Annotated in this window: 49 protein-coding genes, 1 CRISPR repeat array and 1 riboswitch (2 of these 51 only partly in view); of the genes, 5 read left to right on the top strand and 44 right to left on the bottom strand. The window is 28.4% G+C overall.

Features of this window, described 5'->3' with window-relative positions:
- From E7Y35_RS06720 to E7Y35_RS06650, 15 genes are all read right to left on the bottom strand, one after another.
- A protein-coding gene (locus E7Y35_RS06720) for a hypothetical protein (RefSeq protein WP_283272215.1) crosses the window boundary here: on the bottom strand, positions 1-283 show its 5' end (the start). It extends 1,871 nt beyond the left edge of the window; only the first 283 of its 2,154 coding nucleotides appear in the window; it begins with the start codon at positions 281-283; the stop codon falls past the left edge of the window.
- Between the two features lie 2 nt (positions 284-285).
- Positions 286-3,042 (bottom strand): hypothetical protein, encoded by a 2,757-nt coding sequence (locus E7Y35_RS06715; RefSeq protein ID WP_283272214.1) that lies wholly within the window; start codon positions 3,040-3,042, stop codon positions 286-288.
- A 24-nt stretch (positions 3,043-3,066) separates the two neighbouring features.
- A complete protein-coding gene (locus E7Y35_RS06710) occupies positions 3,067-3,690 on the bottom strand; it encodes a PTS sugar transporter subunit IIA (RefSeq protein WP_283272213.1) in 624 nt (207 codons plus the stop codon).
- Positions 3,691-3,861: 171 nt separating this feature from the next.
- A CRISPR array of direct repeats spans positions 3,862-5,481; the repeat unit is 36 nt; unit sequence GTTATATTCTACAATAAAATGACAGCGGACTAAAAC.
- A gap of 28 nt (positions 5,482-5,509) precedes the next feature.
- Positions 5,510-5,788 (bottom strand): hypothetical protein, encoded by a 279-nt coding sequence (locus E7Y35_RS06705; RefSeq protein WP_283272212.1) that lies wholly within the window; start codon positions 5,786-5,788, stop codon positions 5,510-5,512.
- A 112-nt stretch (positions 5,789-5,900) separates the two neighbouring features.
- Positions 5,901-6,305 (bottom strand): hypothetical protein, encoded by a 405-nt coding sequence (locus tag E7Y35_RS06700; RefSeq protein WP_283272211.1) that lies wholly within the window; start codon positions 6,303-6,305, stop codon positions 5,901-5,903.
- A 141-nt stretch (positions 6,306-6,446) separates the two neighbouring features.
- Positions 6,447-6,674: a P-loop NTPase family protein gene (locus E7Y35_RS06695; RefSeq protein WP_283272210.1), complete on the bottom strand. Its 228-nt coding sequence runs from the start codon at positions 6,672-6,674 to the stop codon at positions 6,447-6,449.
- Position 6,675: 1 nt separating this feature from the next.
- Positions 6,676-7,011, bottom strand: coding sequence for a CRISPR-associated endonuclease Cas2 (gene cas2 / locus E7Y35_RS06690; RefSeq protein ID WP_283272209.1), 336 nt, complete (start codon positions 7,009-7,011; stop codon positions 6,676-6,678).
- Positions 6,995-7,933, bottom strand: a complete 939-nt coding sequence (gene cas1, locus E7Y35_RS06685; protein WP_283272208.1) for a type II CRISPR-associated endonuclease Cas1 — start codon at positions 7,931-7,933, stop codon at positions 6,995-6,997. Before cas1 ends, cas2 begins: the two co-directional genes overlap by 17 nt.
- 191 nt (positions 7,934-8,124) lie before the next feature.
- Entirely contained in the window at positions 8,125-11,418 is a 3,294-nt protein-coding gene (gene cas9 / locus E7Y35_RS06680; RefSeq protein WP_283272207.1) for a type II CRISPR RNA-guided endonuclease Cas9, read from the bottom strand.
- Between the two features lie 606 nt (positions 11,419-12,024).
- Complete coding sequence (locus E7Y35_RS06675; RefSeq protein WP_283272206.1) at positions 12,025-12,870, bottom strand: SPE_1075/MLC_0560 family membrane protein; 846 nt, start codon at positions 12,868-12,870, stop codon at positions 12,025-12,027.
- Positions 12,871-13,041: 171 nt separating this feature from the next.
- Positions 13,042-13,770: a hypothetical protein gene (locus tag E7Y35_RS06670; RefSeq protein WP_283272205.1), complete on the bottom strand. Its 729-nt coding sequence runs from the start codon at positions 13,768-13,770 to the stop codon at positions 13,042-13,044.
- An 18-nt stretch (positions 13,771-13,788) separates the two neighbouring features.
- Positions 13,789-14,451, bottom strand: coding sequence for a hypothetical protein (locus E7Y35_RS06665; RefSeq protein ID WP_283272204.1), 663 nt, complete (start codon positions 14,449-14,451; stop codon positions 13,789-13,791).
- Between the two features lie 147 nt (positions 14,452-14,598).
- Complete coding sequence (locus tag E7Y35_RS06660; RefSeq protein ID WP_283272203.1) at positions 14,599-15,633, bottom strand: alpha/beta hydrolase; 1,035 nt, start codon at positions 15,631-15,633, stop codon at positions 14,599-14,601.
- Positions 15,634-16,666: 1,033 nt separating this feature from the next.
- Entirely contained in the window at positions 16,667-17,293 is a 627-nt protein-coding gene (locus tag E7Y35_RS06655) for a hypothetical protein (protein ID WP_283272202.1), read from the bottom strand.
- A 232-nt stretch (positions 17,294-17,525) separates the two neighbouring features.
- Positions 17,526-18,077 (bottom strand): hypothetical protein, encoded by a 552-nt coding sequence (locus tag E7Y35_RS06650; protein ID WP_283272201.1) that lies wholly within the window; start codon positions 18,075-18,077, stop codon positions 17,526-17,528.
- 602 nt (positions 18,078-18,679) lie between these two features.
- Here E7Y35_RS06650 and E7Y35_RS06645 point away from each other — a divergent pair.
- Both E7Y35_RS06645 and E7Y35_RS06640 read left to right on the top strand, forming a co-directional pair.
- Complete coding sequence (locus E7Y35_RS06645; RefSeq protein ID WP_283272200.1) at positions 18,680-19,390, top strand: glycerophosphodiester phosphodiesterase; 711 nt, start codon at positions 18,680-18,682, stop codon at positions 19,388-19,390.
- A gap of 24 nt (positions 19,391-19,414) precedes the next feature.
- On the top strand, positions 19,415-20,794 hold the full coding sequence (locus E7Y35_RS06640; protein WP_283272199.1) for an MFS transporter: 1,380 nt from the start codon (positions 19,415-19,417) through the stop codon (positions 20,792-20,794).
- Positions 20,795-20,847: 53 nt separating this feature from the next.
- Here E7Y35_RS06640 and E7Y35_RS06635 read toward each other — a convergent pair whose 3' ends face one another.
- The 3 genes from E7Y35_RS06635 to E7Y35_RS06625 form a co-directional block, all read right to left on the bottom strand.
- Positions 20,848-21,384 (bottom strand): hypothetical protein, encoded by a 537-nt coding sequence (locus E7Y35_RS06635; protein ID WP_283272198.1) that lies wholly within the window; start codon positions 21,382-21,384, stop codon positions 20,848-20,850.
- A gap of 63 nt (positions 21,385-21,447) precedes the next feature.
- A complete protein-coding gene (locus E7Y35_RS06630; protein ID WP_283272196.1) occupies positions 21,448-22,587 on the bottom strand; it encodes an APC family permease in 1,140 nt (379 codons plus the stop codon).
- A gap of 159 nt (positions 22,588-22,746) precedes the next feature.
- A complete protein-coding gene (locus E7Y35_RS06625; protein ID WP_283272195.1) occupies positions 22,747-23,934 on the bottom strand; it encodes a hypothetical protein in 1,188 nt (395 codons plus the stop codon).
- A 284-nt stretch (positions 23,935-24,218) separates the two neighbouring features.
- Here E7Y35_RS06625 and E7Y35_RS06620 point away from each other — a divergent pair, with 284 nt between their 5' ends.
- A complete protein-coding gene (locus E7Y35_RS06620) occupies positions 24,219-25,052 on the top strand; it encodes a hypothetical protein (protein ID WP_283272194.1) in 834 nt (277 codons plus the stop codon).
- A gap of 54 nt (positions 25,053-25,106) precedes the next feature.
- On the opposite strand, the gene E7Y35_RS06615 is transcribed toward E7Y35_RS06620, so the two are convergent.
- The 6 genes from E7Y35_RS06615 to E7Y35_RS06590 form a co-directional block, all read right to left on the bottom strand.
- Complete coding sequence (locus E7Y35_RS06615) at positions 25,107-25,760, bottom strand: MBL fold metallo-hydrolase (protein WP_283272193.1); 654 nt, start codon at positions 25,758-25,760, stop codon at positions 25,107-25,109.
- A gap of 18 nt (positions 25,761-25,778) precedes the next feature.
- A complete protein-coding gene (locus E7Y35_RS06610; protein ID WP_283272192.1) occupies positions 25,779-26,477 on the bottom strand; it encodes a hypothetical protein in 699 nt (232 codons plus the stop codon).
- 129 nt (positions 26,478-26,606) lie between these two features.
- Complete coding sequence (locus E7Y35_RS06605; RefSeq protein WP_283272191.1) at positions 26,607-26,930, bottom strand: hypothetical protein; 324 nt, start codon at positions 26,928-26,930, stop codon at positions 26,607-26,609.
- A gap of 184 nt (positions 26,931-27,114) precedes the next feature.
- Complete coding sequence (locus E7Y35_RS06600) at positions 27,115-28,512, bottom strand: amino acid permease (RefSeq protein WP_283272190.1); 1,398 nt, start codon at positions 28,510-28,512, stop codon at positions 27,115-27,117.
- 2 nt (positions 28,513-28,514) lie between these two features.
- Positions 28,515-29,576 (bottom strand): alpha/beta hydrolase, encoded by a 1,062-nt coding sequence (locus tag E7Y35_RS06595; RefSeq protein WP_283272189.1) that lies wholly within the window; start codon positions 29,574-29,576, stop codon positions 28,515-28,517.
- Positions 29,577-29,714: 138 nt separating this feature from the next.
- Positions 29,715-30,557, bottom strand: a complete 843-nt coding sequence (locus tag E7Y35_RS06590; RefSeq protein WP_283272188.1) for a Cof-type HAD-IIB family hydrolase — start codon at positions 30,555-30,557, stop codon at positions 29,715-29,717.
- Between the two features lie 184 nt (positions 30,558-30,741).
- Positions 30,742-30,931: riboswitch (cobalamin riboswitch) on the top strand.
- Positions 30,932-31,070: 139 nt separating this feature from the next.
- On the opposite strand from E7Y35_RS06590, the gene E7Y35_RS06585 reads away from it, so the two are divergent.
- The gene (locus tag E7Y35_RS06585) at positions 31,071-31,562 is read left to right on the top strand and encodes a hypothetical protein (protein WP_283272187.1); all 492 of its coding nucleotides are present in this window, start codon (positions 31,071-31,073) and stop codon (positions 31,560-31,562) included.
- A gap of 16 nt (positions 31,563-31,578) precedes the next feature.
- Entirely contained in the window at positions 31,579-32,235 is a 657-nt protein-coding gene (locus E7Y35_RS06580) for a hypothetical protein (protein WP_283272186.1), read from the top strand.
- A 384-nt stretch (positions 32,236-32,619) separates the two neighbouring features.
- Here the strand turns inward: E7Y35_RS06580 and E7Y35_RS06575 are convergent, their stop codons facing one another.
- The 20 genes from E7Y35_RS06575 to E7Y35_RS06480 all read right to left on the bottom strand — a co-directional run.
- Positions 32,620-35,154: a vitamin B12-dependent ribonucleotide reductase gene (locus tag E7Y35_RS06575; protein WP_283272185.1), complete on the bottom strand. Its 2,535-nt coding sequence runs from the start codon at positions 35,152-35,154 to the stop codon at positions 32,620-32,622.
- 195 nt (positions 35,155-35,349) lie between these two features.
- Complete coding sequence (locus tag E7Y35_RS06570) at positions 35,350-36,390, bottom strand: MupG family TIM beta-alpha barrel fold protein (protein WP_283272184.1); 1,041 nt, start codon at positions 36,388-36,390, stop codon at positions 35,350-35,352.
- Between the two features lie 64 nt (positions 36,391-36,454).
- Positions 36,455-37,360, bottom strand: a complete 906-nt coding sequence (murQ, locus tag E7Y35_RS06565; protein WP_283272183.1) for an N-acetylmuramic acid 6-phosphate etherase — start codon at positions 37,358-37,360, stop codon at positions 36,455-36,457.
- Between the two features lie 23 nt (positions 37,361-37,383).
- Positions 37,384-39,105: a PTS transporter subunit EIIC gene (locus E7Y35_RS06560; protein WP_283272182.1), complete on the bottom strand. Its 1,722-nt coding sequence runs from the start codon at positions 39,103-39,105 to the stop codon at positions 37,384-37,386.
- Between the two features lie 128 nt (positions 39,106-39,233).
- Complete coding sequence (locus E7Y35_RS06555) at positions 39,234-40,070, bottom strand: MurR/RpiR family transcriptional regulator (RefSeq protein ID WP_283272181.1); 837 nt, start codon at positions 40,068-40,070, stop codon at positions 39,234-39,236.
- A gap of 14 nt (positions 40,071-40,084) precedes the next feature.
- Positions 40,085-40,288 (bottom strand): hypothetical protein, encoded by a 204-nt coding sequence (locus tag E7Y35_RS06550; RefSeq protein WP_283272180.1) that lies wholly within the window; start codon positions 40,286-40,288, stop codon positions 40,085-40,087.
- Between the two features lie 138 nt (positions 40,289-40,426).
- Entirely contained in the window at positions 40,427-41,155 is a 729-nt protein-coding gene (dagF, locus tag E7Y35_RS06545; RefSeq protein WP_283272179.1) for a 2-dehydro-3-deoxy-phosphogluconate aldolase, read from the bottom strand.
- Positions 41,156-42,280, bottom strand: a complete 1,125-nt coding sequence (locus tag E7Y35_RS06540; protein WP_283272178.1) for a DgaE family pyridoxal phosphate-dependent ammonia lyase — start codon at positions 42,278-42,280, stop codon at positions 41,156-41,158.
- Complete coding sequence (locus E7Y35_RS06535; RefSeq protein WP_283272176.1) at positions 42,264-43,202, bottom strand: amidohydrolase family protein; 939 nt, start codon at positions 43,200-43,202, stop codon at positions 42,264-42,266. The genes E7Y35_RS06540 and E7Y35_RS06535 overlap by 17 nt, the downstream gene beginning before the upstream one ends.
- A 226-nt stretch (positions 43,203-43,428) precedes the next feature.
- Positions 43,429-45,111, bottom strand: a complete 1,683-nt coding sequence (locus E7Y35_RS06530; RefSeq protein ID WP_283272175.1) for a DUF4310 family protein — start codon at positions 45,109-45,111, stop codon at positions 43,429-43,431.
- Positions 45,111-45,956 carry a DUF4311 domain-containing protein gene (locus E7Y35_RS06525; RefSeq protein WP_283272174.1) on the bottom strand — a complete coding sequence of 282 codons (846 nt, stop codon included), beginning with the start codon at positions 45,954-45,956 and terminating at the stop codon, positions 45,111-45,113. Before E7Y35_RS06525 ends, E7Y35_RS06530 begins: the two co-directional genes overlap by 1 nt.
- 3 nt (positions 45,957-45,959) lie before the next feature.
- Entirely contained in the window at positions 45,960-46,301 is a 342-nt protein-coding gene (locus E7Y35_RS06520) for a DUF4312 family protein (protein ID WP_283272173.1), read from the bottom strand.
- A complete protein-coding gene (locus E7Y35_RS06515; protein WP_283272172.1) occupies positions 46,294-46,659 on the bottom strand; it encodes an SFCGS family glycine-rich protein in 366 nt (121 codons plus the stop codon). The genes E7Y35_RS06520 and E7Y35_RS06515 overlap by 8 nt, the downstream gene beginning before the upstream one ends.
- A 16-nt stretch (positions 46,660-46,675) precedes the next feature.
- Positions 46,676-46,981: a PRD domain-containing protein gene (locus E7Y35_RS06510; RefSeq protein ID WP_283272171.1), complete on the bottom strand. Its 306-nt coding sequence runs from the start codon at positions 46,979-46,981 to the stop codon at positions 46,676-46,678.
- Positions 46,982-47,068: 87 nt separating this feature from the next.
- Positions 47,069-47,869, bottom strand: a complete 801-nt coding sequence (locus tag E7Y35_RS06505; RefSeq protein WP_283272170.1) for a MurR/RpiR family transcriptional regulator — start codon at positions 47,867-47,869, stop codon at positions 47,069-47,071.
- A gap of 171 nt (positions 47,870-48,040) precedes the next feature.
- Positions 48,041-52,393, bottom strand: coding sequence for an ABC transporter permease (locus E7Y35_RS06500; RefSeq protein WP_283272169.1), 4,353 nt, complete (start codon positions 52,391-52,393; stop codon positions 48,041-48,043).
- Positions 52,394-52,414: 21 nt separating this feature from the next.
- On the bottom strand, positions 52,415-54,610 hold the full coding sequence (locus E7Y35_RS06495; protein ID WP_283272168.1) for a lipoprotein: 2,196 nt from the start codon (positions 54,608-54,610) through the stop codon (positions 52,415-52,417).
- Between the two features lie 97 nt (positions 54,611-54,707).
- Positions 54,708-55,613, bottom strand: a complete 906-nt coding sequence (locus tag E7Y35_RS06490; protein ID WP_283272167.1) for a hypothetical protein — start codon at positions 55,611-55,613, stop codon at positions 54,708-54,710.
- A 117-nt stretch (positions 55,614-55,730) separates the two neighbouring features.
- Positions 55,731-56,672, bottom strand: coding sequence for an alpha/beta fold hydrolase (locus tag E7Y35_RS06485; RefSeq protein WP_283272166.1), 942 nt, complete (start codon positions 56,670-56,672; stop codon positions 55,731-55,733).
- A gap of 131 nt (positions 56,673-56,803) precedes the next feature.
- On the bottom strand, positions 56,804-57,671 hold the 3' portion of the coding sequence (locus E7Y35_RS06480; RefSeq protein ID WP_283272165.1) for an ABC transporter ATP-binding protein. Its footprint extends 1,040 nt past the window's final position; 868 of the gene's 1,908 nt are visible here — the last part of the coding sequence; its start codon lies off the right edge, out of view — the gene reads right to left on this strand; its stop codon occupies positions 56,804-56,806.

Here is a 57,671-nt window from a genome sequence, read left to right as displayed (position 1 = left end):
TTTTAATGATTTTATTTGGGTTTGACGCTGTTAACACGGAAGTCACTTTATTATTTTTTAATAAATATTCATTTAATGCTTCATCAGAATAAAAGGTTTGTCCATCATATTCACTATAATTAACTTGCCCACCATACACACGATGCGCTAAAATATCTTCGCGAAGAACTTCCCGACTAATAGCATAATCATTTGTTGTTTCAACTGTGGCATAATAAACACCAGAAGTCACAGTTGGTGTAATCGTAAAAATTGATGTTGCTAGCACTAATAACTTTAACATTTTTAATTCACGACCTTTCTATCATCTTTCTTGCCCTGCACCGCAACAATCTTAGCATTAATTCAGGTTATAAAATCGTTTTTGTTGAAAAAGGCATTTGTTCCAAATTTAAATTCCTGCATTGTTGCATCAAAGTTTAAAGTTTGATAATTGATATGATTTCATAAATAATTTCAAGCTTGCTGTTCTGACATAAAATATTTTTGATCACCATAATAATCTAAGGTATAAATATCAAACTTCATTCCTAAATAATCTGACAAATTATTATAATGTGATGTTGTAATTAAATCACTGTTAATAACTTGTTTGTTATCAATCATTTCATTGTTATTAATAAAATTAACCATTTCAGTTTCACTATTTGCAAAAAATACTTTACCGGTTCTTGTTTGATAACGATATGTAACAGCAAAGTTACCGAGTGCAACATTCTCCGCTAAACTAGCTAATGCTTCATCTTTACTTAAAAAATAATTACCAAATCCATCTAAATAAAAGCTTTGCTCCTTTGGTTTAAAATGTTCTGTAAAAATTTGATTAATAAACTTATCTTTTTCTGCACTTACCGCAGAATCATAATCAACCTGGTTAATACAATTGCTATCATCAGCTGTTGTGCCACAAATATTTGCATTACTAATTGTTTCAGGTAATCAATATGGTACATCTTTGGCCATGATACTAATCATTAATTTTCGATTTGAAACATAACGCTCCGGATGCAAATAAATTTGGCGAATTAAATCTGCTTTTGCCGCCGCTTTTGATAAGTAATAATGATCATTAAATTCATATAATTTTTGGTCTTTAGCATTTGTTCCAGATGGCAACATATAATTTAATGCTGATGTTGCTAAAGGTGTGACGCTTGTTTTCAGCTGCGAAGAAGTAAACTCAATATCAAGAATTGGTAATTTGAAGGTTGGTGTTACATAATATATTGAATTATTATGATCAATTTTAGCTTCCAATGTTTTTAAAGAAATAAAACTAAAAGTTTTACTTAACTCTCATATCCCGCTAAAAATATTCGCAATTGGTAACGCTTTCCCAACAAGTTTCAACTTACTTAAAATTTTCCCCATTGCACTACCAATTGCACTTTTTAAATTATGACTTAATTGCTTACGCCCAGTTTGAATTTGTTTATCACTAGTATTGCTCTTTTTATAAAGATTTTGATACCCATCAGCAATTTTATTTGCTCCATCAACAACACTCATGATGTTATCAACCGAGGATTGAATTTTTTGAGCAATGTCTCATATTTTCCGGTTATTACCACCTTCTTCAAAGAATGCCCCTTGATTTAAAAACATATTATAAATATCATCAAAAGAAATCCCAGAATCCAGTAACTCATTTGCCCCTTTATCAGAATGCATTAAAACTCCCATTGTTTCTTTATTATTATTTAAAATATCAACAATAATTCCCTTAAAAGCATTCCCTAATTTTGTTGCCCCATTGGTAACTGATGAAGCATATACTTTCGTATAAGTTAACATTCGTTTCATTCCAACTAATAACTTATGAAAATCAGTAAAACTGTCATCCTTAATATTACCTAAATTTGTAACAGAATCTTGAAATATGTTTTGAGGAAGTCGTAAATCTTTTATTGTATTAATTAACTTTTGATAATTTTCATTAGAAATATTATTATGTAAAAAATTTAAGTAATCTATAATAGTTGTCCATGAATTTCAATCAAATTTTTGAACTTTTTCTCTAAAAAGCAAATTATTAATACTATCAACTGCCCCAAATGCTAATGGTGCAAAGAAAATTGAAGGAGTAAAAGAACTAACTTCTTTAAACTTTAAACTTCCGGGTAATTTCTGTGTTGTTTCAACATATTTTGGCCCAATAAAATAACTGTTTAAATAATCATTACCTTTATCTTGTGAAATTCAATATGAATTTTTGTCTGGATTAATAACTTCTTTAACATGTTTATTAACAGTATACTCATCAATACTATTCATTACAGTTAAAAATTCTGAAAAATTATAATCCGAGAAATATTGTCCACGATATTCAAACCCATTTTTAACACTACTACGTAACCAATTTTTAATTTCTTGTTCTGTTTGACAAATTGCCCCTTGCAAATAACACGTTGTTTTACCTGTTAAAGAATCCTCTAGTTTTTTCTTAATTGAATTTTCATATAATTCTCGGGCTTCATATTCGTTATAACGAATTTGTCCTTCAATGTTATATACTTTTTGATAATTATAAAACGTACTAGCTGCTTCGTCTTTTGTTAAATAAGCACTGCCATCATTCCCACGATATACCGTAGTTGGTTTTTCATATGAGGCACTTAAAACATCACGCGATAATTCACCACTACTATTAATGACATATTCTCCTGGATTACGAATTGTTTTAATAGTACTAATTGGAAAACGTTCTTGAATATAATCATTTAATTTTGATTGCGTACTAAAAACTTGCCCCTCAAAAAGATAATTATTAGTATTATAACTAAGATTTTTTCTTTGTGCACTACTCATTGCATATGCAACAGCCGCTGTTTTAGTACTAAAATACTTATCATCAAATTGATAGTAAGTTTGAACACTGCTATTTTGACTTGCTAAAATGCATCCTGCTGTAATACCACCCGCACCTAATAATGTAACACTAGAAATCAAACTGATAAAACGTTTTGATTTTCAAATTGGTTTTTGTCCCACACTAAAAATTTTATCAACGATTTCTCGCACAGATAATTTCTTTTTTGCCATAAATATATACTTTTCCCTTTCTTACTAAACGTATGAAATGTTTAAAGCTAACTGCTCATCAATTGTAATATCTGAAGTAATATTACCCATCTTTAATGTTGTTTTAACATTAACTACCAGCATATCCTTATTATATGTTCGTGAATCTGAACCATAAACATAATTCATTGCCTCGTCTGCCTTAATTTCAGAAGTCAAAACCGCCTTTACTAAAGATACATCAATATCAAAATCATCAAAAACCGTTGGCATATAATTAAATATATTTTTAATTATATTATCTTCTCCAATCGAACTTAATAATTCTAAATGACTACTTTCTTGTTCTGATGCTGGAACAAGTAATGCGATTGCAATCTTAACTGGTTGTCCATCAAGGCTTTTTCAATCAATGCTATTTTTAAATTTAACAAAAATAACACTAATCTTTTTAATTTCCTTGATTCGCGCATGCGGAATGGCAAACCCATCTTCTAAACCCGTTGAGATCTCGTTTTCTCTTTTTAATAATGCATTTAACAATAATTCTTTATTGTCAACAATGTTATTTTTGACAGCTATTTCAACAATTTCATTCAAAGCCGCAATTTGCGTTGTTGCTGTTGAATCAAATAAAACATAGTTTTCATTGAAAATCTGTGTCTCCATTAATACTACCTCCTTAGTATATTACTATCTATTATTTTTTGGTTTTAATATAAAATGAATTAATTTAAAATCGGACATATGACTTAAGAATAATACATTCTTCACCTTCTTGTCCTGGTTCAACTGCATATTCATCAATTCCTGCTGGAATGATTAACGCTTCAGCATAATGTAATACACTACAATAAAATGACAGCGGACTAAAACCTGGCGATATAGGAGCGGATAAGAAGTTAAGTTATATTCTACAATAAAATGACAGCGGACTAAAACTTACTAATTTTGTATCTAAAATTAATGAAGGTTATATTCTACAATAAAATGACAGCGGACTAAAACTTCCAATCAAATTCGTGAAAGTTGATTGTGTTTATATTCTACAATAAAATGACAGCGGACTAAAACCAATTGTATTTTCTTTTTCAATTAAATCCTGTTATATTCTACAATAAAATGACAGCGGACTAAAACTAAAAAACAATAACAATTTTAAAAACTTTGGTTATATTCTACAATAAAATGACAGCGGACTAAAACTCAATGCTAACTTCGGCTTTAGCCGGTAAGGTTATATTCTACAATAAAATGACAGCGGACTAAAACAGACATAGCCAAGAACTCAGGGGCCTGACCGTTATATTCTACAATAAAATGACAGCGGACTAAAACTGCTTTTAAATGTAAGGAAAGGAAAGAAAAGTTATATTCTACAATAAAATGACAGCGGACTAAAACAATTAATTTTATTATAATCCCCACGTTTTTGTTATATTCTACAATAAAATGACAGCGGACTAAAACCATATCCACCAATTAATAAGTCGTTAACTTGTTATATTCTACAATAAAATGACAGCGGACTAAAACATTTCCTACCAAAACATAGTTCCCTCAATCGTTATATTCTACAATAAAATGACAGCGGACTAAAACATAAAAGTTATAATTAAGATAAGCTAATAAGTTATATTCTACAATAAAATGACAGCGGACTAAAACCAAATTTTACATTGATAGTAATAGTCTTCAGTTATATTCTACAATAAAATGACAGCGGACTAAAACTTCAGCCATAATACAAACCTCACTCTCTATGTTATATTCTACAATAAAATGACAGCGGACTAAAACTAGCTCAATTACGAGCTATTTTTTTATTATGTTATATTCTACAATAAAATGACAGCGGACTAAAACAAAAGTCAAAAGGAAGGATGAAGCAAAATGGTTATATTCTACAATAAAATGACAGCGGACTAAAACTTATGGCCGATCAAAAAAGAGAGAAGTTATGTTATATTCTACAATAAAATGACAGCGGACTAAAACAAAAAACACATATTTTATGTAATTATTATAGTTATATTCTACAATAAAATGACAGCGGACTAAAACCTATTTCGTCGAACTTAACATTAATAGTAAGTTATATTCTACAATAAAATGACAGCGGACTAAAACTTAATTTTCAAATCAGATTATTAAGTTATTGTTATATTCTACAATAAAATGACAGCGGACTAAAACAGAATCGTAAATTATCAACTAATTGAACGGGTTATATTCTACAATAAAATGACAGCGGACTAAAACGTAGTCTGATTAATCAGATGATAGACAGCTGTTATATTCTACAATAAAATGACAGCGGACTAAAACACGGATTCATATAAAGTTTTGCAATATTATGTTATATTCTACAATAAAATGACAGCGGACTAAAACCTGCAGCTGCAATAATTGCTCTTCAAGCTTGTTATATTCTACAATAAAATGACAGCGGACTAAAACCTCAAATTTATTATACCAAATAAAAAGATTAATTAAATAGTCAACTGCATTTATCAAAAAAAGTTTTTGTTTTATTATCAACAACAATATTAGTATCCAAATTTTTTAAAAATAAATATGTAAAAATAAAATTAGATATCGTTAATTCCAAATGTAATTGTGAATTTTCTAAATTAAAAGCATTATTATCGGATATTTTTAAAGATATTTCATTTCAATAAATAATATGTAAAATAAATAAAATATTATTCTTAATGTAATTATCTTTTTCATAATTAATATCTTCTTCAGTTAATACATAACTCAAATCCTTAACAAAAACTTCATAATTATTAGTTTCTGATTCTAAAAAAGCATATATTGTAATTGTTTTTATTACAATTGAATTTATATTTTCAAAAGAAACTATTTTATTCTTTTTAAGAAATACACTTGTTCAATGTTTTCAAAGAAAAATTAAATAAAATAGGAGCATTTGTAACCATTATAATTAAACTCTTTTCAGTTAATAATCCTTTAATTTCTGTAATTAAATTTCATAGTGATTTAACTGTTCCAAATAATTCTGGTTGATCTAAAATAAAAACTAACGGACGTAATTTATCCTTTATGTCATTATATCGAATTAAAATATTTAATAATAAAATACGAAGTTGATATGAGCTATATTTTGTTGAATCTATTATGGTATGTTCTAAATCATAAATATCAAATTTTAATAATTTATCAACAAGACCTTCAATTGAAATATTTGAAAAATTAGATTTCAAAAATAATGTAGTATTAAGTACTTTATTGTGATCTGAAATCAAATCGGTTTCCATTAAAATCAAGCTAAATAAAGAATTTAATTTCTGTAATAGTTCTGTAGCTTCATTATATTTATCATTGTAAAATAATATCATTAATAGATTTTATTAATTTATTTCGAAAATTAGATGTTTTTGTTAATTTTATTTCTTCAATTAAATCCATTTTTCTTTTAAATAAATAACTTGATAATCTCCAAACCCGACTGCTTTGTCATTAAAATAAAAAGTACTATCTTTACCTAAAAACCCAGAATTTAATTTATTTAATAATCTAGTTTTGCCACTATTATTTTCACCGATAATCATAAGTTTATTATTATAAACTTTAAATATTTTTACTTCTTGATTATTATCTTTAAAACTTATTGTATTATAATTCATTTTATAATTCCAAAACTGTTTTTGTTGTCATATATTTTTCTTGATGGCTCTTATTACCAACTAAAATTTTAATTGATTCATATTGCTTTTCTGTAATGATTAAAATTCGAATATTACCCTTTGGTGGTTTATTTAATTCAATCTTATTATTATTTTTATTTACTTCATCATAATTTAAACATAATTTACAATAAATTGAATATTGAACCATATAATATCCGTTTTTAATTAAAAATTTATGAAATTTATTATAATTTTTAGTATCAATTTTTGTATTATTTGGTAAATCATAAAATATTAGCATTCGCATTTGACGATATCTACTCTCCTTCATCATTCAATTCTTCATCCTCATCTTCATAATCTTTTAATAACAATGTTGGTAATTTTAATAAACTATAATCATTTTCTTTTAAACAAGAAATAAAACTTTTAATCATATAATTAATAGCATTATTGACATTCATAATTCGATTATCAATTTCAACTCTTTCATCTAATAGCTTAATTAACGATATTCTCTGATTGTAACTAAGTTTACCTTCTAACTTATATAAATTTTTAGTAACTCAATAGTCAACTAACGGACGAAATGGTTCAATAAAATCATACGATAAATTATAGGGATTGGTTTTTCCAATATGATGAATTCCAACATGTAAAATTAAACCATATCTTACTAATGTTCGCGAAATACATGATACTAAAATTTTATAACCATAATTAAGTGCTGAATTAATTAAATCATCAGATAAACGAATAAAAGCGCTCCCATATAACGATCGAAAAAACATTTTAGCACTTAAACCCTCTCGATTGGTTCGATCTCCTATTAATGTTTCATTTGCATATCTTTTTAACATTTCAGCAATATCAAAAAAATCAGTTGTGTTTTCAATTACAATTGCTGAATTTCATATTTTCTTTTTAATTATTAACTGCCATAACTTATCTTTTAAATCTTGGGACATACTTATTTGCATATTAAAAACAACATAAGGCTGGAAGTGATTAGATAATGACATTAACAATCCCCGCGGTTCATATATTTCATCACAAAAAATAGCAAAAATATTATATTGACAAATTTTAGCTAATAAATTACAAGAAACTAAAGTATAATTATTTTCAAAAATTATTGAGTTTATTTCAGAAAAAGCAAATAAAATTTCTTGCCCATTTTCATCAGTTACACAAATATTATTATTTTTAATATTAACTTTTTTTGATTTATTAATAATTAATGTACGTCAGGACATTATTATAATTCCATTATTAAAATTAAATAAATAAAACCACCTACGAGAGGTGGTTTACTGGTCTTTATAAGGATGACCCTCCTACACGACTAAGCGTTTATCTTAGCCACTGTCATTTTATTGTAGAATATGAATTATTTTCATAACTCATTATTATAATAACATAAATTTAAAAAATAACAATAAATTTTTTAAATTTTTACAAAAGTAGGGTTTCCTAAAAGATCAATTTGCACTAATTCTAATTCTTTAAATCAATTTGATAATGAATCATAATAATTTTGCTTACCAAATATTTTTTTATTCTTTTCTAGAATAGGAATAAATGCAGTATTTAATAAATTAGCATAAATTGAATTTCCCATTTTTGATTGATAGTACTTATATTCATATTTAGAATCTTTTTGATACCGGGTTAATGAACTTTTATATAATCGTATTCCCCTATTTTTATATTCACTTTTGTTTTTTAAATAATCATTAAATTTAACAAATGCATAATTATATCCCTTTTTTGTTGTACTGTCACTTCAAATATTTAAAAAAGCATATGATGCATTGTTTCAAATTGTCCCTTTACTATCTATAAAGTATTTCTCATTATTAAGAGTATTATTTTTATATAAATCTGGTTCTTTTTTGCTTACTGGCAATTCACTACCCAATAAATCACCAGAACTTTTCTTTTCAATCTTATATGAAGTAAAGGGATATCGGATATTACCCTCCATTGTCTTATTTTGAAGAAGATATTCATCTGGATCTTTAACACCAATGAAAACTGGTATTGCAGTTTTAATTAAATATTCCTCTTTGGTTTTTTTATCAATAATGTTTTGAGAAATAACTTTCTTTTCTAATTCTAATGGCATTCGTTGATCAATAATAGTATTTAAATTATCTATTAAACTATAATGAATACTCTTAGAACTTTGATTTTCCTTAATTGATAAAAGTCTTTTTTCAATGTTTGGAACATAAATATTACTTTTACCTGTTCATTTTTTAATTAATTCATCATATAATTCATTTCACTCTTTATCTGATAATTTATTTTTATAATTAATTAACATTACAATGTCATTTGCAAATTGTACTTCAGAAAAATTATTAAAATTTGAAATAATAATTGCGTCAACAGCATGATGCCATGGTGTAATCTCACGAACTTTTTTCTCTAATCCTCATGGTGAATTTCTTAACCACATTCGTCTAAAGCGAGAAGTAACTGCACCATTAAGCGCTATTACATTAGGAATTGCCAAACCAAAACGTTTTTGAAGAGCAAATTCAATTTTTAATCAATTCATTACATAACGAGTTATATATCTCGTATCATTTAAATTACGAGAAACAAATCCTTCTAAAATTTCATCGTTATCAGTCGGACATAGTAAGTATTCAGCTTTCTTCAAACTAATAGTTTTTTGTGTCAAAAAGTAATTAACTCTATTTTTATATTTTTTATAAACTTCTTCTCCTAATGATTTAATATATTCATTAGCTAAACGATTCCCTTTTTCCTGATTTTCCTTATTAAAAACTAAAACTTTGTTATTAAATGAATCATCTGCCAATTTAGAATATGGAATAATATGATCAATTTGTAAAACATTTGGTTTGGTCAAATCTCCTATTGAAATTTCATCTCCTGAATACATTGATTTTTTATTTTGTTGAATCCACAATTTATATTTTAAAATATTACTATCATTAACAGTAATGCCATTTGCCATTAAAAATTCTTTTGCTTTAGCATTTTCTTTAATATTATTTTCTTGTTTATCAATTAAATGTTTCCGGTCTTTAAATGCCATTCCCATATCTCTTGTTAACTCAATATTAATTTGATCAATATAATGATATTTTGCAAACAAAGCTTTAATCACTTTTCTTGTTTGGTTAATGGCACGAAATACTATTGGGTTTCGTCATAAGTCTGGGTCAATAATTGGGGCAAACATCTCGAATTTTTTATCACCATTAAGATATTTTTGATAACGCTTTTCATATGATTCTGGTAATTCAAAAACTTGCTCTTTAATAAATTGCGCTTGAAATTTTCCATATGGAATTCCCTCTAAAGATCCATTAATTGCTTTTTGCATCCAAGTAAATGATGTTCTTGCCGTAGTTGACAAACTAGGATTTGGTTTTAATAATAAATTTAATTTTTCTTCTAACAAATTAATATTGTGCTTTACTAATCACTGATTTATTGCATTTCTTTTTCTTTCTGGGGTAATATTAGTATGAATAATTTTTCCTAATTCATGATAAATATTATTTTCTAAATTAAATATATCAATTTCTTTTAAAACATCATGACCAAAAACATCTTTTAATAAGTTTAAATAATTAGTTTTTAACTCAATATTTTTATAAGCATTTCCATTAATTAAATTTTTATCATCAATATATTTTCCTAGAATTTCTTTTAGTAATGTCTTACCCCTTTTATTTTTTTCATTATACAAAAAAGAAGTAAGAATTTCATTAATTAGTTCAACATTGCCTTCAATAAATTGACTAATTTTAGAAAGTTCTGAAATAATATGAAATAAATCAAATAAAATTGATGATTTATAACCAACTGATAAATTTGTTAAAAAAGTACATCTACCTTCTAATTGAGTAAAATTTTTTGAAAATTGTTTATTTTTTAATTTATATTTTTCTCTTAATTCCACTTTTTTAGGACCTGGACCATCTTCAAAATCACGCTGACGAAAAATAATTTCTAAAGCTAAAACTCTAATCTCTTCTGTTAAACTTGGATAAAATTCTGCTTGTTTTTTAAGCAATAAATCAATTTCCTTTTTATAATCATCTCTTGCAAAAAGAAACTGAAAATTGGTCTCATTTTCCTTGCCACCTTTATTTCGTACTAAAATTGCTTGTTGATTTTGCGGGTCACGAAACTTTTTATTAGTAATAATTTCTTGTGAAAGTGTTAAACCAGGTTCAATTGTTGCATTTTGAATTGCGGTATCTAATTTTGTTTCTTTTTTCTTAGTGTCGCCATCCATTTCAAATGCAAATTTGTCCTTATATCCGCGTCGATTAGCAACATGAATTAATGATCAAACTAACTCTTCTTGTGTCAACTTTTCTGTCACACCAATGCTTCGTAAAAAATATGGGTTATATAATTCTTCTCTTTTAAAATTTTCAACTAAATTAGTAGCAGCATGCTTATTCATATACGCTTCTAATGATTGTTTATTGATAAAATTAATTTTTTCAAATAATAATATTAAGTCTTTTTTACGAGTTTTTCTTCTTCTAATTAGTCTTCGAGCACTACGTTTCATTCTTCGCATTGTAGCATTAGTAGTACCATCCTTGGGATGTTCAGGTGTTTGAAATAAACGAACACCAAAATCTTCTAAAATTCATTTATCCTCAAAAGTTTGAGCTGTTATTGCTCAACCACAAGATGAAATTCCTAAATCTAATCCTAAAATTAATTTTTTATACTTCATTTTTCCTCCTATAAATAACATAAAAAATATAAAATAATACTTATTTTTTATGTTTAATATTTCATTATCAAATGTATTCTTGTTAAATTATAATAAATAAATTAATAGTTCATCATTGGTCTTCTCACCATATACTTATAGTTGTTCATATGTTTTAAAGTGTATACAATAATTTACCACTTATATTCTTATTATAACGAAAAATATTTTTCATTAAATAAAAAAATACTTTTTTCTTTTCTTCTAAAACTAAAAAGTATTTTAAAATAAATTCCAAAATAAATTATATTCTGCAAATAATTTGATACTTTTCTTAACTGATAGTTTTATGGATTATAATGATTTATGTGTAAAAATTTACACACTCTACACAAAAAAACTTTTGAAAACAAGTTATCAAAGGCAACAATAAATCTCATTATTACAATAACCAAGTTTAAAAATAGAAATTACAATTAGGACCGTAACCTCTATTCTTAAGTTAGTTTAATCTTTTCTTGAAAAAGAATTTACTACTTGGTCAAGATTTTGAGTAATAAAAGCACCTTGATTAAGCTAATCAAGGTGCTTTTATTTTGGTTTTATTTTAGAAGATGGTTTTAATAGTTAAACATTATTGTTTCGTGCAAGAATATTTGCCTTTCATAAGTCAATCTTCAGAAACTTTGCTAAAATTTTTTTGAAAACATTAACATATGGCCCGGAAATAAAAATAAAGGCCATTGTCCCAAAACTAAAATTAGTAAATAAAAAGTTTCATTTATCATTATTCAACGGTAAGAAAACTCAGAAAATAAACCCTGGAATAACCATCATTACATCTAATAAGATCCGCGCAACCGGATATTTTAATTTTGTTAACTTAATAAATGCTTCACAAATATGATTATAAGGACCATATCATGTCTTACTATAAATTCAAATTGCTAAGCCAAGACAATATAACGAAAAACCACCTAAAAATAATCATGCGGCAATTCCCCCAGAACTTTCAGCTCATTGTTGAATCCGAACCGCAGAAATAATATATTGTCAATTGAAATGAATTAATAATGGTAATAGTCAAGCTAAAACTAAATCACCAAGAATCATAATTGTAAACTTAACTCAAATTTGGCGATCCTTTGTGTTTCGATATGCTTTAATATTTACAATTAACATAAAGATAATTGTAAAAAAAACTAGAATTAAAAAGTACATTCATAAAGCTAATGCATAATGCGCAGTCAGCACCGTATCTTGGAGATGACCATTAGCATAGTTACCATACATTAATGCTAACAAAGCAAAAATCGTAAAATCAATTTGACTAGCCCCAGTACTAGTTGGCGCATAAATTGCAATCCCTAATGATGTCAAATAAATTCCAACAAAAAACAAAAAACCTTGTAGCAAAAAAATATGTCATAACTGCTGTCATTGCTGTTTCATCTTATTAAATCATTTTTTCATAGTGTCATCAATAGCTTTCTTTCTAGCACTTTAATTGTACTAAGTAAGACAGTAAATACAAGATTATTTAAACTAAAAAGTAGTATTTTTGGTTTAAAATACTACTTTTATTGCTAAATTAGAAAGTTATAAGAGGTATAAAGTTAATATAAAAATAATATTGTTATGAAGTTAACAATTAAAGAACTTTTGTACTTCACCACGTAATGAAGTTAATAATAAGACGGGAAAAATAACACCAGAAAGAAAAGAAAGAGCTAAAAAATATGAAATAATACTAACATATAACTGCACTTTTTTATTTTTTGAATTAAGTGCAAGTAACCCTAACCAAAAGGAAGTTAAGCTTGCAATAAAAAGACTGACAATTGTTAGAAATGTTTCTGATGACATTTTTGTTATTGTTAACTCGACCTTTTTTGTTATAAAAAAATTAAACCCTGATGGTAATAAAATAACATATAGTAGTCATACTATTATTACCAAATTAAAAATTCACAGCCCGTGCCGTCCAACTTTATTATATTTATTGTTATAATTTTGTAGATCAAAAGTATAACTTTCTTGACAACTAGGGTCAAGATATAATAAAAGACCCGGAAAAAACATTACCACGGAAGGAAGCACACTAATCAAAATCACGATTGGCCGAATAAATTTTGCTTTTTTAGTTCTAATGCAAAAAATAACAAGGTTACAAATAAAACCAAAAAAAGTAAAACTAACCAAAATCATACAATATGCTCATAATAACGAATAATTAAAATAATAACTTGTAATTTCACCACCATCTGTTGTTGCTATTTGATAGAACAAAAAGAATGGAAAAATTGCTAAAACACTAACTTGATAAAGTCCTATTATTCACATGCCTCATAAGAATAATTTATAATTTTTCATTCCGATAATTCTTTGTTATTAACGATGTGAAAATCAAACTGGAGTCACTAAATAAAAATGAACTATCATGCCATCGTTGGTGTCTCAATCATTTCCAATTAAACTTAATATTCCACTAGCAATCGCCATAATTGTTCCATAGGGTGTTTGGGCTAATCCATCAGCAAAAATACTAGTAGCATTGCCCCCATTGGTTAATAAATTATAGACTTGATCACATCTTCATTTGGCAATGTGTAGTTTTCAATATCCAAACCAATATCACTTTGCTTCTTGCATAAATCCATTTTGTCAACCATAACCAAGGTCATTAACAAAATATGGAACATCAGCATTAAACTTCAGGATACCTACCTGGTCCATTACTTCTAAATAAGTAAGATATTCATTACTTGTTAAAAGTTGATAGGCCACTGTACTTCATAACGATTGATTTAATTGTTGACGATCAATTTTAATTTTATTTTCTATTTTTCTAATTGCAGTTAATAAATTATTATGTTGTTCAACACTAATTAAATTATCATTCTGCATTGTCTTTTGAACAGAAGTTATCTTACTTGTTGTTAGCGCCATCCGTTGCTTTGGTTCTATTTCTTGTTTATGAAAACTCTCATCTGTTATATTAATTGTTAGGGTTGTTAATGAAATGATACTAAAAAGCATTAATAACTTTTTCATTATTAAACTTCCCTTCTATTTAAGCTTGATATTATTTTTTAAAGACTTAAACAATTAATAAACAATTATCATAATTTTTTCTTATTTTTATTGTAGCATAAAAAAATAATTCTTATTGAATTAATCAATAAGAATCATCATAATTTATTAAATCAGCAAGTTCTTTTCTGCAAAATTTAAATCTCATTTTTTAGCAAAAGCTAACGTTTTTTGTTGATATCCTTTTTGATCAACAACAAGCGCGCCAGTATGTTCTGCCTTATTAACTAAAAAGATTTCACTCTTTTGACTTTCTTGTTGTTGTAAATAATGCATCACAACGGAATTATGATACTTTACAAAACTATCCTTGGTTCCATGAATAAATAAAATTGGTAAATCTTTTATTCGTTGATTCTCTTTTAATAAATTCATATGTTTTAAATTTGTTTTTGAATGCTTACGAAAATTATGATTAATTCCCAACGACATTAATCATCACGGCAACTTAACATATTTTCGTAAAAAAGCACGAATTTGTTGCACTGGTTGCGAAAATGGACAATCAACAATTAACCAATCAATTTTATTTTCATAATAAAACTGATGAGCAAATCATAATGCTGTTGATGCCCCCATACTAATCCCAAAGACACCAATCACCCTTGGGTTTTTATTTTGTTTTAACCATGTAATTAAAAAGTTTAAAATAATTGAATTAGTAACACCTAAATCAGATTTATGCCCATAAGTATTCCCGTGTGCATAAGCATCAAAGGTTAAAATATTATATCCCGCTTGATAAAAGTGATAAATATTTCGTAAGCCAATATATTTATTTCGTTTAAAACCATGTAATCCAACAACTCATTTATTAGAAGTTGGATGTTCTAACATTAAAGTACTAATTTTATTATTATTAAACTCAATAAATGATTCTTGTAAATGACTTTTATTAATAACAAAATTTTGTAATTTCTTTGCTTTAACATCAGCTTCTAATTGTTGTAAAGTATTTAATTCAACATTATTTTCATCAACCCCACTTCGTTTATACTTAAAAAGATATGGGACAAATACTTTTGAACAAATAAAGGATAGTAATAAAACAATTGGGAAAAAAATAATTACTAAGACAACTTTAAAAAAAGTATAATTATATTGTCTTAATTTTCGTAAACTTTTTTTATAATTTGCCTCCATTGTTCCACCACCAATATGTTTAATATTTAATATATAATCATTAATTATACAACAAAAAGAAAAAAAACTTAATTAAATTAAAAATTTAATTAAGCAATTTTACTTTGTTAACCACTTTATTTAAGATTATTTTTATTAACATAATAAAAATAGCAAAAAGATTTATTAGACAAATACATTGAATTAGAATTCTCGTTTGATTCTTTACAGATATTTCTAAATCAATCATAAAAGAAAGATTTATCTGCATTAATCAAATTAAAACTATAAAACTACCAATAATTGATAATAACAAATGAACAAAATTATAACTTGCAAAAAAGATTGGCTTATTATTAAAATTAGCTGGAATAAGTTCCTGTAAGGGATAACCTAACAAGGTTCAAAAATTAATATAAAATATAACAAAGTACGAAATTACAAAACAATATCCACAAAATAATGACAGTCACATTATTAATTTTCAAAACAATATTTGTGTTGTTTTAAATTTAACTATATTATCAAAATTTGAAATTTGATAAATAGAATTAACATATTGTTTTAAATAAGAATTGTTTTTGCACTTCAAGCTAAAACAAAGTTAATTATATAAAGTAAAAATAAAGTGGCAATCATTAATACAAAAATTTTATTTATAAAATGATAATCTAAAAATAATAAAATTGGTGTTAAATAAGTAATTACAAAAATATCAAAAATTTGTTTATAAAATCATTTTTCTTGTTTTAATTTAATAAAATAATTAATTCCTATTACTAAATTTTGAAATCGCTTTGGTACTAATCAATATCAAATATAACTTTTATAAAACCGGATGCTCTTTTTACAATAAAATATTTAAAATATCAATCAATAATATTAATTAGTATTGCAAATAAAATACTGATTAAAATATAAACTAAAAATGTTAAAATTGTAATTTTTACTGTAAAAAAAATGATTATTTGAAACAAAATTATTATAATTAAATTTAATCAAAAGCGCATTAAAATACTATCTTTAACTAAAGCAGAATTTGATTTTATATTCATTATTGATCTCAACACCCTGTCATAATTCCCACTCATAGCATTCTAAATATAATCCCTTTTTTAACTCAAAATTGACGTCCTAACAAACAACCAGCAACTTGTGTTCCCAAAACACCTGCGGCAATTAAACCAATTTTAGGAATTAATAATATCTTAGGAAATTTTATAGCAAGATAACTTATTACGTATCCTCCCATTTTTGTTACTGAAATTCCCGTAATACTATCTCTTGCAATTGCATAACCATGTTTATTTAAAGTAAATTTAAAACTTTCTCAAGTAATTCATCATTTAAATCCTCATCAAAAAGTTTCAAATGCTGTTGTCTGACTTATGTTAGCATCTTGTTCTAGCACCTGATATATTCGTTGTCTTTGATAATTTATAAATGCTGTTATTATTTCATTATTATTTGATTTTTGTAATTCAGGTTTTTTAATTAAGAATATTTTAATTTCATTAATTAAATTTTCTAAAAAAAGTGGAAATAATTTATCTTCAAAATTATTTAAATAATTCTTAGCAATATTTTTGTCCTTATCAATAACTTTGTTAGTTTCTACAATATTTAACGGAGCAACAACACCTATTGTTGCTACACTTAAAATACATAATAACTTTTTCATTATAATAATCTCCTTATAAATTATTATTATTATTATTATCTAAATTTTATTATTTAAATTATTAATGTAGAATTCTCATAGTCTTTAATTTAATATTATCATTTATTTATTTTAATACTCATTATTTTCAAAAAGCATTATAATTAAACTAAAAATTTTACAGGTGATTTACCAAATTTTGTAAAAATTCTTTCATTTGTAAACCACCCTATTTAAAATTATTTTTATTAATTTACTTAGCATATTCTTGTTCTTTTCTTTTAAGATACTCTTCAATATCATGTTCCTTTTTATATTCTAACTTTTTATTATAAAACTCAGATCATGCTCTTGCATATTCATCCACATAAATTAAACAAGAGATATAATTTATACACGTTTTTTTAGCGGTTGCAGCATTTTTAAATTCAAAAGAAAAGCCTTCTTTATTTTTATAAATTTTAGTTTCTAGATTATGCATACATCAAATTTTTTTTGACATAAAAAACAACATTTTATGAAATTGATATATTTCCAATAAATCAGTAAAGTCTTTTGTTTCCTCTAAGATATCTAATATAATTGCCTGTAATGGCATATTTAAAAGCTTTAAAATTTTATTTACAATATTTCTAATTATATATACAAATTTAAAGAAATTTATGTTACTATACGTACTATTTATTTTATTAAATAACTTTTCATCATATGTTTCTTCTAACTTGCTACTATCTTTAAAAATATAATCAGAGTTCTCAATTGAAAATATTGGAACTATATCAATTTTAATTTGATCTTTTCCCAAAATTTGTATTGATTTATTTTTGTTTTCTATTACTTTGTTTTCTTCAATATTTTTTTAAAAAAATATAGATACTTTCTTTTATTTTTTTAAATTTTTAATATCCAATTTACTTTCATTATATTTTATCAGAATGTCTAAATCGTTATCTTTCCAGTTCTTCTTAAAATAAACAGTTTTTGTTTTTATTGAACCTTTTAATTCTATTTGATCTTCAGAAATAAAATTATTTTTAGTCAAAATAAGTTTAATACTCTTAAATTTTTTTAACATTTTTTCATAATTAAAATCAAATTGATTTATTTTTTTGAGATTTTTATATAAACATATATAATCCATAATCTTATTCTCCAACTATCTTTAACATTTACCTTATATACATAAATAAGTGCTATTTAAATTAATGTAAAATTCTCATAGTCTTTAATTTAATACTATCATTTATTTATTTTAATGCTAATTATTTTCAAAAAGCATTATAATTAAATTAGATAACCTTACCAAAAATTATCAAAAAATAATATTAATTAAAATGTTTGTTAATAATTCTTAGCAAATTATTTGCAAATATATTATTTAATATTTATAAAGGAAGGAATTTATTTATGTTAATTGCACATCGAGGCTTTCGTAGTCCCACCGGAGAAAACCGTATGGTTGATTTTATTAATGCATTAAAAACTTGTCCTGGCGTTGAATTTGATATTCGTATGACTAAAGATCGTCAAATTATTATTTTTCATGACCATAATTTTAAAAGAATTGGCAATGTGAATAAAACTGTTCGTCATTTTACCTATCAAGAAATTAAAGAACTTGATTTTTTTAAAAAAAATCCGAAATTTTTGCCACCCTTATTTATTGATGATTTTATTAATAAAATTGCTAAACAATATCAAATAATTAATGTTGAAATCAAACCAGATCGTTATAATGAACAAGAATTTAATTTAATTAAACAAGCATTGTTACTACTGCAGACAAAAACAAAAGCAGAAATTATTGTTTCTTCGTTTGGCTATGAAGCTTTAAAATTTATTAGTAATTTGCACAGTCCTTTGAAAAAAGGTTATTTAATTGAGAGTTTAAAAGATATTGATCAAACATTAATTACCAAGTTTGATTATTTGCATCCATCAATTGCAATAGCAAAACAAAAAAAGAATGTTGCTCTTATTAAAAACCTTAATTTACCATTAAATATTTGAACTTTTAAAAATGCAAAGGATCTTAAAATTATTAATAATTTATATCCCCCCGATTTTATCCATAGTTATATTAGTGACATTGCAACCTTAAATCCTACCTTAAAATAATATTTTATTTTGAAAGGAGACAAAATGAAAACATCAGAACAACAACAAAAAATTAGTATTAAGGTAATATGAATTATTGCCATTTTAGCACTAGCTGATGTCTTAGTAATGGCAGTGCCATTTTACTTAAAAAACGTTATTTCCTCGGTAAAAATTTCACAAGGATTAGGAATTAGCGCATCACAGTTTTCACAAGCTAATGCTATTTATGGATATGTAGCATTATTAAGTTATTTTGTTGGCGGTTATTTTGCTGATCGCTTTAATTTAAAAAAATTAACGTTAATTGGTTTAGCTGGGATTGGTGTTGTTAGTATTTGATATGGTTTAATCCCTTTTATTACTAATGGCAAAATTATTCAAGTTTATGTTATTTTTTCCTTATGAAGTTTTATTACTTGTTTTATTTTCTGAAGTGCACTATGAAAATTGTTATCAGAACAAGGAACCCCAGCTGAAAACGGCAAACTAAATGGCATTCATGGCAGTTTAAATGGATTAATTGGAACCGTTTTAATTGCAATTGCTTATTTAGTTTTTTGATTATTTGAAAATGTTTGAACCGAATCATTAGGACATTGAGCTTTTAGTACTCTTGTCTTTATTTTTTCGGGATTAATTTTTATTAATTGTATTTTATTATGAAAGTTTGTTCCTAATCTAAATCACAATTCAAATCAAAATAATAATTTTGATATCAAAGAATTAGGTAAAACACTAAAAAATTTTAAATTATGAATTGTTACCTTATTAATTATGGGCGTATATATGTACCAATCTGGCTTAAGTGTTTTTGTAACCTTTATGCAAGATGCTTTAAAAATTCTACCGATTATTGTTGTTGTAGCAGGAATTTTACGAACATATTTTTTCCGGTTTCTCTTCAGTGCTCCGGCTGGTAAACTAGCTGATCGTACCCAAAAATATATTTTATTTATTGTAATTGGGTTAAGTTTAGCATCAATAATTACCATTACTGCAATTAGTTTACCTGGTTATTATGAAACCTCATTTGAACAAATGTCATCAACTTGAAAAATTGTTATTCAAGTTTTAATTGTGCTTCTCTATTTAACATTAGGAATTATTTGTTGATCATTAGTTACAAACCGTTGAGCAACAATTTATGAAATCAATATTAGTCAAAAAGAATACGCCGCTTCTGTTGGATTAATTTCATTTATTGCTTTTTCACCTGATGCTTGGTTTTGACAAATTGATTCAATCCTATTAAAAAAATATGGAACAGAAGCTGGTTATCTAACTAATAAATTAGCAAACCAAATTAGTTTAGCAATTATTACGGCGATTGGCCTGTTTGCTGCATTAGCAGGCATCTTATTATTGTTAATCTTAAAAAGAGAAAAACATTACAACCAACAAGAACAACTTGCCACTCTTTAATTTTAAAAATAAAAAGAACTGTTAACAGTTCTTTTTATTAAATAACATTTATTTTATTCTTTTTCATCTGGTTCTTGTAAATCCCCTTCTGCTTGATAAGCTTCTTGGCGAATATGCTTAGCATCCTGATAATTTGGATTATCTTGATGATTATAAATTTTTTGATTACGAATTAAATAACAATCTAATTCAGTTTGAATTTCTTTTACGACATAATTTCAATCATCAGTTACCATAAAAGGAGCATCTAACTCTGCTTGTAACTGGGGATTTGTTTTTAAGCGAGCTTGATATTTTTTTCAATAGTATGTGTAATACCAAATAATAGCAAAACTAATCATTCCAACAATATAAGCAATTTCTAATGTATTTGAAACAATTGTTGCAATTCCTTTTGACGCATCAGTATTTAACTGATTAATCGCTTTATCATATGAATGTCCTAAATCAATAAAGAATTGCACAAATTGTCAAATTAAGAAAACCAAGACTAATGACCAGGCAACCATTTCTCAAACTTTTACGCGCATTTTTTTCGTAAATCCTAATTTCAAGGCAACCATTATTACAAACGAATAAATAATAATCATAATTAATGATGCTTCACCAGTAATTGCAGCATATGAAAAAACAGCATTCCCACCCGTTGCCCCCTAAATAATATCGGGGATAAATAACCAAATCATAGCAAAGATGAAAGTAATTACTAAGTTTAAAAACGAAGCTTTAAAGGGAATTCCATCCTTATTTAATTCTTTATATTTACTTGGCATTAAACCTTCGACAGCAAATGGTTCTAAAATTGCTCCTGAATATAAAGCATTTTGCATTCCCACATTTGCTTTCAATGAAATGGTACAAATTAACATAATAATTACACCAGCATAATAAATTCATTTCCCAGTATGATTACCTAGTAATCGAAAAATCTGTAAATTTGGATTATTGGTAAATGCTCCGGCAACTGCTCCTAACATTAAAATTGTAACAATAACATAAAAGACAATTGCTAAAGCCATCGTTCAAATAATACTACGTCCAATATTACGTTCCGGATTACGAACATTTTTCCCAATTGTGGCATATGTTTCAAATCCTAAAAAGAAAAAGAAACACGAGGTAAAAGCAATGGAAAAATTAGTTGGATTTAAAGTAGTATACTTTGAACTGGCATTCACATCTCACGCTGAAGTTCCATTAATCGCAAATAAAGCAATCAATGCAATAATTAATAATCCTGTTGAACCTCATTTAATATAACTAGAAGCATTTAAATAACGTTTTAATAAGCGCATTCCTAAAAATAAGGTACATGATACTAACATATAAACCATAATTCCAATTGCATCTCAAGTTAAGTTTGCTCAATTCCCTAACATATCTTTGGTATCAAGAAAGGTTCCTGAACCAACAAAGTTTAACCGAATCATAGAAACAATTTGTGAAGTCACAATAATTGGTAATGTTGTATATTGTAAGAATGAAATTAATCATCCTCAAAATTTCCCAAAGTTTGTTCGAACATAAATATAACTAGCACCATTCCCGGCAGGGTGCACTTGTGATAACTTATTAAATGCTCATGCACAAGTTCCCGCTACTAAACCTTCGACTAAAAAGATTCAAATCATATTCATTCCTAAAAACTGTCCAGTTTGGTCAGCTTCTGAAAACATCATTGTGGCATAAACTGAAGTAAAAGCAATTCCACAAGTATAATTAAATCCTAATCAAACTAATTCTGACAGACTAAACTTCTTGCTCTGGGCAACCGTCTTCTGTTGTTCTTTCATTTTTTATAGCCTCTTTCCTAGTTTTTTCAAAATATAAAAATATAATATCGTTTTTTCAATTATTTTTTAACAAAATCATCATTTTTTTAATTATAGCAAATAATTTGTTAAAGATTACTTAATAATTAACAAATTATTTTCCAAATAAAGGTTACTTAACTAACTTTTTTGGGCCTTTGTTGTTTTTTTCAATTGCCGTAAGTTATGAGCTTCAATTAAAGTAATATTTGTTACTTTTTCATGCCCATTAAAAATAATTAATCCCGTAATTAAACAAAAGACTGGTCCAACAATTCAAATTCAAGTAAAGAACATTAAGACAATCATTAATAACGCCCCAGCAATTCGAGCTCCAATTCGACCACGCATAGCATAAATAAAACAAATAACAAAACCAATTAATGCTAAAATGGAAATAAAAATAAAGGCAATTAAGACGCGAGCGTCAATTCTATAGTGATTAATAATTTCAATCCCCGTGACTGCGTCAAAAAAATCTTCAACGAGCGTAGAATAACTAACATACAAAATATTAATAACAATATTAAAACTTAAAACAACAATACCAATAATAAAACCAGTAATTGTAACTTTATTAGTTCGCATTACATATTGAATTGGAACAATTTTAACATTTTTATTTCGATAGTAACGGAAGTACAATAAATTATTAACAAAAATGTAAAAATATTGTAATGATACCGCAACAACACATATGACAACTAAGGCAGTTGCAACCATAATATTACCGCCAGACTGGAAGTAATTTAAGAAAAAATATGGAAATAATGTGTTCGGATCTTTTCCATCTAAATGACGATAAGTTCCTCGTAAAATAATAATTGTTAAATACAATACCATATACAACATAATTAGTCATAAATATTTTTTATGATGTTCTTCATAATAGTAATAATGATCACCAGTTGTTAAAACGTAACTAGTAATCATCGTTACAGGCATAATTAAGTGCAAAATAATTGTTGCAATTCAATGATAAGGACGATATTGTTGGGCTTGATCTTTTTGTCCAACAATTCCAACTCAAAAAACTAACATTGTAATAGTAATATATGTTGTAACTGCTAATTGAATAATATAATGTGGTTTTGTATTTTTAAATTTTGATTCAAATAAATATAAGAAAAAATATAAGGCAACAATATAATTTGTTTGTGTTGTAAAAAATGAATAATAATTTGAAACCCGCTCGCCATAACCTAAATGAGCAAATTTTGGTTGGGGATAATAAATTGCCATTATTAAATCAAGTAGTAAAAACAAACTCAATAAAATTAACGCTGCTAAACGTAAATAAAAATGTACCCGCGGATTCCATTTAAACATGCCAAGACTCCTTCATAGTCAGTATAATACATACATTGTAGTCTCTTTTGTCCTAATTCACAAGTAAATATCATTAAAAAAGTAAAAAAAATTATAACACAAAATAATAAATTTATAATTTATAATTGTCAAAAAATATATTAACTATGTAAAAAGAACAGAAAAAAACAATTCTTGTTTTTTATTTTTAATTTTATTGCTAAATAACAATAAATCTTAACAAAAAAACTTTTTATGTTTGTAAAAAGTGATAAAATTATATTCAATAAAGAGGAGGATTTAAAATGTTTAATTTTAACAATGAAAAATTAAACCAGTTAATTGTGAGTTATATAAATTACAACATTGACCCTAAGCATGATAATGATTTACAAATAACAAAGTTTGATAACAGTAATTTATTTTACCAAATTGATACTCGTCAATTAAAAAATAGTACTAATGGTGTTGTTAGTTTCCATTTAGCAACATCAGAACAATTCGCCAAAGCGGGGGAAATTATTGATGAATTTTATTCAGAAAAAACACCATTCATCTGATGCACCGTTACAATTGATAATAATCAAGGGGAACGATCATTTTTTGAAAAAAGCGGATTAAGTCATTTCCGCACTGGAAATGGGATGTTACTTGATTTAACAACCTTTACCACAACAGTGCAACTATTAGAAAATGAAAAATTCATTGCAGCAACCGATTTAACAGCCCTAAAAGAAATTAATGATACTAAACTTACTAGTGCTAATAATCTTAAAATTGTTAATGATGATGAGTTACCATTAAAAGATCTACCAACACCGACAAGCACAGCAGCCCTAGATCAAACTTATAACCTTTGTTATATTGCCACATTAACCAAAGATGATATCCCTGTTGTAACTGGTATTATTTATTTTGAAGCAGCAATTGCTGTCATTGGTGAAATTGTAAGTTATGATGATGAGCATCCTAATGATGAGAAAAAAATGTTAAACCATTTATTAAGCCAAGCACAAAAAGCAAAATATCAAAGCGTTGGGATTGTTGCCCCAATTGATAAAGTACCTCTATACCAAGAACTTGGTTTTAAACCACAAGATTTATATTTCAACACTTATGTTATGCATTACTCAAAATAATGCATTTTTATTTACACTAAAAAAGTAAACGCTAATTAGCGTTTACTTCTTATTTTAAAAATGATTTTCAGTTGGAATTAAATTTTGTTCCAGCGCATCACGCATTAGAAATGGTTTATTATGCCCAGGTAAAACCTGTCATATTGGTTCTAAATTTGTGATGCGACGTAATTCTGTTACAAAATAATTATCATTACACATTGCTCCCGTATACCCAGGACTTGTTTTATCAGGCATTAAACTGGCCCCTGTTGTTACTAAGTTTAATGCTTTAATTCGTAACATTTGTGTTCCCGCAGTATGACCAGGAATATGGAAGATTTCAATTTGATAACCAATTTCTTCCACAACTGTGTCGCCACTTAATGGAACAAGATTTGTTAATGGATAGACAATTCCTGGTCCTAGAATTTCACCAGTTGCGTCATCAACTTTATGTTGTGATAATAATCGTAAATCAATTTTTTGAATATAAATTTTTAAATCTGGACATTGTCGTAATACTTCATCAATTCCATCATAGTGATCAATATGACCATGGGTAATAAATAAAGCTTTTAAGGTCAGATTTTTTTGTTTAATATATTCGATTGCATCTTTTGTCGCATTGGAAGCATCAATCATAATTGCTTCATTTTGATCATTAATGATTAAATAAACATTCTGATTATCATAAGTTGCATCTACAAAATTCTTCATTTTTGCCATTAGTAGTTCTCCTTTGTCTTATTCTTCGGTTTCGGTAAACTCTTCAATAAAGTACGAGTTTTTCTCAATATAATTCAATAAATCTTCAATTAAAAACAAAACATCATTAATATTATCATGGTCTAGGCCTTTAATTTTACTAATATTCATAACATATAACTTTTGCAATAATTCATGCCCATTATCTTGATTTTCAAGACGATATCCAAATCAACGGGCAATCCCTAATGCAGCACCACCTAACAAATGGCTTAAGAAAGATTTAACATTAGGATTATCAATATGTTTGTCATAAAAAGTGGTGCGGATATAATTAATTTTAATTACTTCAGAAATAATTGTTAATAATAAATTAGTATAATCAGTAATCGTAATAATGTTTTCACCATAAGCTTGAATTTCATCATCAATTTTAACAAAAACATTCATCACACCTTTATATAATGCTTTAAAAGAAACAACATCTTTTAATTCATTATTATTGGGAACCATATCATGATAACGGTCAAAACCAATTTTTGTGCCTCATACTGCTGCTAAATAAATGCTCTCAAAAACTTCTTGTGTTGGACGATATCATTTAAAACGTAAAATAATTTTTGGATCAACAACCCCTGTTTCTTTTGTTAAAGTTTGCTGTGTTAATGCCATTGCTTCCTTATAATTTAATTTTGTGTCTTTTTTTGCTAATACTTTTATTACATATGTTTTCTCCATAAAACTTCCTTCATCCTCGTAATTCTATTCTTTTGATATTATACCATTTTTCCCAGAAAAAGTCTTGTTCTCAAATAAAATAAAAATCCGTCAAAGACGAATTTTTATTTTATTTGAGAACAGTAAACACTAGTTAGTAAATGAGAACTGACGTACACTATAACGCATTTTCCCAGTAAAATCATTAAGATTTTTTCGGTAAGTAATGATAACTGATTTAAAATTGTCCAGATTAAATTCAGCATTAAATCTTTCTGCTAAATCGTTTCATACTACACATTGCACTTCTTCACCATTATCTAAAACTCAAAATTCACATAAATCTCTTGTTTGGCCGTCTTTACTAGTTACTGTTTTTAAAGTAGGTTGTTTATCCGCCAATAAAAACTTTTCATCGTTAATAATATCATCAGCTCTTTTGGTAAATTTTTGATTCGGTCTATTATTATACACTTTTACGGTCCTCCTTTCTCTTATTCAAATGAATACTTAAAAAATCATACCTTATATTTTAATTGAAAAAAAGAAAGATTTATTATATTGTCATATGAACAAAACCATTATATCATTAAAATAATTTTAAAGAAAATTATTTTGCAAAAGGTTTATCTTTTTCCGCAAAATCATCGTTTAATAACTATTGAAAATGTTGTTTTTTAGCTCTTTTTTTATCTGCTATTCATTTTTTTAAATAATACAGCGGATAACCACTTAACATTACGCCCAATACAATAAGACAATTCCATAATTCTCACATATTTGCTGTAACCATTGCATAATAGTACATTGCTAAAATTGAACCAATAAAAGTAATTGTACAAGAACTTAAAGCTAAAATAACCAAAATAATAAAAAGTGGTTTTTGATAAAGTGGTTGATAATTAGCATCTTTCTGTCGTAAATATATTAAACTAAGCATTGTAATAAATTTTAAAACACTAACCGCAATAATAAAATAATTTGTGACATTAAACAATGATGTTCATAAAATGTAAATAATTGCTAAGCTTACTAAAAACAGGATGGCTAAATATGGCATATTAGTCCGCTTGGTTGTTTTTTGAAAAAATCCAAAAAAATCCTTTTCTTCACTCATTTTAAAAATTAATCGTGAGTGATAAACTAAAAATGAATTTAATGATCCCACAAAAATAAAAATTGCTAAAATCGAAAACAAATAATTTAAAAATGGTGGAATAGCTGGATTATTACTAATCGCATAATATCAGACATTATTAAATCCCGTTGGGCCTAACCATTGTTGTGGTTTATTAATTGTTAATAACCCAATTGCTAAAATAATATATAATAAAATAATAGCAATCGTGGCAGTAATCATTGCGCGGGGAATATTTTTGCGAGGATTAATCACTTCACCACTAACATAAGTAATCGCTTCCATACCAGAATAAGCAAACATGGTCATTGCTGTTGCTGGTAATAATAAAAATGATGAAAGATAAATTTGACTTAAATTTTTCTGGATTGTATCATCTGTAAAACTAGCAGTATTACCATAAACCATCGCAATAACTAGCACTAAAGCAATGGGCAATCCTTTTAATAAAGCAAAAATAATTTGTGAATAACCACTGCTTTTTTTAACAAAAACCTGCATAATAACTAACACTAATAAAATTATAATTCCAAACAATTTACCATATCATTCGTTATCTAACTTTAATAATGTAATTAAAATATTACCCAATGCTAAGCAAGCTGTCGCAACAGCTGTCGCACTAACAAACAACACCATAATTCAACCAAATCAAAATGAACAAGCATTTCACTTTGCACGCTTAATTCAATAATAACTTGTACCGTTTTCAGGATAAGAAGTAGCTCCTTCAGATAGTAATAACATTTCTGGTAAAACTAATAAGCCCCCTAAAATTCAAGCAACAATAATTAAGATAGGGTTAAACTGAGCTTGAAAAGCAACTTGCCCAAACGAAACTAAAATTGAAGAACCTAATGTTGCTGAAATTGCTAACGCTAAAATTTGTCAAAAGCCATATTTTTTTTGTAATTTCATTCTTATTTCCTTTCTTGTTGGATTAAAAATGCTTTAATTGCCGCAATATAAACTTGATGCCCCTTTGAAATTGCTTCAACATGGTTAACGTTTAATAATGATAATAGTTGACTTTGTCCGGGTCGTTCATATTTGACTTTTCTTGTAAAAAATTCTTTACTCATAAAATAAGGAACAAAATCATCATGATCACCATGGAAAATTAACATTGGAAAATCTTTTAATCGTTTCGCTTGTTTTAATAAATTATATTTTCGTAACTTAAAACCAATTTCGTTCTTAAATTTCTTTGTTAAACCAAAACTAATTAACCACCACGGATGTTGATAACGATATTGCATCACATATCGAAATTGCACTAATAAATTGCTAAAACCACAATCACTAACTGCTCAATGCACAAGTGGATTTTGATAACCTTCATCAATTAAATATTTTGTTAAACAAGCAGCACCCATACTATTTCCAATTAACCCAATTTCTTGCGGATGATAATTAGCTTGAAGTCATTGAATAACATCACTTAAGTTTTGTGCATTCAAGTAACCAATCCCAGTATAATTCCCCCCACTTAAACCATGAGCAACACTGTCAAAAGTTAAGACATTATAACCTTGCTGATAAAAATAAAATACTTGTCGCAGCCCTAAATACTTGTTTTCTGTTCAACCGTGTAAACCAATTACCCATTTGTTTGAATTAGAATGTTGTAAATAAAGGATACTAATTGGGTCTTGATGCTGATTTAAAATTGTTGCAGTTTTCATGGCTGCTATTTCTTCTGTACTAAAACTAAAATTAAATTGATCTAATTTTTTGGCAATAACATCTTGCTGATATACCGCAAAACTATTAAAATCAAATGTTGTTGCGTCAATTGTCATTAACCCACTACGTTGATATGTTTGAGTAAATGTAAAAAAATCTTTAACATATTTTTTTGATCAGAAATAAACTAACGGAAATAATACTATCATCCCCAAGAGACGTCATCAATTAAAACAAAATTTATGATAACCATCATTTAACGTTTTTTTATGCGGGGTTTTTTCAATTACTTTCATTTTTTTAATCCTTTTTTTGAAATAATATTCTTACTGTAACAAAAGTTTTGCGCAAAAACAATTTAAAATATCATTTTTTGCTGAAAAAAAGTTAGCATAATGAAATTTATTGCTAACTTTAATAGCAACGATTTCTTATTATGCTCCAAAAACTATCGTTTCAATTACTTTGGCAATTCCATCATGGTCATTATCTTCAGCTACCAAATTAGCAATTCCTTTAACATCATCCGGAGCATTCCCCATTGCCACACCAATGCCAGCTCACTGTAACATTGCAACATCATTATGTTCATTACCAAACGCCATCACATTCTTAGCTTTTAACTGGTATTTTTGACAAATTTGTGCAATACCACTCGCTTTATTAATATGACGACTAGTAACCTCTAACGCCGAACGATCACCACGGATTTCTTGTGAAATTTCAATTTTATCTTTTCACTTTGCAACAAGACGATTAATATCAGAAGTATAACTACTAATATAAATTTTATTAACATTAACATTAAAATTATTTGTATATAAACATGCCGTTACTTCGTCTTGAACTTCTGTAAAAGATGATAAATAGTGTTTTGTCATTTTATCTTCAAACCCTTTACAATGTAACAACATTTTATTAAACGAAGAATGATCAGCGTCAAACATAATTAATGTGTCTAAGTCAAATGCTAAGACATCAGTATAAAGCTCTCGTAATAATTGCGGATCAAAATAATCACAAAATAAAATTTCTTCTGTCGCATTATTTGCCACAACTGAACCATTTAAACTGACAGTAAAATCATTCGCATCAGTTAAGCCTAACTTTGTTACAATATGTTTTGTTTGATATAGTGGTCGCCCGGTCGCAATTACTAACTTAATATCTTTAGTAGCTAAGCCTTTTAAAACTTGTAATGTATACGGTGACATTTCACCAGTTGAATTTAAGGCTGTTCCATCTAAATCAACAGCAATTAACTTAATATCTGTCATAATCATTATTCTCCTATATAAAATAATTTTAATCTATTTTTTATTACTTGTAAAAGATATTGTTAAAGTTACAATAATTATTTGTTAGTTTTAATTCCGCTGTTCCTAGTAGAAAAGAAAAAGAGACCTCAAAACCCTTTCCGCAAGAAAAATTTTAGTTTATAATTAAACCGTAAAGCACCACGCTTTCATTTGAATTAGCGGTAAACATTAAGGAATGTTTTGAAAAGGGAATTGAGTTAATATTCTCAAGCTGTCCCAGCAACTGTAATGATGATGAACATTGTATTTACTCACTGAAAAACTTTTTTTGGGAAGAGACAATTAGTAAAATGATTCTAAGCCAGTAGACCTGCCGTTAACTCTTGGTAAAAATAAATATCCCTGGGATTGTGGTATTTGTGAGTAAATAATTTATTATCGTTAAATAATACTTTGCCTCTCATAAATATAATAATGTTTTCCTCAAGAATGGGTTTTTATTACCACTATTTTTAAAAGGAATTATTAAAAATGAAAAATTTTTCATGAAAAAAATATTTACGTTATCTACCCTTAGCGTTAATTCTTTTAACGGCTATTGTTTTAAACTTGTATTATATTCCAAAATACTATCAAGAACATCGTAAAAACAATTCTCAAAGTACTTATACCGTAACTATTCTTGGTCAAAAAGAAGATTATAGTGTTTACTTTACAAAAGGATTAAATGTTCAACATGCTGCTAATCTAGCTGATGTTTTAGTTAACTATCCAAATGATTTTGGTTTATCTTCTAGCACAATTGGTACTTTTGTCAAACGAGTTGGGACGGTTGAATTAGACCCTAAAGTAAAATACTTTAACATTCAAAGTGGTGATAACAATCAGCCCGATGCAGAACACATTAATAAGGATTGTCATGGTTCAAACAATTCTTGTAATGTTGGAATTGATTTACTTTGATTAACCCCAAACACGGATAATGTCTTTCGCTTTGTTATTAATAATGTAACCAACCCTTAGAAATGAGTGAATAAATGTGAAAAAAATTAAGAAAGAAGATATTTGACCCTCAACTCTAAAAGTAACCTTAAAAATGACCGTCATTGCCCTTTTCAGTGGTTTAGCTCTCGCTTTGAAAATTGCCTTTGCTTTTTTACCAAACATTGAATTTGTTACTTTCATTTTAATGTTTAGTATTATTTTCTTTACCCTTGAAGTTGGGTTTGGGATTATCAATGTTTATTGTGCATTAAATATGGTTTACTTTGGCGTTGCTGATTGAAGTATTATGTACTTTATTATTTTTAACTTATACGGCATTATTATGTTTCTTTGTAAACAATTTGTTTATTGATGATGATGAATGATGATAATTATTTGTGGCTTAATGGGCTATCTATTTGGATCATTGTATGCAATCCAAACAGCAGTCTTATATAGCCCCAGTGTGGGACTAGCATATTGAATTAATGGTCTTGTCTTTGATGCGATTCACGGAACCGGTAACGCCGTTATTTGTGCCGTGCTATATCCAATCATTTATAAATTAATGCAAACATTATATCCCAAATGACCTTATTTATTTAACAAAAAATTTATTAAATACGTTCATAAAAACAAACCACAGTTAGAAGCATCACCACTCACCCACCTTGATTCTGATGCTAATAATGAAAAAATACCAGCTGAATAACTGGTATTTTTTCATTATTGCACAATAATCACAAATTTATTTTAAATCTAACTAACTAATTAATATCAATTTATTTTTATCCAAAATAATCAACAGGTAGTAAACATTTATTACATTAATATATAGTTTTATCATCTTTATTGATCAAAAATAGAGGTTTAATAAAAAGGATACCTTATTAAACTATAACATTTATCCTTCTTTAAAATAAATTTATAATTATTACATATATTATACTCTTTTTTTCTGTAAAATAAAATACTTTTTTCGTAAAAAGAAGAATTTTTTACTACTGTATTCCCTTTACTTCACTAAGTAACGCTTGTTATTGTTGATTTAATTTAAAAAAGCAATGTTAATTGCTTTTTTAAATACTATTAAATATTATAAACCACATTTTAATTGGACGTTACAATTATTACATGTAACACATCCCCCGGCATCAATCATAGTTCCTTCTTTACAAATTGGACAAACATCACCAACTTCAGCTCCGATATTACGGTCTTGATTAATTCCACGTAATTTTCCAACTGTTTTAACATTTTCGGTTACTTTTTTATTGGGGCGATTATCAACTTCCACACCTAAATCATCTAAGTTTAATTGTTCTAATGCTGGATGATTTTCATCAGTTGTTAATGACAATACTTGTGAATCACGTGAACCATCAACATAAACCGTTCCCCCTTTAGCACCACCTTTATATAAACGAGTATAAATTTTTTCAACATCTTTTACCGAATACCCACGTGGTGCATTAACAGTTTTTGAAATTGACGAGTCAACTCAGCGTTGAATAATACATTGGGTATCAGCATGATCTTCTGGTGCTAAATCCATTGCGGCAACAAAAATATCAGGTAATGTTTCAGCGGTATATTCCGGATTATACTTTAATCATTCATCAACAATTTTAGCATTAACTTCAATGTTTTTTCCTAAACGTCCTGAACGATAAAACTTAAAGCCAAAGTATGGTTCTAACCCAGTTGAAACACCAACCATTGTTCCTGTTGAACCAGTTGGAGCAATTGTTAACAAGTGTGAATTACGAATTCCATGCTTTAGGATTTCTTGACGAATATCTGCTGACATTTTTTTCATATATCCTGTTTCAATAAATTTTTCCCGTGATGTTAAGAATGGGAATGATCCTTTTTCTTGCGCTAAAGCAATTGATGTTCGATATGCTTCAGTAGCAATTAATTCAAAAATCTTATCAACAACTTCATTACCAAGTTTACTTCCATAACGCACACCATGGAAAATTAACAAGTCATGTAATCCCATAACTCCTAATCCAACTCTTCGTTCTCCTAACGCTTGTTTTTGGTTAGCTTCTAAGAAATATGGTGTTGCATCAATTACATCATCTTGCATGCGAACACAAGTTTGAACGGTTGTTTTTAATTTGTCATATAAGATTTCTTTTGTTGCTTTATTAACAAAATTAGCTAAGTTAATTGCTGCTAAATTACATACCGAATACGGTGCTAATGGTTGTTCACCACAAGGATTTGTCGCAACAACTTTCATTCCATAAGCTTTGGCATTTGTCATATCATTTGCGGTATCTAAGAAGAAGATTCCTGGTTCCGCTGAGTAATTAGCACAGAAATTAATTAAATCTCATAAATCACGAGCACGCATACGGTAATATGTTTTAACTTTATATCCCAGTGCTTGTCATTCATTAATATCACCAATTTCGGCTCATTTTTCATCATACAAGGCTTTCTCTTCTTTAGTATAGTTATCTAAATCAGGGAATTGAAGTTCTCATTCGGCATCATCTTCAACTGCTTTCATAAATTTATGCGTTAAAGTTACCGAAATGTTTGCTCCTGATAAAAATGAAGGATTATTAACTTCTCAAGCACCACCTTCTTCTAACTTAATTCGTGTTTCATTAATAACACGGTCATTCCCAATTTCAGTTTCATTATTTAAAGCATATTCATACAAATTGCGATCTAATTCTGATAATGGCACAAATTTAATTTTGCGACTTGCTTCATCACGAATTAATTTATCTTTTGAATTTTCTTTTAATCAACGTAAAATTTTTGGGTTTTGCATTTTCGAAATAATAAATTCAATCACATCAGGATGTCAATCAGCCATCATAATCATTTGAGCACCACGACGTGATCCCCCTTGTTCAACTAAATGTGTTAATGTTGATAAATCATTTAATCATGAGACTGCTCCTGACGAACGACCCCCAACACTTTTTGCCACTGTTCCGCGCGGACGTAATGTTGAACCATTTGTTCCAACACCACCCCCATGCGACATAATTTCCATAACTTCTTTCCGATGGATTGAGATTCCTTCCCGTGAATCTTTAATAAATGGCATTACAAAACAATTAAAAAAGGTAACATCACTATTACTTCCAGCACCATATAACACACGTCCGGCAGGAATAATATTTAAATCTTTTAATTCATTAAAAAACTGGTCACGATAAATATTATGTTTTTGTTCATTTTTACTAAGTGCATTCCCAACCCTTCAGGCAATTTGTTCGTAAAAGATTTCTAATGGTTTTTCAACCATATGTAAGTTTTTTCGAATTATATTATTTGAATTATTAATTAATAAATCTGGATCAATGCTATGGGCATAATTCGCTTCAATTTGGATATCAACAGTATCGTTCTTACGATCAACAGCAACCACATTCCCAATTCCTCGGGTTGGAAACCAACCGTCATCTTTAATTACGGTCAATACTAAATCATTTGCTTTTAATGTTTTTAACTCATTATCTTTTTGAGCATAACGATCAAGCACCACCATTCTTGAAACCCCATCAAAAACCATATTATAATCTTCTTCAATCTCTTTTAAATGGGGAAAATGTTCTCTAATATCCTTATTTAAACTATTAATTAATTCTTTTGAGTACATCTTGTTTCTCCTCCTTACTCATTCCATTTCCTTTATCATAAACATAAAATAAGTATACCAAACTTTATTAGCAAATTAATATCTTTTCAAATAGTAACGATAATTTAAGCATAATTTTAAAAAATAGACACAAAATAGTTTTATTTTTTGGAAAAAAAAAGACGCTAACAATAGCTTGTTTTGTCTTTTTTTATCTTAAATAAACTTAAATGCTTTTGAAGGTTCTAATAAATCAATTAAAATTCCTTCCTTTTTCAAATTTGTTATGAAATTTGTTTTTCCATTAAGTAATAATTTCCTTTTTGTTAAATAAATTTCACCATTATAACGCGGATACAAATAATTATCAATTAATAAACTATAGCGTGGAACCATCAAATGTTGATTATTCCATGGCTTAATATTTGCATTATTGCTATTCAATCCGCGGCTTTCCACAAATCGTAAAACTTGGCTATTAGCATCATTGCGAATGTGATAAACCTTGTTTTTTAATAATGCAATAATTTGCTCTGGTAAATTATTATAGTCTAATCTAATTGTCAATTCTGGACTGTTATTAATTTCTACTAAGAACTTTAAGTCAGAATCACTAATCATTGTATCACTAATAATACAATTTTCAACCCCAAAATGACGATATCATTGTAATTGTAAATATGGTGCCATTTGCCGGAATTTTTCAATAGTTGGTAAACCTTGAAATAAGGGACCACGCGGATATTCTAAAGCAGCAAGAAAAGTAAAGATTGGAAGACCATATTCTTGGAATGCTTTTGTCCGAACAATAAACTCACTAATGTCCATTCCCGTATATGGTTTAGGATAAAAATTATAAGAAATCGCCAATCGCTGCGAACCTCGTTTTTGAATAATTTCTAATAAATCTTTTAACCGATTATCACTGCCATTTAAATGGATATCACATTTTAAGTTATCAATAAGATCAAAAACCTCTGAAGTTGAAAAGCCAAAATCTAATCGTAAGGCATCAGGTGCATAATCATTAACTAAATCATAACTAAAATAAGTTTTACTAATATCTAAAATTGTATATAGTCCCAAGTCACGAGCATATTTAATTAGTACTTTTAAATCAGCAGTACTATGATCCTTTTCAAAATAATGACCACTATAAAAAACCGTTTTAAAGCCAGCTTGCGCTGCTTTTTGTAAGTATTCTTTATTTTTTTCAACTGTAATACCTTGGTTTGTATAAATTGAGATTCCTAGCATTTTCTTTTTCCCCTTTTTAAAAAATAAAAAACGTCTTAATTTTTAAGATGTTAAAAAAGATTTGTTACTTATCATTAATTACTTTTGTTACTAAATTATCATATTCTGCTAATAATGTTTCACTTTCAGCATAAGAAACGTTTTTTAAAATCATAATAATTGCATTTTTACATGCATAGTTTGCGGCAATTAAAGTTTCAGCAACAACTTCATCACTAGCATTTGTGACAGCTTTAACGATGCGTGCTGTTCGTACTTTTAATTTTTCATTTGTCGCCAACAAATCAACCATTAAATTTTGATATACTTTTCCTCATTTCACCATTAAAGTTGTTGAAATCATATTACATACTAATTTTGTTGCTGTTCCTGCTTTCATTCTAGTACTACCAGTTACAACTTCCGCTCCTGTTTCAATTGCAATAACTTCATCAGCAACTGTTAACATTTCTGAATTTTTTGTCATACATAACCCAACTGCTAAAGCACCAATTGTTTTTGCATATTCTAAACCAGCTAAAACGTAAGGAGTTCGTCCTGAAGCACCAATCCCAACCACAGTATCTAATGATTGCAAATTTAGTGCTTTTAAATCATTCATCCCCAAGTCACGGTCATCTTCGGCTCCTTCAGCCGGGATCCTAATGGCATCATCGCCACCGGCAATAATTCCAATAATTTGATCAGGGTTAAGACCATAAGTTGGCACCATTTCTGACGCATCAAGAATTCCAAGCCGTCCTGATGTTCCAGCTCCCATATAAATTAATCTTCCACCCTGGTTAAAACGAGCAAAAATTAAATCAATGACTTTTGCGATTGTTGGTAATTGTGCTTGGGCTGCTGTTGCAATTTTCGCATCTTCATTATTAATGATTGTTAAAATTCCCATTGTATCAGCTTGATCAAGTTCCATACTATTTTTATTTCGTTGTTCAGTATCTATTTTTGATAAATCAATTTTTTGCATAATATTTCTCCCCTATATATCTCTTATTCAACTTTAACATGGGCCATTTTACTACGTTCTGCTTTTGGTAATTGATAATATGCTATTGTTCAGTAAATAAAAATTCCAATAATAGTAATAAAAGCTAATGTTCATAAAATTTTTTGATATAATTTGTATTTTCCATCTTTACGATATAATTCTTTCATATCATTACCACCGGCTTTGACAATCCGCGAATAACCAAACATTGTCACAAGCCATCCGGCAACAACAGAAATAACACATCCCACTAAATAAATTCCAACAGCTAACGGAATGTTACCGGTATCTGTTGTCATCATAAAGGTTGCTAAAATCCCCGATGGACCAAACATTGCATTTAATCCAAATGTGACATGTCCTCACATATAAACTGCACCAATAAAGAATCCACCAAATCCAGCAGCAATTGATGCGGTAACAAACGGACGAATTCGTGGTAATGTTACCCCATAAATCATTGGTTCACCAATTCCAAAGATAGCTGGAATTAACGCCCCTTGAATTTGACGACGTAATAAACTACCTTTTGTTGCTAAAATTCATAAGGCAATCCCTGTTCCAACTTGCGCCATTCCGGCCATTCCTAAAATTGGGAATAAACCATTAACCCCAGTTTCTTTAATTAAAATACCATAAATTGGAACAAATCCTTGGTGGACACCAAAGGCAACAGCTAATAAGAAAATCGCTGCTAAAACAAATGCTCCAAACGGATTAGTATATAAATGGGCAAAGAATCATGCCACTGCCGCATATAAATATCCTGAAATTGGAATCAATAAGAAAATATTTAATAATAATAGACCAAATAACACTAAGGTTGGTGTCCCAATAGTATCTAAAACCCCGGGCATAAACTTACGAACTCCACGTTCCATTCATAACGCGGCTGTTGCTGTTAATAATGCTCCTAAAATATTTCCTGATGGATAACCAAACACTAATTTCCCGTTATCTAGTTCCGGACGGAATCCAACTGTTAATCAGTTTGTTAATGGGTTACTAATGTTAATTCCTAAATAATTAACATGGTTCGCATCACCAACAACTAACATTGGAATGACACTACTTACAAATACGGGTGAATAAATGGCAGCCGTCATTGCTCCTAAAACACCACTACCGCCTCATACTTCACAAGTTCTTCAACCAACAATAATAATGAAGGCATTTTTTCAAATATTTAAAATTAAATTTAAGGCATTAAATCATGACACTGCGTCGGCTGGGGCATGACTTGTGTCCATTACACCCCCATATACTGACTGCATAATTCCAGCAATTCCTGATAAAATCCCAGCCCCAATAAACCCAATAATCATTGGTGAAAAGATTCTTGAAAATTTAGTAAAAAAAGTTTGTACTCAATTTTGTTTTGCTTTCATTTCCCCTTTAACAGCTTGCGCTGCTTCGGCTGCTGTTACAAATGAACCAGAACCATCTTTGTCACTATAAGCTGTTTTATTAGCATTAACTAGTTTCCCAAATGCTTGAGTCACATTTGCAACAAAACCTGGTCCTAAAACAATTTGTAACTCCGTTGGTGAGGGTGTTAAGATTCCCATCACATTCGGTGTTGTTTTTAGTTTTTCTAAATCAACATTTGCTCCTGGCTTTAAATTAAGTCGTAATCTTGTTAAACAATTTGTATACGAGACAACATTATCCGCTTTGACAATATCAGCAATGTCTTTCGCTGTCTTTTTCGGATCTTTTGCCATTTTAATTTCCTCTCTTTCTCATTAAAAAATATTAATTATTTTTAATACATATCTTTATCATAAAAGAAAGCAGCATAATTACAAGAAAAATCTTATCATCTGTAATTTAATCTCAAAATTTGTAAATTTTAAAATTTTGGAACTAATGTTTGTTCTAAAACATGCCGATAATGTTCTAAATCAGTTGCTAACAACGAAAAATAAATCATATCTAACCCAAATAACAAGGCAAACCGACTTGTTGTTGAAATTAAGCGTTCAATTGATTCATTACTACTAATTGTAATTTCATAATTAGCTAAATTAGATAAGGTATTATTTGATTGACGACAAACAATAACAATTGGGGTTTGATTTTGGTGACAAATTTTTGCTAATTTAATTAAATCCAATGTTTCACCAGAATATGAAACAAACAACGCTAAATCATCAGCATTTAACTGCTGCGCTAAAAAATAACCATTATGAAAATCATTCACAGCAATAATGTTAAATCCAACTCGAAGGAGTTTTTCTTGAAAATCCTTAGCCACATTATAAGTTCCCCCAACAGCAAAAATAACAATTCGGTGGGCTGTTTTTAAATTAGTAATTACTTTATTAATGGTCTCTTTTTGTTTTAATCCTAACCGAAACGTTTCATGTAAACTACGAATAATATTATGATAAGTATTAAACATTAATGCATTATTACTTTCGCTTGCCATAATACTTTCTTCGCCAGCAAGATTATGATTAAAATATTTAATAATATGAATTAATTCTTTATACCCATCTAAATCTAAAAACTTAGTAAAACGATTAATTGTCGCCACTGATGTATAAGTATATTCCGCCATTTCTTTGATTGTAATGTCAGGAACAAGCATTAGATTTTGTAAAATATATTTTGCAATAAAAGAAAAGCGATGGTCAGCATCAGTACTAATCGCTTTGATTTTACGAATTACTTCATTTTCCGTCATTATTTTCGTTCTCCTTACCCTTTTTTCTTATTATATCTTTCAAACACAAATCAAACAATCATTAACACAAAAAAACCAATTCCCGCAATTGATAATAAAACAATGGCCGGAACTATTAATTTTAATAAATAAAGTAATAACCCAATTAAAGCCACTAAGGTTGACCCTAAAAGACCACCATTAATAATTCATTTTTGTTTTGTTGTAAAATTAAACATTTAAAACCCTCATTAAAAGATAAATAATATTATTTCAAACAATATCTTCTTTTTAACTATACCTTATTTCGCTAGTTTTGCAAAGAATTATGACTTAATAAATCACAACAATTAAAAAAGTAATCTTCCGATTACTAATTAAACTTCTAATAATTCTTTTGTTATTGCAATTATTTTTTTAACATCTTCCACTTTAGTATAACCATCTTGATCCATAATTGAAGAATAAATATGCGGAATAACTTTCTTAACATTTGCTTGTAACGCAATTTGTAAAATCTCTTGATAATTTTCTAATGTAATGCCCCCTGTTGGTTCTAATCACATTCCTATTTTAGCACATTCTGTCGCAACAATTTGATATTCATCACGATACTTTAATCCTTCCATTGGAAAAAACTTAATTGATGTCGCTTTCATTTCTTGTGCCATAATCAGAGCTGTTCGTACTGGAACAATTGCCACCGCTTCATTGCTACTCATTGGTCCGGTTGAAATTTTAACCATTCCTGGTTGACCTGTTGGGGAAATTAAGCAATTAATAATACAATTTTCGCGTACAACTTTTCCCCGGGTATAACCAACAACAGGAAAGACTTGATTAACATGTTGGGGATTAATGTGACTCGCAATTTTAACAACATGATAACATTGTTGGGGATCACCAGCTCCCAGTCCAACACTTGCAACATCACCAACCACTGCTTGGAATTGTTCTAAATAGGTAATTGCCAATTGAGGTGTAGCAAAATCCTTTGCTAAAACACCAATCAAAGCATGCCCACCACTAGCTTGATGAATTGCTTGGGCATTTTGAATATCTTTTGCTAAAACATTAATACAAACACGATCTTTAATAAATAACATTTAGTTCCCTCCTTTATTGGTAAAACTATGAATTGTTTCTGAAATAATTTCAAGATCAGCACGAGTCAAAACTCGTGAGTCAAAATAAATAATATTCTTATTAACAAAATTATTACGGGTAATAATTTGGGGATTAGACTGCTCTAAAAAATTAACAAGGTCTATTGCATGATACTTTGTTATTGCGGTATCAATTGTTAGTTTTAACCGGAATAATTCGCGCCCCGCGTCATCAGGTTCAAGCTTTCCTTTTATTCCCGGAATATCACTTAATTTCCGTTGTAAAATATTTAATAATTTTACTTGTTGATTTTTATCAACCACATTATTTAAGTATTCTTCAATAGCTAAAATAAGACCAGCAATATTTTCTTTCCCAATTTTCATCGCACGACCAATTCCGTTACTTTGACCCCGAATAAAATCCAAATATCTTTTTTTCCCTAAAATAAGACCACTAGTTGGTCCTGAAATCGCTTTTGAACCACTATAAATAATAATATCAGCCCCCATTTGATAATACTTTTGTAAATCCTCTTCCGCAGCACAGTCAATAATAAACGGAATTTGGGCTGCTTTTGCAACTGCAATTGCTTCAGGAACAGATAAAATTGATTTCTGAACGCTATGATGAGATTTAATGTATAAAATAGCGGCAGTTTGTGAATTAATCTGCGCCTTAAGATCATCTTGACTACAAAGATTAGCATAACCAGCCTCTTGCACAATTCCCCCCCCAAGATTAACCATTGTTTCAATTGCACCGCCAAAATTAACATTATGTCCTTTCGGGAGAATAATTTCATTTGGAGCTAAAACATTTTTATTAATATTCATTTGTAATAAATAATTGTCCTTGGCAATCACCCCCGCAACCGCTTGCACAATTCCCCCCGCGGCACAATTTACAATATGAACATCTTCCACTTTTAACAAAGTTGCTAAATGCTTACTAGCTGCTTGTAACAAATCTTTAATAACAACATATTCTTTCCCAGCAGTAGCAATTGCTTGACCAACTGTATCAGAAATGGTTGAGACACCAATAATTGACATTTTTCCAGCAGCATTAATAACTTTTTTTAATCCTAATTGTTGATAAATATTTTTACTTTGTGTTTTCATCTTTTCGTCTCCTTAAATCAATTAATTTGTTTTTTGTAAAACACATTTGTGGTTCAATTATTTTGGATAAAGTTCGAGGATTTTTTTCATTGTTATTATCAAAAACAGTAATTTCAACCGGCTTAACTTGAAAAAAGGTTAAGTCAGCAATATAATCTTGCTCTAATTTTCCGATTTTTTTTAAATTAAAGAAATTAGTTGGAGTAATTGTAACCTTCTCAATAATGCTTGCTAATGGTAAACCAAATGATAACATTTTGCTTAAAACAGCAGCTAATGAAAAAACTGGTCCTTGCAAGCGATTTCGTTGATAAAGATCACTACTAATAAAGTCAGGATAAAAGCCTGCTTTAATTGCGGCAGTAAAAGTTTTAAAACTAAAACTTTCACTGCCATGACCAACATCTAATTTTACACCGCGCTTTTGCGCTAAAAGTAACACTTTTATGACATCATCGCTTCGGTTAAAAATCCGATTTGCTTTGCCATGATAAGCATGCGAAATAATAACTTGTTGGCCACAAGTAGCAAGAATTGAAGTAATATCAGGGGGGGCATTTCCAATATGAACCATCATTGGAATTTTCGTAGTTTCTTGCCAAGCAACTGTTTTTTGTAGCGCTCATAAACCATTATCCCCAACCACACTAGAAGACATTCGAATTTTAATTCCTAAAATAAAATCAGAATATTGCTGTAACTTTTTTGTTACTAATGGTAAATCCAAATTTGTTCGATCAAGTAATTCCCCTTGAAAAGGAATCCCAATTTTTGCTACATTAATTAAACTATAAACATTAGTTTGATAAGTTTGTGCCAAACGATAAAAATCATCAATGTCGTTGGCCCCACAACTACCAGCATCAATTATTGTGGTGACGCCTTGTTTCACCCCAATCGCATCGGGGTCATCAGTATACAACGAATGTTTTTCATAACAATGGGTATGAATATCAATTCAACCAGGGCTAACATAACATTCATTATGTAAATCATATTGCTGATAGTTACTAAAATTATTAAGATTTAAGTTACTAACCTTATCAACAGTAGTAATCTTATTATCCTCACAACTTATGTAAATTTGTTCTTCTTGTAAATTTAAAACATTATAAAATAAGTATTTAATAATTTCACCTCATTATCTATTAAATAAACGCTGGAATCATCCCTAAGATCATCGCTCCTAGAATGGCACCACCAACTAATGGTTTCTTAATTCACATAAAAATTCCTGCACCAATTCCCGCACCAATTCCCGCGATTGGATTAAAAGTTGCGGCAGAAAAGATTACTAATGGTCCTAAAAATTTTCCAGTGGCATTCCCGGCCCCAATCATAATATCAGTTCCTAATCCGGCAGCTTCTTTTGGTTTTAAAACACGAATGACAAAAATCACCAAACCAATTACTAACCCTAAGCCAGCCCCAAGTAAGGCTGCTAACAGCGGATTATACATCACAAAGGCTAACTTTTGTGAAGACAGAAAGACCGCCGGAACACCAATCCCAACACCAGTTAAAATTGAACCACCAACATCTAAAATTCCAACCAACGGTCCTTCTAAAACACGAGCAATTAGAAATCCAACAGCAAAGCCCATCGCTGCAGTATAATCACCAGTATCAAGCCCGTTTTTCAACATGGCAACAACAAAAATCTCATTTAGCGCTCCAATTCCTTTCACAATAAATAAATATGTTGCTAAAACAACGCCGGCGCTTAACATTGCACAAATAACAATAAAAAACCAATCCTTTAATAAAATCCGTTCAACACGGTTAAAGACACGTAATAATTTTGACTCACGGTCTTGAATTTGTTCAAATGTTAAATTAAGATGACCTATAAAAAGATTTATTTTTTCCTTAATTAATTCTTGTTCAAATATTTTTTGCTGATAATTTTTAACGGCTTTTTGATATAAAACTTTTACTTTTTTGTACTCTCAATTTAACTTCATGTAATCAACCAATGTTTTTTTGCTTTTTTGATAATTTGCAATTTTCTGAACTGTTTCTTGGTTAACATCGTTGATTTTAGTTAAAATTTGTTGATCACTAATTATTTTGGTTTTTAAAAAATCTATTTTACCCTGATATAAATTACTTTTATCTTTCAAGTGCTGTATTTTGACTAAAAATTTATTAATAATTTTTTGATTATAAGTGGTACTTTTTGTTTGCTCTAATTCAATAGCAGCTAATGTAGCATCATCATTTTCAGTGGTTGCTTTTACAATTAAATTATCAAATTCAGTGCTAAGTGGTTTTACATGTTCAGTAAGAAAAGTATCATGCTCTAATTTAATTTCATCTAACAAAATTTGGTTCTGATCAATTTTGATTTGATAACGATTAATGAGAGCTTCATTTTTTTGATTTTGTTTTAATGTTTTATTGTACTGGCGAACATATTGATAATTTTTCTTTAATGTTGTTCGTTGTTGACGATAACTTTTAATATCTGCTTGGGCAATAAGATATAACGGCTCTAACTTTTCATATTTCACCGTTATCTTATTCAAATGATTCGCAACTTTTTCCTTATTTTTTTCAGCATTATTAATTGAAATAGTATAAAAACTATATTCTGTTTTTAAAACTTCCGCTCAATATAAAATGTTTGTTTTTAATTTTCGTTCTTTTGTTTGTATCATTTTAATTTGTTTTCGAATTTTGAATCGTTCATTAACTACTAAATCTTGTTGTAACTTTGTTTGTAATTGCAAAATATTAGTTTGATAACTTGCTAATTGAGTTGCAATCTTTTCGTTTCTTTTAAAAGCTTTTGTTAATTTAGTATTTTTTAATTGTGGATTATTTATCATTATAACACCTCTTGGATAATTCCCGGATGGAGTAAAATATTATAGTCAACATTTAAGTGACTAACCATCTGAAAATCAGTACTCATCCTGTAAGCCAATGCTTTAACATTTTTTAAATGAATAATATCATCTCATGTAATTTTTCGAAAATAAGCAATTAAAACAAATAAAACAAGTGCTAAAATTAATAACAATCAAAACTGTAGTGATAACAACCCTTTTTGATCTCATGATGAACCAACCAAAATTCCTAAGACAATCCCTGGGATGGCATTTCCAGAAATAAATTGTGATAAAACACCAAAGAGAATTGCTGGTAATCCAATTTTTTTACCCGCATCTAAAGCAGCAATTAAGAATAATACTGGCATAATATAATTAAATAAATAATTTGCGGCAGGAGTTAAAATTCCACTGGCAATTGAAGATAACTGTTTTGGAATATAATTATAAATTGTAATCATTAATGGCATTACAATAATGCCAACAACCATTGAACCTAATCCAACCATTAATGGTGAACGCATTACTTGAAAAACATCTTTTTTCCGCGTGCATATTTTAGCAAGACCAATTCCCCAGTTGGGAATAATACGGTGAATAACATCTTGAGTTAAAGCACCCGTTCCAATCGCTGATGCTGTTGAATTAAAGAAAAATCCTAACCCAAAAGCAAAATGCGAAACAGGATCACCATTACAAGCATTAATTTCACCAAGGGTACGGAATGCTCCTAACGCTTGTTTTTCGGGAGCATGAAACATTCGTGCTGTTCCAATTCCAATTGCTAATCCTACTAAGGCACCAATTATTATTGAAATAATAACTGCAACAATAATACTCATTACTTAAACAATTTCAATGTATTTTGCACGAACAATAATTTTTAACTTAAGTTGATATTTAATTTTTTTATACGGTAAAAAGACCCCTAGTAAGCGTTTTGAATTAAGATAAGTATCATCAGCGATACTAATAACATTCAATGGTTCTAAATGAATAATAAAATTATTAAATTTTTTATACGCCGCTTTTTTCATTTCATCAAAAGCAGCGTTATATGCTTCACGCATATTATTTCCTTTTCCCATCACAATAATTTCAGCTTCTTCAATTTTTAAAATTGATTGTTCATTATGTTCAACATTAAGATGTTGTTTTTCAACATTTATTTTCATTATTTTATTCATCACTATGAACCTCCAATCATGTTTTTGTTAATTGTTCCCCTAATTCTTCAGTGTCCATAAAACCAAATCCTAATACTTGTTTGCCATTTTTGATGGCACTAACTCCTTCATCAACACTTCGTAAATGATCAACTGCCTCATAGCCAAAATCATTAGCAGCTGTAATAGCACCAGCTCCACCAGAACCACAAAAACTAATACCTAAATCAGCATTATGTTCGTTCATTACTTCTCCTAATTTCATATCAGCAAGCATACCTTCAATCACAATTGCTGTTCCCCCAGCATTTTCAACGCCTGTTTTAACTTTATTACCTTGCCCCATTCGATGACCGATAACAACTAGTGGTTTTGTCATAAATAAATCCCTCCTTTTAACAATTTGCAAAATGAGTTGCAACTAAAAAAACCTCTTTTGAATTAATTGGTGTTTGATTAATTTCTCCCAACTCTTTTAACAATGCCTTTAAATAATCTTCTGCTTGGTTAATGTAATTAATATTAATTTGTGAATATAAATCAGTAGTTAATTCAAACTGTAACTCTTCTTGTCGATGGTATCGCTCTAAAAAAGATAAAATATGATTCTCAAAAACTTGATATTTAACATTTGAAAAATTAAAATGATAACTCTTACTTAATGCTTTAATCTTTGTTTTAACAATATTATTATCAACCAATTTTTCACTTCCTTTCTATTCTTTAGCACCATTGTATAATTAAACCTAAACAAAAAAGTTTCAATTTTTATTTTTAAAATTGAAACTTTACTTTTTAAGAACGGTGTTTTCTAAAATATCAAGATAGCGTGTTTTATCTGATTCAATAATTTCTTCATAAATTAAATCTAAAATATATAACATAGAATAACGTGCTGATTTAGTAATCAACTGATTTTCATTTGGATTATAACTTAAAGCAATATTATAGTCGCTAATTTTTTTTAAATGGTTTTGTAAATATTTGGTAATACTAAAAATAACCGCCTTTTTTTTCCGTGCTTGTTTCACTAATTCTAAAACAGTTTTTGTTTCACCAGATAATGATAAAACCAAAATAACTGTGTCACAATCAATAATTTGCGAAGAAACACGCGCATTTTCATGATCACGACCTAAAAAAGCATTAATCCCAATTCGTAAAAGACGTGAATAAAAACTTTCCAACCACAATGCAGATTCGCCATATGCATATAAAAACAACTTTTTATTTTGATTAATTTGCTGCACAAAAGTGGTAATTACTTTTGGTTGTAATAAACTTGCAGTTTCATCTAAATTAATTTTACTCTTTTGTAATAAATTATTAGCTAAAGTATCTTCTTTTAAGACTGGTTTTTGATAAACAGAAGTTAAGATATTAATTAATTCCTTATAACCTTTTAACCCAATTTCTTGACACATTCTAGTGACAGAAGCTGGGGAAGAATATGTGGCAAAAGCAACCTGATAAATTGTATATTTACCGATACTTCCTAAATTTTTTAAAATAAAAATGCTGATATGACTAAATTTATGATCATTATTTTTTAAGTTTTCTAATTTAATAATTAATTCATTCCAAAGCATAAATAATATCTCCTGTTGTTGCAACTTAACATAAGAATAACCCTTAATAAAATTATTTCTATTTATTTATAAACTATAATTAGTATTATTTTACTAAAATTATTTCGTATAATTAAGAAAAAGTATTATATTAATACTTTTTCTTAATTTTCTCTGCTTAAAATTAGCCAACTAACTTTCCATCATTACAATTTGTTGAATATTTAATTGATTAATTTTTTTCATTGAAACAAAGTAAGAAAAAACATATAAAATAATAATTCCTCCTAAAATAATAGGTAAGGTAATTAATCCTGTTCCAATTGGAACATACAAGTTAAAGAACATTAAAACTTTCTGGGTAATTGATCATGCTAAGCCTCATGTTAGGAAGTAACCAATTAGCCAACCAACAATGGCAAATGGAATAAAGATTCCTAATGTTAAATTATTAATTTCCCACCTACTATAACCTTGCACTTTCATTGTGGCAATAATCTTAATAAACTTCTTAATAAATAAATCAATTGCAAAGTAGATTGTAATAACAGAGACCATAATAATAATAATAAAAATTAAGGCCACCGATAAGGCAATAATAATAACACGATTCATCACTTGTGCTTTAATTCCAACATAATCTGCTGACAAAACAGATGTGGTATAAGAACTTGTAAAGTTATTTAATGATAAATCACCATTTATTGATGATAAAGCATACCGATTAATTTGATCAGATGGTTGTAATTCTGTTGTATATTTTCCGTTATACCATTGCATAATATTAAGATTTCCCTTTAATGTTGTTGTTGGAAATAAATTAATTTTATTGGCATTTTGCATACTAACAAATAATCGTGGCGTATTATACGTGGCAATACTTTTTACAATTTTAACCTTAACAGGCGTTACTGTTAATGATGGGGCAACTTTAATAAAATTATTGTCAACTGCCGCTTGATACCATGTTGTTGGAATCCCATTTACAAAGTCACCATTATACGATCCATCAAAATTAAAATCATATGGTCTAATAACTCAATACTCCTGATTATTAACAGTTTCTTTTCGCACGATTTTATTAGCTCCTGGTGATACTTCTAATAATTTCCGTTGTTGACCATTGCTTAAAGTAATTACTTTTTTCGTTCAAATTTGTTCCATTTCAGAATTAGATGGAATCCATAATTCGACATTATTTAAATTATAATATTCACTATTTGGATTTGCCGAGGCATAATACTTTGTATTAGGGCTTGTATTATAAGTAAAATAACTTTTATCAGTAGAATATAAACTTTGATAATTCTTTGGATCTCACGGTCCTGGATTACCACTTAGGTTATATTTTCAGTTTTGACGCACCAATGCCGTATTATTGTTAGTAAACTCCGTTCATTGGTCTGGACCAACATTATATTGTAAAGTCGATAATTGCGGGGTTAAAGTAATTTCTTGCCCAACGTGCAAGTTCAACCGTGAGAGGGCGGTCACATTGGCAATTGCTTTAACAACTTGGTTATCATCATTTCCTAAAATAGCACGATCATCATCTGATAATTTTAACATTTTTGTATTAGCATTAATGCCATAAACTGGTAATTTTTTATCATTATATGCTGTTTCAAAAGTAGTGAAAACATCATCAGTCGTGTTGTTATAACTCATTGTTCCAATCCCCAACGCAAAGTGATTTGCACGCTCAGGATTTTTGCTTCAATCTTCTTTTACCGAAGCAGGAATAATCCCGTTTGTTGCTTTACTAAAGCAAGTGTTTCACAAAGCAACATAGTCACCTTGATCAGGAAACGGTGGATATGGAATCGCCCCAATGCCAAGGGCTTTTGGCAAGACAGTACATAAAATTTCAGAAATTAATGCACGAACACTATCACCTTTGGGAGAATTTTTTACTAACTCATTTAAATAATTGAAAATTCCTAATGACAAATTAGTTCCCGATAAAGTAACAAAGTTATACGACAACATATCTTTTAAAATTCCGGCCACAGTCGGTTCTTGGTTAACTGTTTTTAATGATTTAATTGTTCTTCCACCATCAATACTATAATAATTAGCTAGTGGGGTCATTCCCCCAATCGGATATAAGTATTTATCGGCAGGGTCCCCGGTCGATGGAACATTATTAATTCCGTTTCATGCATATGTTTTATAATATGACAAGGGACTATTACTAATTACATTACTATATTTAACTTCACTGCCATACTTAATACTTTTATAATAGTTTGTATTAAAGTTTTTTGCATAAACTGGCGCTAATAATGATACCGTTAAAGTAAAAGTAACTAAAGCAAAAATCCCTAAATAGGTAAAGGCCTGTTTTAAGGAAGTTGATAACACCACCATTCGGAAGCGACCAACAAAGGATTTAAAGTGTAAACTACGAACAGAACGTGCTAATTTATTATCAACATTTAGTTCACGAGTTGGGTAAATTAAAGTTAAAACTTCTGTTTTACTAATTGAAAAATAGCAAGTTGCAAAAGTAATCAACGAGAGAAAAGCAACAAAAAATCCAATTAGAAAGACTAAAATCATTCAGTTTCAAGTAAAACTTCAGTTAATAATAAAGAATAGATTAAATAATTTTGCAACAAAGAGTTGCAGTGTAATACCGACCAACCATCCGGTCGGAACAGCAATTAAAATACTAACCATTAAAATGCTTCAATAGGATAATGCAATTTCACGAAGGTGATATCCTCCTGCTTTTAACATTCCAATTTGCGATGATTCTCGTTTGATCATTTCTTTAATGATAATATATGATACAACAAATAATGTTATTGCAAAGATAATAATAAAGAACAACCCAATATAAATATAGACATTAATGGTTTTTGCTAGCAAACTATAACGTCATGTGATTTGATTTGTGTCTTTTTTAACTTCAAAATTACCGATTGAAAAATCAGTTGCTTTTTGAGGATTGCCCTTTTGTAATGCTTTTGCATAAGTATCTAATTGATTAGGATTATTAGCATAATATGTTTTAAAAAGGGCTAAATTAGCAGCTGGTTCTCCAGCTAAACTTTTTAAGAAAACCCGTGAATTATCCTTTAAACTAATTAATCCTTTATTATTATCTTCTGATAATAATGACATTCCATATGAAGATAAATAAACAACCGTATCTGTTTTAAAATTAGGAATAAAGTCCGTTTCATAAATTGTTGGATAAATGTTTAAAGTATCTCCCCCTGTTGCTCCAACGGTAAAAGTTTGTTGGCCAATTTTAATATCATCACGTAAATTTTTGTGCTGAACTTTTAAATAATTTGGACTAACAACAGCATAATAATTGTTAAAAGTTGTTTCATTCAGAGATGGCCCTTCTCATTCTGAAACCTTATCAAAGATTCTTAATTGATTATCTTTTAATAAATCATGTCAACCAATTACTTTATATTTTAAATTATTAACAATATCTCATGTTGTCAGTTCCTGACGCATTGAAATAGCAAAATTACTAACAATTCCTAACATCTTATAATAATTTTGAACAAAATTAATAAACGCACTTCGTTCACTATAATTCCCAAAAAAAGTAACCTTGTTAAATAAATCACCAATAACCATTCGTCCTTCATTAATTCCGGTTTGATTTAATTTATTAATATATTGATATGGTGATTGCGCTATATATTGAATTTGTTTTTCGATATTACCAGCACTATCTGTTACTGTATAACGTGCTGCAACCCCAAAACTACCACGCAAACCATTATCAAACAAAGTATTAGCAGTAATAACATTTATTGTTTTATTGTCTTTTCCTAATGTTACATCAATATCGGGCATATCAAAATGTTGAAAATCATTATTTGTCGTTTTTAATTCTCAGTCTCAACGATTAATTGCCTTTTGGTTTTGATCTGCTTCACCATTCGTAAACAAAACAATTGCAGTTTGAATTTCAGCTACGGTTGCAGCTGGATTTTTTGGTAAAAAATCTTTATTAATATAATCTGTAATAATTCCTAAAAAGTTTTTATAAATTTGTGTTGTTTTAAAAGCAGTCAAATATTCATCAGCTAAAGTATTATGTCCCATAGCCCGCAACTTAGCAATTAAAGTATTTTGATAATTAGGTGCTGATAATCGAATTTTTAATGCCAGCCCCAAATCAGTTATTTCACCAGAAGTTAATGTAAACGTAATATCTTGCTTGGTTAAAGCATAAAAAACATCGGTCTTTGCATCCCCAATTGTAATTTTTGGATAGGTTAATTTATTATCATTGTTTTCAACAATAACATATTCTGAATCAAAAGCAAAACTGGGCGTAATTGTTTGCATATTTGAATTTTCAAAATCCATTGCTGAATAGTGAAAAGAATAATTATAATCAAAACTACCATATCCCATTTGCCGGTTTGCTGCTTGTAAACTAGTTACCGTTGTAAATAAAGAAGCAGTAATAATTGAGCAAATAAAAATTAAAAGGAGCAATGAAATAAATTGCCCTTTTGCTTTGATTATTCCTAAAATTCCTTGCTTCATTAACAATGTTTTTTTCATGTTTAATTCTATACCGTTATTCTAATCGTTTTGTACAACATCATAATGACGTTTTCATTGTCCGTTACCATCTTTTGCAAATCATTGAATATTAGAAATTACTCAGTATTGATGACTATCATCCCCGGGATTAACATTAGTTCAAGTAACAGTATATTTATAATTAACCTTTTGATAGTTATTTCCTAGACCATCATATTTTGCAAATCAATCTAAATCATAATTCCCTAAGGCTTTTAAATAAGCAGCATTTAAATCTTGATATGTATTAATACCTGCTTTGGGTACATATCATTTTTCATGCAGATTTAAGTTTGCAGCAACATCCGCATCACCCATTCCCTTGTATTCAAGGTCATATGACATATTATTTTCATTTAAAAACTTGCCATTATTAATAAACCAATTTTCCCCCAATAATAATGTGTTCGTATAGTCATATAATGCATTATTAATTGCTAATAAATCCTTACGAGTTTCTGAATTAGGGTCAAAATATAATTTATTTAATAATGATCGAACTGGTTTTGTGTCATCATTAAACCATGTAAACACCACATCCATAAATGAACCTGGTGCTGGTTTGGTTGGATCTTCACTACCAGTTAATAATTTTGCAATTTCAGTTTGATTTTGCTCTTGTTTTTTTGGATCAGACCAAGGAATTTGACTAGCTTTTGTTAGTGCCTCCTTATTATCTAAAATTCCTTGTGATAAACTAACAACAAACTTATTCATATCATTAATTGTTAGCGTTCCTAACCCACCAATTGCTGGTGACTTCATCATTTTGGCCATTGATTGTAAGACTACTTTAAATCCTGGTGTAACCTGTTGAGCTGCAATTGCTAAAAATGCTCCAACAGCATCATTTGCCATCCCTTGTTGTTCAACTGTTGCCTTTGTATATCAACCATCAACTTCGTTTCCAAATTCAACAAATAATTCGGCTAACGATTTTGATGAACTATCTTTTTTATATAATAAATCAGCTAACTGTAATTTTGGTGTTTTACCATTTCACATTGCATCACGATTTTTCATTTGATCTTCTGGTTTTGATAAATCTAAATCATCTGCCATTGGTTTTGCTAATAATAAGTCACTAAAAATTTGTGCTTGCTCATCAAAAAACTGATTAACTTTCTTTTCAATTGCTGCTTTTTCATTACCTGTAGCACCTAAACTAGTTAATCCGACTGAAACACCTTTTTTTGCCATGTCATAATTTGGATTTTTTTCATTATTAGGCATTGTTGGGGTTCCAAAAATATTATAATAAATTTGTCCCAAAATACTTCCGAAAAAGGTCCCATCTCCATCGCTTGATAATGGTAAAAATTTGTTTAATTGATTAATATATGTTTTTGATTGTGAACGGTCCGTAAACATATCGGCCATTGAAATTAATTGTAAAATTACCATTAATTTATCTTGTTCTTCTGATTTTTCCGCAGTTATAAATGATTGACCTGTCGCAAATTTTTTTCCATTAATAACAAAGTTTGAGTTTGTTTCAGTATCAAATTTAATGTCTTTTGTTGCTAATGGATTATAATTCATATTTAAATCATAAAAATAGGTTGTTCGTGGCATTTCAAACATTGCTTTATTATAAGCATCAGTAATTGTTGAATTTACCCGTGCATCACCTGCTTGTGTTGGTAAAATTTCCTTTGCAATTGAATAATTTGATAGTGCGCCACCATCATATCAGTAATTTAACATATTATTATTTGCCGCAAATGTTGGCATTGTTGGCAATTTATCATGTTCTGAATATCCTGGAATTTTTGATTTTGTCTGATTTTCAGTATTATATAGGTTATTGTTTAAGATATTCATATAGTCATAAGTTGAGGTTAAATTTTTTAATGGCATTCCATCTTTTTGATTTAAATAACGGCCACGATAATAATCAACATCAACTAAATTACCATCTTTATCTTTATATGAATCTGGTAATCGTGTTAACATTTGTAAAATTGATGGTGTATAGCTATTTAAATTTTCATGCCGATTAGCAATTGCCATTTTAGAAAATAATGTTGTCTGTAAAATCTTTTGTTTTAATGGTCCATTCGGCATTTTTTCAACCTCTGGATCTTTGTATTTATCACTGGTTTGTTTATTTCCTTTGTTTCTACAACTAACAACAGTAATAGCTGGAGTCGCCACTAAAACTGTAGCAGCCAAAATATTAAGTAATTTACGCATTTTTGCTCCCTCTTTTCTTTTTTGTTAATAAGTTAAGTTGTTTTAGTTAATAAATAGTTTGCTCAAAAACATTGAATTAGTTAATTTAAGCATTATTTTATTCTTGTAAAGACCCCATTCAGCCATTAATTTCATTTTTCAGAAATTTATTTGGTAAACTTTCTAATCCATTTTTTTGGCTAATATTAAAAAAATGAAGGGCATTCAATAATAATGAAAGTTCAATTAGTTCAATTGCTTCATCACTAGTAATTTCTCATAAATTTTTCATTGTTTTTTTGACAGTTTTCATCAGAAAAAACAAATCTAATAAACATAGAACTTTAATTAGTTTCAATAAAATTTTTAAAAATAACGAATGTCGTAAAACTTTCAAATCATTTGAACGACTTTCAAAACTGCTAATTGTTATTAAAAAAATTAACAAATGAAAAGCAAATTCATGTAAAAATGTTGTTTTTAGATCAAATAAGTAAAAAAATGTAATAATAAAAACAAGTAAAATACCTCATGTTAATCATAAGATTAACTCATTATTATTAATGTTATGAAATCAAATCAATAATTGTTTTCCCATTAAAAATGAAAATAACAATGAAGTAAAAATTAACATAATTAATTTAAAAATATAATTTAAGAATTGTTTGTTCATTAAAATAATAATTCCAATCACAAATTGTAAGACTAAGACTGTTTTAATTGCAATATGGGTAGTAATATCATCGTTTGACACATAAATTTTGACAAAAACAATTTGTAAAATTATAGCCATAATAAACTCACTAATAATTAATATTACATTGAAAAAATATTTTGTGGCTAATGCTCCTAATTTTAATTTAATAGAATAAATTTTGAAAAAATAAGTAACAACTTTTAAAATAGTATAAAATAAGATGATACTTGCCAGAAAAAATATCGCAACACGTTCTAATGAGGAATTAAAGAAAAATTGAATTGAATTTGGGATATTAAAATTTGACAATTGATTTCATAAATTCATTTTCTTCTCCTCACAAATTTTAAATAATCCGATGTTGCTTATTGAATATATTAAAGCAAAAAAAAAAAAAAAAAAAAACAAGAGGGTACTCTTTGTTTTTTTGTAAAAATTAGACTTTTAATTATCGAAAAGACTTTTATTATAAAAGTTTAAGATATCTTGATAAATTTCTTGTTTAATTGGTTCATTTAAAATTTCATGACGAGCATTTGGATATAGTTTAACCTTAACTTTTTTCCCTGCTTTCTTATACAATTCAACGGTTTTTAATACTGTTTCACCATATTTTCCAACCGGATCATCTTGTCCCGCAATAAATAATAACGGTAATGTGTCAGGAGTTAATTTAATATTTTTCTTATTAGTAATAAATAATAAACCCGTAAACATATCTTTAAAAGCACTTGTTGAAAAAACTTGTCCTGTTAACGGATCATCTGCAAATGCTGCTTGCACAGTTTTATCTGTTGACAATCACTCTGTTCCCAAATTACCTTCATCCTTATAACGCACATTTAACGGTGCATAAGAAAATTTATAAATAAAATTGTCTTTTGACTTGGGGCCTTTAATTTTTTGGCCAAGTTTAGCCATTTTAACCGAAAATTTTAATAACCGTTTTGGATAATGTGCAGTCCCACAAATAACCAACGCCGCAATATTGGTTCCATATTTAATTGCATAATGCCGAACCATAAATGATCCCATTGAGTGCCCAAACATTACAATTGGTATGTTAGGATAGCAATATTTAATATAAATTGTTACTTCATACAAATCATCAATAATTTTTTCTCATCCTTCTTCTTCTGCAAAAAAACCCAAATCTTCTGGACAAGTGGCAGTTTTGCCATGGCCACGATGGTCTTCGGCAACAACAACATAATTGTTGGCAACTAAAAACTTGGCAAAATCTTCATAGCGTAAAGAATGTTCCGCACTCCCATGGACTAATTGCACAACTCCTTTAATTTCTTTCTCGTTTGCTGGTTTTCATTCATACATTTGCAATTCTGAGCCATCCCGTAATGGCTGTCTTCACTCTTTGAATTTCATCATTTCTATCTTCCCTTCAATTAAAAATAAACTTGCTCTATTTTACCATTTTCATTATCCTATTAAAAGTACTTTATTTAAAAATAATCCGCTAATTAAACAAAAAGAAAAAGTGTCATTTAACACTTTCTTTTTTAGCGGCCCTGATTTCCGGCACGATGAAGATCACGGAACGGACCATCAATGGTAATTAATTCATCATATTTTCCACTTTGAATAATACCTTGTCCTTTTCCTAATACAAAAATTTTATCCACATTTTTAATGGTACTTAGGCGGTGTGCAATTGAAATTGTTGTTTTCCCAACCATAATTTTTTCTAATTCAGCTTGAATTTCTTTTTCCACAATATTATCTAGCGCACTTGTTGCCTCATCTAGAATCAAGATTTGGGGATTTTTTAAAATCATCCGCGCAATAACTAACCGTTGTTTTTGGCCTCCTGATAACATAAATCCACGTTCACCTAAAATGGTATTATAACCATCTTTTCAACCCATTACTAAATCATGTAAGTTTGCTTTCTTACAAGCTTCAATAACTTCTTCTTCAGTGGCATTAAACATTCCGTACCGAACATTGTAAATAACATCACCAAATAAAATTTTTGGTTCTTGTTCAACATAACCAACGTGTGTTAAGTAACTTGCTAGATTTAAGTCTTTTAAATTAGTATTATTAACAATTACTTTACCACTCGTTGGATCATAAAAGCGTAACAACAATTTTGAAATGGTTGATTTTCCACTTCCCGTTTCTCCAACAAAAGCATAACTTTTGCCTTTTTCAAATTTTACAGTTGTTTTTGGCAAAATAACAACTCCTGGTTTTTCTGGATATTCAAAAATAATGTCTTTTAAAACAATATCTCCCGTAATTTCATCAACACTTGGTGCCGCACGGTTTGGATCAATTGTTGTATCAACACGAATTAATTGCACAATTCTTTTTGTTGATGCTGTTGCTCGTGCTAATCCTGGTACTAATCCAGTTAATGTTCAA

Source organism: Spiroplasma sp. SV19, assembly GCF_030060925.1.
Taxonomy (GTDB): Bacteria; Bacillota_I; Bacilli_A; order Mycoplasmatales; family Mycoplasmataceae; genus Spiroplasma.
This window is presented reverse-complemented; position numbering and strand designations above follow the sequence as displayed.